Here is a 57671-nt window from a genome sequence, read left to right as displayed (position 1 = left end):
CGGACGGCTGCCACGGCGTACCCGTGCAGTGGCGGACGATCGAGATCTCCGGCGTCGCCGACCCCGCGCTGGGCGATCTCGTGGGCCGCACCGTCCGGGAGGCCGCGCAGCTGCGGGGCGAAGCCCCCTGGGACACCGCCCGGCATCTGCTGCTGACGGACCGGCTCGGTACGACGATCCTCCAGCACGTGGGCCACGAGGCCAACGTCCGCACGATCATGCGGCACCGCACCCACACCGGCGGCTCCGACGGCATCCTCCAGGGCGACAAGCCGCATCCGCGCGCCTACGGCACCTTCCCGCGCTATCTCGGCCACTACGTGCGGGAGTTGGGCGTGCTCTCGCTGGAGGAGTGCGTCGCCCATCTCACCTCCCGGCCCGCGGCCCGGCTGCGACTGCCGGACCGCGGGCTGGTGCGCGAGGGGTACCGGGCCGACCTGGTGCTGTTCGACCCGGAGACGGTGGCGCCCGGCGCGAGCTTCGCCGAGCCCCGCGCGCTTCCCACGGGGATCCCGTACGTCCTGGTCGACGGCCGGTTCGTCATCGAGGACGGGAAGCGCACGGATGTGCTCGCGGGCCGGTCCGTGCGCCGTACGCCGGTGTGAGCGCCCTGCGCCGGCGCGAGCGCCGTTACGGCTTCGGCAGGACGCAGTCGGCCGCGGCGAGGTTCAGCTTGTTGCCCGTGGTGAAGCAGGCCGGTATCTGGTAGGTCTCCTCGGCGTAGTTGATGCCCTGATGGATGGTGACGTTGCCGTTCTCGTCCACCTCGCACGGGTTGTTCACCGTGCAGGTCTCGCCGTCCTCGTTGCCGGTGTTGTTGACGGCGACGACCTTGCCGGTGGAGGTGTCGATCACCGGGGAGCCGGAGGTGCCGCCGATGGTGTTGCAGGCGGAGGTGTAGCGCAGGGAGTCCTTCCAGGTCCAGTCGCCCTCCTTCAGCCGGTACACGAAGCCGTCGACGTTGCAGCTGTAGGTGCGCTTCCAGTAGCCGGAGACGACCTTGATGGCGGTGCCGGCGGTGGGGTGGGTGTCCTGCACGGTCAGCGGGCTGATGCCGTACGCGCTCTTGATCTGCGCGTACGTGGTGGTCAGCCGGTAGATCGTGACGTCCGTGTCCGTCATGGTGGAGTACACGACCTGGTTGGCGCGCAGGGTGGCGACCTTGCTGCCGGAGGAGTTGAGCAGGCCGAAGGTGCGGCTGGAGGACTGGCCGGTGATGACCTGTCCGGGGTCCGGGAAGCCGGTCTCCAGGCAGTGGCCGTTGGTCAGCACCAGCGCCGGGTCGCTGTCGGCCGAGTTGGGGAAGCGGATCACGGAGCCGGAGCAGTTGCTGAGCGCGACGGTACCGGCGAAGTCGACGGTCGCCTTCGGCTTGGCGGCGGTGTGCGGCGCGGCGACCGCCGGGGTCGCGCCCAGCCCGGCGATGGCCAGGGAGGAGAGCGCGGCAAGGAGAGGCTTGTTCATGTGGGGGTCCCCTCTTACGACTTGGGCGACCGGAATGTTCCGGCCGCCCGCTTATTGTCATGCGCATTGTCGGTGCATGCGGGGGGCGGGAACAAGAAGCCGGCTCAGGTCATAGGGGTTTCCCTGTACGGGCGCGAAAGAGCGACCCGTGCTGTCTCAGCGGCCTTTGGGCTTGGTGACGACGGCACCGAACAGCGCGAACGCCTTGACGACGACCCGCGGCGCGCCCGGCCGGGCCGACTTGCGCGCGCCACGCCCGCCGACCGCGCCGAACAGCCCGAAGCCCTTGACCTCGACGTCGATGTCGTCGGGTACGACGATCCCGGTGCCACCCCACACGGCGACGGCCCGGATCACCGTCTCCTGTGCGCAGAACCGGGCCTCGGTCAGATCGAGGCGCCCACCGCCCCACATCGACCAGGCGGTGAACCGCGGCGGCAGGACCCACTCGCCGGACCGCCGGAACCCGCCGAACAGCCCCAGCGCGAAGCGGGACGTGGGCGCCCGGTCCACCACCAGCCGGTCCCTGGGCCCGGGTTCGGGCAGCCCGCGCACGGCGACCGCCAGCTCGCCCCGGGTGCGCGCCCGGTACACCGCGGTGAGCCGGCCGTCCAACTCGCCCAGTTCCAGACGCCCGTCGGCCACCGCCGAGCGCACCCGCTCGGCCGACCGTTCGCGGTCCTCGTCACAGGCCAGCACGTCGTGGTCGGGTGAGACGGCGGGTATCGCCTGCTTCGCCTCGTCGGAAGGTCCGAACTGCTCGGTCATGCGGGCAACCCTCCCATGCGTCACCGCACGGACGGCACGGGCCGACCCGGCGTGTCCGGGCGCCCGACACGCGGCCGACGGACGCCCGAGCGGCACGGAACGGGCCGAGGTCGGCGCGAAGCCGCAGCCCGCCGGTCAGTGACCGTGCCTTCCCGCGCCGTGCCCATGCCGCCAGCCGCCGGGGAACCCGGACGCGGAGGCCGTCGGGCTCGGCGTCGTACCGCCGGAGGCGGGCGGCCCGGACGTCGTGGGGCTCGCGGCGGAGGGCGAGGCGGTCGGGCCGCCGGCCGTCCGCGCCGGGGACGCGTCGGCGGCCGAGGACGCCGGCGGACCGGACGGACCGGTCGAGGGGGACCCGCCGGAGGTCGTCGGGGCGGCCGGGGCAGGGCGGTCCGTGCGGGGGCTCGCCCCGGCGGAGTCGTCGTCGGCGTTGCGTCCGCCGCCGGCCGGCCGGGAGCCGTGCCGTCCGGCGGAGTCCGAGCCGCCCGCCACGGCGGCGATCACCGCGACCGCACCGGCCACCCCCAGCACTCCGGCGACGGCCGCCACGCGCCGGCGGCCGCCCGTGCGCCTCCCGGCACGGCGACGCGCGGCCCGCCCCTCGTCCGCCGGTGCCAGCGCGCCCGCCTCGGACAGCCCTGCCGGCGCGGCCGGTCCGACCGGCGCGGGCGGCTCACCCAGCGGGGGCAGTTCGCGTGTCTCGTCGTAGGCGCTCTGCCAGCCGTGGGCGGCGGCGGGGTCGGTGTAGCCCTCGTACACCGGGGCCGCCGGGGCCTGCGGGAGGTACACGTTCGGCCGAACCGGCGGCGACGGCCGCGCGTGCGGGGCGTGCGGCGGCTCCCCGGGCTCCCCGCCCGGTTCCTGGGCGCCGGGCACCCCTGTCTCGTACTCCCGCTCGGTGGACATGACCGCGGATTCTAGGGACGCAAGTGGCTCTTGAGACAGCTGACGGCGATATCCGGGCAAATCTCGGTGTCTCACGTGTCGGAAAACACGGCCCGGGACCCATGACCGGGTCGTAAGCTCACGAGCATGCAGGTGATCCAGTCGACGAAGCTCGCCAACGTCTGTTACGAGATCCGGGGCCCGGTGCTCGAGGAGGCGATGCGGCTGGAGGCGGCCGGTCACCGCATCCTCAAGCTCAACACCGGCAACCCGGCCGCCTTCGGCTTCGAGTGCCCGCCGGAGATCCTCGAGGACATCCTCCGCAACGTCTCCACCGCCCACGGCTACGGCGACGCCAAGGGCCTGCTGGCCGCCCGCCGCGCGGTCGTCATGCACAACCAGACCCTCGGCATCGAGACGGACGTCGAGCACGTCTTCATCGGCAACGGCGTCTCCGAGCTGATCGTGATGGCGATGCAGGGCCTCCTCGACGACGGCGACGAGGTGCTCGTACCGGCCCCGGACTACCCGCTGTGGACCGCCGCCGTCTCCCTCTCGGGCGGCACGGCCGTGCACTACCGCTGCGATGAGCAGTCCGACTGGATGCCCGACCTCGCGGACGTCGAGCGCAAGGTCACCGACCGCACCAAGGCCCTCGTCATCATCAACCCGAACAACCCCACGGGCGCGGTCTACGACGAGGCGATGCTGAAGGGCCTGACCGACATCGCCCGCCGGCACAACCTGCTGATCTGCTCCGACGAGATCTACGACAAGATCCTCTACGACGGCGCCCGGCACACCCCGACCGCGAAGATCGCCCCGGATCTGCTCACCCTCACCTTCAACGGCATGTCCAAGGCGTACCGGGTGGCCGGGTACCGGGTGGGCTGGATGTCCGTCTCCGGGCCGCGCGCACACGCCGATTCCTACATCGAGGGCCTGACGATCCTGGCGAACATGCGCCTGTGCGCCAACATGCCCGGACAGCACGGTGTGGTCGCCGCACTCAGCGGACGCCAGTCGATCAACGACCTGGTGCTGCCGGGCGGCCGGCTGAAGGAGCAGGTGGACACCGCCTACGAGCTGCTGACGCAGATCCCGGGCGTGAGCTGCGTACGGCCCAGGGGCGCGCTGTATCTCTTCCCGCGCCTCGACCCCCAGGTCTTCAAGATCAGGGACGACCGGCAGATGGTCCTGGACCTGTTGCGCCAGGAGAAGATCATGGTCGTCCAGGGGACGGGCTTCAACTGGCCCGAGCCCGATCACTTCCGGGTGGTGACCCTGCCGAGCGTCGGCGACCTCCGGGACGCGATCACCCGGATCGGGACCTTCCTGGACGGATACAGCCAGCCGTAGTCGACGGACTTCATTCCGTGACCCGACTCAACTTTAGACGAAATCTAAGCTAGGATGGCTTCCTGTCAGAGCACAGGAGGCCATCCCCATGTACGAACCGATCCGCACCAAGTCGGTCCACAGCACGATGGCCGACACCGCCTCCGACGTCCCTCACCGCACGCGCGAGGAGGAGCTGGACATCCAGCTCGCCGCCCATCTCGCCGCACTGCTCGCCGTGACCGACGAACTGCGGGCGTCCACCCCGTCGGCCGAGCTGGACGCGGCGGCGGATCACCTCGCGGCTCAGGTGACCCGGCTGCGGGGAGGTCGTACGCCCCTGCGCGCGGCACCGGCCGCGGCAGGTGACCCCGCCCTCCTGCACCGGCGCGCCCACGCGCTCGCCGGGCGGGCGCTGGTGGTCGCCGCCTCGCGGGCGGACACGGCCGTGGCGATCCTCGCCGCCGAGCGGATGGACGCCCACACGGCCGCGCCGGCCGATCCCCAGCAGCTCAGCGCCGCCCACTGACCCCGCCGGGGGTCCCTCGATCGGCCCCGGTCCGCGTGCACCCGCAGCGACGCGCGGACCGGGAGCCATGGCACTGCGTTGGCTTCGGCCGGGTTCTTGGGGTGCGGTGCGTTTGATCAGTGCCGTGGGGCGGGCCGCCTGTCCACCGTGGCGGCTCGTGTCGATCTGCGGCTGACGGTCCGTCGTGGTTTCTCGCGCAGTTCCCCGCGCCCCTTGGGGAGTTGCGGTGCCCTGCGCTCCTCGGCGAGGAGGCGTTGCAGTGCCGGGGCCGGTATGTCACCCACCGTTCATCGGCCACCACGGGGAATGTTGGGTTCCGGGAGCACGCTCCCCGGCGTGAGACGAATCGCTGGAATCGTCCTCGCCGTACTGCTGATCGGTGGCGTGGTGGCCGCCGTCGTCGCGGGCCGGCACGGGGAGGACAAGGGCACGGCAACGAAGACCGTGCGTGGAGTGATCGGGTCGGAGAAGGCAGACTTCTTCGCCGATCCCGATGTGGTGAAGGCCCTCGCCGCCAAGGGCTACACCGTGAAGGTCGAGTCCTCCGGCTCCTGGGCGATGGACGGACTGGACCTCAAGGGCTACGACTTCGCCTTCCCCGGCAGTCAGGCGCCCGCCGACCAGCTGGCCGCGAAGTACCACGCGCAGGAGCCGCTGCCCCGGCCCTTCTACTCGCCGCTGGTCGTCGTGGCCCACCGCAGCGCGGCCGACGTGCTCGCGGCGAACGGGCTGGCCACGCTCGACGGCAGGAACCGCGGCACGCTGAAGATGGCCGCGTACCTGGACGCCGTCCGGCAGAACCGGACCTGGCAGCAGCTCAAGGGGTCCGCGGCGCACGGGGAGCTGACGGGCACGCTCTACATCACGAGCACCGACCCCGAGACCTCCAACTCCGGTGCCCTGTACCTCGCCGCCGCCTCCTACGTCGCCAACGGCGGCAAGGTGGTCGCGAGCGAGACCGACATCGACCGCACCGCGCCCCTGCTGCACAAACTGGTCAGCGTCCAGGGCGCCCAGCAGTCCAGCAGCGACTCGGTCTTCCGGGACTTCGTCAGCGGTGCCGGAAACCCGCTGGTCCTGATGTACGAGTCGCAGGTCGCCTCGCTGCTCGTCACGCAGCACCATGCGGACGACCTCGTGGTCCTCTACCCCGGCACCACCGTCAACAGCGACCACACCGTCGTACCGCTCGACGCCGACGGACGGGCGCTCGGCGAACTCCTCGGCACCGACCCGACCCTGCGCAGGCTCGCCGTCCGGCACGGGTTCCGGCCGCAGGGCGACGCCGCCGAGTTCGTCTCGGCCACCGCCGGCGAGTCCGACTATCTCAACCAGAATCTCACCGGCGTCCGGCAGGCGCCCGTGCCCACCTCCCAGGTGCTGCACGAGATGACCCGCCGGGCGCGCGGATGACCCGGGGGGGCATGCCACATGACCGACAGGGACAGTGAGTTCAGCCTTTCGCCGCCGGAGCCGGTGGCCGCCGTGCCCCCGGACCGGGCCGGTGGGCTCGTGCCCGTCGAGGACGCGGTGCGCGACGAGATGGCGCGCAAGGCCACCGCCTACGTCGCCTCGCTCGCCTCGCTCGACGCCCGTTCGCCCGAGTTCACGGGCAAGGTCGGCGAGATCGCCGCGCTCGGCGCGGGCGAGCTGCGGACCGCCGCCGCCCAGTCCGACCGGATGCTGGAGCGGACCCTGCGCAGCCTGCCCGACAAGGGCGGGGACGCGACCGCGAAGGTCGCCGGGTCGCTGGTGGAGCTGCGCCGGGTCGTGGAGGACCTGGATCCGCGCGACCTGCCCGGGAGCCGGAGCAGGAAGTTCCTGTCCCGGCTGCCCGGCGGTACCCGGCTGCGCGACCACGTGGCCAAGTTCGCCTCCGCGCAGGGCACGCTGAACCAGATCGTGGGAACCCTGCGCGGCGGCCAGGACGAACTGCGCCGCGACAACGCCGCGTTGCAGACCGAGCGGGTGCGACTGTGGGAGACCATGGGCAAGCTCCAGGAGTACGTCGTCCTCACCGAGGCCCTGGACACCGCCGTCGAGGAGCACGTCAACGGGGTCGGCGACCCCGAGCAGGCCGACACCCTCCGCGCCGACGTGCTCTTCCCCGTCCGGCAGAAGCACCAGGACCTGCTCACCCAGCTCGCCGTGTGCGCACAGGGCTACCTCGCCATGGACGTCGTACGCCGCAACAACAACGAGCTGATCAAGGGGGTCGACCGGGCCGCCACGACCACCGTGTCCGCCCTGCGCATCTCCGTGATCCTGGCCTCCGCGCTGGACAGGCAGAAGAAGGTCGTCGAGCAGGTCGACGCCCTGCGCGGGACGACCGAGGACCTCATCCGGGGCAACGCCGAGATGCTCTCCTCGCAGGGCGAGGACATCCAGCGCATCGCCGCCGACCCGGCCGTCGGCGCCGAGACGCTGCGCGGCGCCTTCCAGCAGATCTACCGCACCCTCGACGCCATCGACAGCTACAAGGTGCAGGCGAGCGAGGTGATGGCCTCGACGGTGGCCTCGCTGGCCGACGAACTGCACAACGCCACCGCCTACTTGGAACGCAGCAGGTCCCAGGGCGCTTTGGAGGGCCCGCTCCCATGAGACGACGACGATCCGCCCTCGCCCTGCTCGCCGTGACGGCCGCCCTGCTGAGCGGCTGCACGTCCGAGGACCACAAGAAGGACGACCCCGCGGCCCCGGAGCCCGGCACCCTGCGCGTGCTCGCCTCCAGCGAACTCAGCGACATGGGCGCCGTCTTCGACCGTGTCCGCAAGGACACCGGCATCACCGTCCGGCCCACCTACATGGGCACCCTGGACGCCGTCGATCTGCTGGCCAAGGGCAAGGCCGACGGGGCGTACGACGCGCTGTGGCTGTCCTCGGACGACTATCTGCGGCTGCGACCCGACGCGGCCAGGAAGGTGGTCTCCGAGACACCGGTGATGTCCAGCCCGGTCGCCATCGGTGTCAAACCGGCCACGGTCAAGTCCCTCGGCTGGAAGCCCGATCAGGTGACCTGGAGCCAGATCGAACAGGCCGTGCAGGACGGCAGGCTGACCTACGGCATGACCGACCCGGCCCGCTCCAACTCCGGCTTCTCCACGCTGATATCGGTGGCCTCGGCCCTCTCCGGCGCCCAGTCCGCGCTCACCGACGCCGATGTCGCCAAGGCCACTCCGCGGCTGAAGGAGTTCTTCAAGGGCCAGAAGCTGACCTCGGGTTCCTCGGGCTGGCTGGCCACCGCCTACCAGCGGCGCGGCACGGTCGACGCCCTGCTCAACTACGAGTCCGTGCTCAAGGGCATCCCGGGCCTCACCGTGTTCCGCCCCGGCGACGGTGTCGTCACCGCCGACTATCCGCTCTCCTCGCTCGCCTCGACGAGCGCGCGCACCCGCGAGGACGTCCGCCGGGTGACCGAGGATCTGCGCACCGACGCCGTGCAGCGGCTCATCACCGACACCACCCACCGCCGCCCGGTCGTCGCCTCGGTGCCGCCCGCGCCCGGCCTCGACACCAGCCGCCGCCGCGAACTGCCCTTCCCGGGCAGCCGCTCGGTCGCCGACGGCCTCCTCCACTCCTACGAGAACGAACTGCGCCGCCCTTCCCGCACGGTGTACGTCCTCGACACCTCCGGCTCGATGGCCGGCGAGCGGCTGAAGGCGCTGAAGAAGGCGCTGACCGACCTCACCGGCGACTTCCGGGAGCGCGAGGAGGTGACCTTGATGCCGTTCGGCTCGAACGTGAAGAGCGTGCGCACCCATGTCGTCGACCCCAAGGACCCGAAGGCCGGCCTGGACGCCATCCGCCGGGACACCGACGCCCTCGGCGCCGACGGCGGCACCGCGATCTACACCTCGCTGGAGAAGGCGTACGACCATCTCGGCGACGGCAAGGACACGTTCACCTCGATCGTGCTGATGACCGACGGCGAGAACACGGCCGGTGTCGACGCCGGTGACTTCGACGGCTTCTACCGCTCCCTCACCGGCACCCGGCGGGACACCCCCGTCTTCCCGATCCTCTTCGGCGACTCCTCCCGCACGGAGCTGCAGCACATCGCCGACCTGACCGGCGGCCGTCTCTTCGACGCCCAGCAGGGCTCACTGGACGGCGCCTTCGAGGAGATCCGTGGCTACCAGTAGGGTCCTCGGCTATCTGGAGTCCCGCAAGAACCTCACCGGCGGCGCACTGGGGGTCGTCGGGCTGGTGCTGACCTTCACCGGGGTCGCGGGACCGTACTGGCCGGTCGTGGTCGTCGGCCTGTACGGCGCGGGCGCGCTGACCGCCCCGCCGGAGCGGCCGGCCCTGCCCGACTTCCCGAGCCCGTCGGCCCAGCTGGACGCCATCCGGGCCGACTTCGCGAAGCTGCGCGGCTATCTCGCGGACGTCGAGCTGCCCGCCACGGCCGGCGACTGGCTCGCCGAACTCACCGAGCTGCTGACCGCGTTGCTGGAGCCGGGCTGGGTCGCCGAGGCCCTCGCCCAGGACCCGGACGGCGTGCACACGGTGTCCCGCGCGGTACGGCAGGACATCCCGGAGGCCGTCGACGCCTATGTGCGCACCCGCTGGTGGACTCGGATGACCGCGGGCGCGGAGTCCCCGGAACGCCATCTGGACCGGCAGCTGGCGCTGCTCCGCGAGGAGGCCGAGCACCTGGTCTCGGGCCTGCGGGACAAGGAGGCGCGGCGACAGGAGTCGCACACCCGGTATCTGGAGGAGCGCAACAACTGAAAAGGGCCGGGGCCCCGCACGCCGTTGTGCGGGGCCCCGTGTGCTGTTCCACGGCCGGCCGGGACGATCGCTGGTCAGGGCACGGCGGCCGGCCGTGGAGTCATGGGCGGGCGGTTCAGCCCAGGCGCTCCACCAGCGCGTGGTACTGGTCCCACAGCTCCTTCGGGGTGTGGTCGCCGAAGGTGTTGAGGTGCTCGGGGACGAGCGCCGCCTCCTCGCGCCAGATCTCCTTGTCGACGGAGAGCAGGAAGTCCAGGTCGGACTCGGCCAGCTCCAGGCCTGCCGTGTCGAGCGCGCCCTTGGCCGGCAGCACGCCGATCGGGGTCTCGACGCCCTCGGCCTTGCCGTCCAGGCGCTCCACGATCCACTTCAGGACACGGGAGTTCTCGCCGAAGCCCGGCCAGACGAACTTGCCTTCGTCGTTCTTGCGGAACCAGTTGACGTAGTAGATCTTCGGCAGCTTGGCCTGGTCCTTGTCCTTGGCCACGTCGATCCAGTGGGCCATGTAGTCGCCCATGTTGTAGCCGCAGAACGGCAGCATCGCGAACGGGTCGCGGCGCAGCTCGCCGACCTTGCCCTCGGCGGCGGCGGTCTTCTCGGAGGCCACGTTGGCGCCGAGGAAGACGCCGTGGTTCCAGTCGAGGGACTCCGTCACCAGCGGGACCGCGGTGGCGCGGCGGCCGCCGAAGAGGATCGCCGAGATCGGCACGCCCTTCGGGTCCTCCCACTCCGGCGCGATGATCGGGCACTGCGCGGCGGGGACGGTGAAGCGGGCGTTGGGGTGGGCGGCCGGCGTCTCGGAGGCGGGCGTCCAGGCGTTGCCCTTCCAGTCGGTCAGACGGTCGGGCAGCTCCTCGGTCATGCCCTCCCACCACACGTCGCCGTCGTCGGTGAGCGCGACGTTGGTGAAGACGGCGTTGCCCCACAGGGTCTTCATCGCGTTGGCGTTGGTGTGCTCGCCGGTGCCGGGCGCGACACCGAAGAAGCCGGCCTCGGGGTTGATCGCGTACAGGCGACCGTCCGCGCCGAAGCGCATCCAGGCGATGTCGTCGCCGATGGTCTCCACGGTCCAGCCGGAGATCGTGGGCTCCAGCATGGCGAGGTTGGTCTTGCCGCAGGCGCTCGGGAAGGCGGCGGCCACGTACTTGGACTCGCCCTGCGGCGGGGTGAGCTTGAGGATCAGCATGTGCTCGGCCAGCCAGCCCTCGTCACGCGCCATGACGGAGGCGATACGCAGCGCGTAGCACTTCTTGCCGAGCAGGGCGTTGCCGCCGTAGCCGGAGCCGTAGGACCAGATCTCGCGCGACTCGGGGAAGTGCGAGATGTACTTGGTGGAGTTGCACGGCCACGGAACGTCGTCCTGGCCCGGCTCCAGCGGGGCGCCCAGCGTGTGGACGGCCTTCACGAAGCGGCCGTCCTCGCCGAGCTCTTCGAGCACGGCGCTGCCCATGCGCGTCATCGTGCGCATGGAGACGGCGACATAGGCGGAGTCGGTGATCTCCACACCCAGTGCGGACAGCGGGGAGCCCAGCGGGCCCATGCAGAACGGGACGACGTACATGGTGCGGCCCCGCATCGAGCCCCGGAACAGGCCCTTCTCGCCGCTGAAGATCTCCCGCATCTCGGCGGGGGCCTTCCAGTGGTTGGTCGGGCCCGCGTCCTCCTCCTTCTCGGAGCAGATGAAGGTCCGGTCCTCGACGCGCGCGACATCGGTCGGGTCGGAGGCGGCGTAGTAGGAGTTGGGGCGCTTGATCGGGTCGAGCTTCTTGAAAGTGCCCTTGGCCACCAGTTCTTCGGCGAGCCGCTCGTACTCGGCCTCGGAGCCGTCGCACCAGACCACGCTGTCCGGCTGGGTCAGTTCGGCGATCTCGTCGACCCACGAGATCAGTTCCTGGTGGTTGGTGGGGGCGGGAGCCGCGATGTCGCGCGCCACGATTGCTCCTAAGTGAGGGATTTTTGCCCTTGTGAGGGATCTTTCCTTGGGGCCCCGTGGGGGCTGCGACCCGGATGCTTCGTAGTCGTTCGACTGTTGGCGCTCATCCGGTGCCGACCGCACTCATTTGATCATCCGTCGCGAGTGCGCATATGTCCAGGGGGAGTCACAGGTGAGCGGCGTGAGGAAGGCCACGGTTTTCGCATCGCCCCTGCGTATCTCCGTGTTCCTTTACATGCACGTGGAGTTCGCCTGAAGGACTTTTTGAACACGGCAGCCACGCCGCCCGTGAGAGGATGGCCACTCCGCGACCCTCCATGGGCGAGACTGATCCGTAACTTACGGTTCCGTAGGTACGATGCGGCCCATGACTGCGTCCGCCCCCGACGCGCCCACGGACCCGCCGGCCGCCGGCCGCGGTCCCACCGCGCTCTCCTTGCCGCATCCGGTCAAGCCCAGACTCCGCGGCTGGCTGCATCTCGGCATGTTCCCGGCCGTACTCATCGCGGGGCTCGTGCTCACCGCCCTCGCCGACTCCACCAGAGGCCGCGTCGCCTGCGGGATCTACGTCCTGACGGCCTGCCTGCTCTTCGGCGTCAGCGCGCTGTACCACCGGGGCAACTGGAGCCCCCGGATGGACGGCGTCCTGCGCCGCCTGGATCACGCCAACATCTTCCTGATCATCGCCGGCACCTACACACCGCTCACCATGCTGCTCCTGCCCGACGCGAAGGGGCAGTGGCTACTGTGGGGCATCTGGGCCGCCGCCGCGGCCGGCATCGTCTTCCGCGTCTTCTGGGTCGGCGCCCCACGCTGGCTCTACACGCCCTGCTACATAGCGATGGGCTGGGCGGCCGTCTTCTTCCTGCCCGACTTCCTGCGCACCGGCGGCATCGCGGTCCTGGTCCTGGTGATCGTCGGCGGCCTGCTCTACAGCGCCGGCGGCGTGATCTACGGCATCAAGCGCCCGAACCCGTCACCGCGCTGGTTCGGCTTCCACGAGGTCTTCCACTCCTTCACGCTCGCCGCGTTCATCGTCCACTACGTCGGCATCTCGCTGGTGGCCTACCAGCACGCGTAGCCCTCCCCCTCCCGCTTCCGGCCACGGCTCACCAGCCGTGGCCGTTTTCTTTTGCCTGACATCAGCTATCTCTTGACAGGCACATCATTTTGAAAGCTACTCTCATTTCATGGCTACTGTCATCAACGCTGCCGGCACCCGGCACGACCCCCGCCGCTGGTGGGCCCTCGGGGCCCTGGTCGCGAGCATGCTGGTGCTCGCCTTCGACACGACGATCCTCAACGTGGCCCTGCCGACCATGGCCGCTCAGCTCGGCGCCACCACCGGGCAGCAGCAGTGGATGGCGGACTCCTACATCGTGGTCTTCGCCGCGCTGATGCTCCCGGCGGGCCTGCTCGGCGACCGGTTCGGCCGCCGCCGGATGCTCATCACCGGACTCGCCCTCTTCCTGGGCGGCTCACTCCTGGGCTCGCTGGCGGGCGACGTGAACGCCGTCATCGCCGCCCGTGCCGCCATGGGCATAGGCGCCGCGCTGATCATGCCGCTGTCCCTGTCCGTGCTGCCCGCGCTGTTCGGCCCGGACGAGCGCGGCAAGGCCGTCGGCATGATCACCGCCGCCTCGGCGCTCGGCATGCCGCTCGGCCCCCTGGTCGGCGGCTTTCTGCTGAACCACTTCTGGTGGGGCTCGGTCTTCCTGATCAACATCCCGATGGCCGCCATCGGCATCGCCGCCTGTGTCCTCCTGCTGCCGGAGACCCGGGACCCGGCCACCCCGAAGGTCGACATCGTCTCCACCGTGCTCACCGCGGCCGGTCTGGGCGCGCTCATCTACGCGATCATCGAGGCCCCGGACCGAGGCTGGGGCGACGGCCGGGAACTGGCGATGTTCGCGGCGTCCGCCGTCCTGCTCGGCTCCCTGGTGCTGCGCGAACGCCGGATGCCCCGCCCCATGCTGGACATGGGCCTGCTCACCCAGCGCGGCTTCCTGCTCAACACCGTCGCCGCGACCCTGGTGATGTTCGTGCTGTCGGGCCTGATGTTCGCCGTGCCGACCTATCTGCAGGCGGTCCTCGGCCACGACGCCTTCGGCACCGGGCTGCGCCTGCTGCCCATGATGGCCGGACTGATGATCGCCGCGAAGGGCACCCAGCCGCTCGTCGCCCGCTTCGGGGCCCGCACGGTGGTCGGCACGGGTCTGGTCGTACTGGCCTTCGCCGCCCTGCTCGGCAGCCGTACGACCGTGCACGACGGCTACGGGTTCACCGCCCTGTGGCTGTCGATCACCGGCCTGGGCTTCGGCTTCGCGATGGTCCCGGCCATGGCCGGGGCACTCGGCGCGCTGCCCGCCGACCGGGCCGGCAGCGGCTCCGGGCTGCTCAGCACCGTCCGCCAGGTCGGCGGCGCGATCGGCATCGCCCTGCTCGGCAGCCTGCTCGCGAGCGCCTTCCGGGACCGGCTGGACGTGGCCGGGCTGCCCGGACCGGTGGCACACACCGCCAAGGAGTCCGTGGTCGCCGCGCATGTGGTGGCCGCACACACCGGATCGGCCCATCTGGCGGCCTCCGCGAACACCGCGTATGTGCATGGCATGACCCTGGTGCTGATCGTCTGCGGCATCGCCTCCCTCGTGGCCGCCCTCCTCGCCGCGCTGCTGCTGCCCAGCACCCCGGCCGTGCTGCCGACCGCGCAGGAGGAGACCCCGGCCATGGTCACCGCCGCCGCCGATGGCGGACAATGACCGGCATGACGGCCGCAAGCTCCCCCCTCCCGCCCGCCGACCGCCCGCAGCTGGGACTGCGCGAGCGCAAGAAGATCAAGACCAGGGAGGCGATCCGCACGGCGACGTACGCGCTGGTCGAGGAACAGGGTTACGACGCCACGACGATCGACCAGATCGCCGAGCGCGCCGAGGTGTCGCCGTCGACCGTCTTCCGGTACTTCCCGACCAAGGAGGACATCGTCCTCACGGACGAGTACGACCCGCTCCTCCTCGAGGAGGTCAGGGCGCGTCCCGCCGACGAACCCTGGGCGCAGACCATTCGGTACGTCGTGCACCGGGCCGTCCGGCTCGGCACGCCCGAGGACGAGAAGGTCAGCCGGCTGCGGACCCGGCTGACCGTCGAGGTCCCGGCGGTGCGCTCACGGATGATGGAGACCATGTCGACCACCGGTCGCATGCTCTGCCAGGCCATCGGCGAGCGCACCGGCCGCGACCCGGACGGCCTGGAGGTCCGGGTCTACGCCATGTCCCTGATCGGCGCCTTGATGGAGACGTCCATGTACTGGGCCGAACACGGGCACCGGGACGACCTCGACACGCTGATCGACCGCACCCTGGACGTCCTGGAGCACGGCTTCCCCCGCGAAATCCGCTGAGGCCGACGCCGCCACCCGTGCGATGCTGACGGAGTGAACCGAGCCGAGATCCACGTCGAAGTCGCCCCCGCGCTCCACCTGTTCGTGCCGGCCGCCCGGCGGGCCGGCGCCACCCCGCTCGGTACGGACGGTGTCTCGACGCTCGGCCATGTCGTCGAGTCCCTCGGCGTCCCGCTGACCGAGGTCGGCGCACTGGTCGTGGACGGCCGCGAGGTGCCGGTCTCGCACATCCCGAAGGCGGGCGAGACGGTGCGGGTGCGGCCCGTCGAGCGCCCCCAGCAGGTCCCCGGCGCCCCGCTCCGCTTCCTCCTCGACGTCCATCTCGGCACCCTGGCCCGTCGGCTGCGACTGCTCGGCGTGGACGCGGCCTACGAGTCGACGGACATCGGCGACCCCGCGCTGGCCACGCGCTCGGCCGCCGAGAAGCGGGTGATGCTCAGCCGTGACCGGGGCCTGCTGCGCCGCCGCGAGCTGTGGGCGGGCGCGTTCGTCTACAGCACCCGGCCCGACGACCAGGTGCACGACGTCCTCGACCGCTTCGCCCCCGATCTGGCCCCCTGGACCCGCTGCACCGCCTGCAACGGCCTGCTGGAGGAAGCCACCAAGGACCAGGTCGCCGACCAGCTCAAGGACGGCACCCAGCGGTCGTACGACGTCTTCGCCCGGTGCACGCAGTGCGGCCGGGCGTACTGGAAGGGCGCGCACCACGACCAGCTGGAAGCCATCGTGGAACGCGCCCTCGCCGACCGGAGCTAGACCCAGTGCGGCACTAGGACCTGCGGGTGTCCCCCTTCTCGCAGGCCGTTCCGTCCCGGTCGGGGTCCAGCCCCAGGGGATCGTCGCCGCCGTTGACCTTCAGCCGGCCGTAGTGGTTCTGCCGCAGCCAGTCGCAGCGGGCCGCGGTCGTCTTCTTCACCTGCGGCGGGAACACCGTCGGCACACACACGTTGACCGAGCCGTAGTGCCGGTCGCAGCCGGAGATGGTGGGGCTGACCTGCTGCGCGGCCCTCTTCCTGGCGGGACCCGACACCTTGCCGGTGAGGCCGTCGGCGAAGGAGTGGACGTGCGGGGACGCGGCGGTCAGGGCCGCCGGGCCCGTCAGATGCACCCACCGGGCCACCGACGGAACTCCGTCCGCGTCGACCGCGAAGAGCATGTACCAGCCGGGCGGGGCAATGTTCGGGTTGTTCGTGACGTTCAGGTCGACGTTGTCGCCGTCGACCGAGAGCGGCAGGTCGACGAAGCGCTGGTTGGGGTCGGAGGAGTGGGTGACCGCGGCCGGTCGGATCAACTCCGCCTTGGCGACGGGGCGGTCGACGGTGATCCGCTGGGTGTCGCCGTACTTCCACTCCTGGTTGATCACCGAGGTGATCGTCGGACGTGTGCCCCGGTAGAGGTAGGGCGGGGTGTAGATGGACACGTTGTGGTTCCAGGAGCCGTCGCCCGGGTTGTCGCCGGTGGCCATCACCCGGCCGTCGGGCAGCAGGAACGCCGAGGAGTGGTAGCCGCGGGGCTCGGGGTCGGCGGCCACCGGGTCGAAGGTGCCGGTGCCGGGGTCGTAGATCGAGGACTCGTGGACCGGGTTGGCGCGGTTGTGCAGGGCGCCGCCGGTCTCCAGCACCTTGCCGTCGGGCAGCAGGACGGCGGAGACGTACATCTTGCCCTGGCCGCCGGTCTCCGGCTGGGGGCCGTTGCCCAGGTCCACCGTGCCCTGCGGGATCGGCGGCCCGGCGACGTACGACGGGTCGGCCTGCTTGAGGTCGATCAGGTCGGTCAGGCGGTTCGCGTCCGGGTTGGAGTCGATGTTGCCGCCGGCGATGGTGAGGACCTTCTGGTCCTGGGCCGGAGGCAGCAGCACGGACGCCGACTGGTCGCGCTCGTCCTTGTTCTGCAGCCCCGGGATCTGCGTGATGGTGTTGGCGTCGTAGTCGTAGATCGCCGAGCCCGTGCCGGGGATGTTGTTGCCGAAGACATGGCTGCCCGTGTAGAAGAGCCGGCCGTCCTGCATCAGGATCATCGCAGGGTACAGGCCCCAGTACGACCAGGTCTGGTTGACCTGCGACAGCGGCAGCCACTGGTTCTGCGCGGCCGAGAACCGCTCCGTGGTCACCGATCCGGTGGAGTCCTCGCGCAGTCCGCCGAAGGTGATGACGTCACCGTTGCCCAGCTCGGTCGCCGAGGGGTACCAGTGGCCGTCGTTGAGGTCGTTGGTCCTGCTGTAGGTCTCGGTCTGCGGGTCGAAGACGTACGAGTCCTTGAACCCCTCGTAGCCGTGCCCGCCCGGGACCGGGTACGCCTTGTTGCCGCTCAGCACGAGCACCCGGCCGTCCTGGAGCTGGACGTGCCCGGCGCAGAACATGTCCTTCGGTGTCGGAACGACCTTGTAGGTGCCGTTCGCCGGGTCGTACACGGCCGAGGTGAACGTGCCCGCGTCGAAGGCCTCCTCGCTGTTGCCGGAACCGGCGATCAGCAGGACCTTGCCGTTCCTGAGGACGACGGAGTGCATGGAGCGCACCGGGTTCTGCGTCGGCAGCACCGACCAACTGCCGTTGGCGCACTGGTCGTCGGTGCCGGTGCACCCGGCCGGCGGCACCACGTCCGGGACCTGGTCCATGGTGTAGTCGTCGGTGGTCGCCGAGCCGCTGCCGTAGACGGAGACACCCCAGGTGATGCGGTCGGTGCCGGCCGGGACCTCGGGGGTGCGGACGGTGGCCCGGGTCCAGGCCGAGGCCATGTCCAGGGTCTTGAGGTCGGTCCAGTACTGCCAGCCGGCGTTCGTGTCGTGCCGGAAGAGGGTGATGTTGGCGTCCGGGGTCGTGGTCTTGTACCAGAGCCCGAGGTCGTACTGCCTGCCCGCGGACACCGCCGGCGCGCAGTCGGCGGACTCCGTGATCAGCGCCTTGCGGTCGCCCTCGGTACGCCGGGTCAGTGTGACCTTCATGGCCTTCGCCCCGGAGTGCGCGTCCGAGGTCGTCTCGAAGGCGAAGTCGTTGTCGCCCCAGCCGGACTTCTCCCAGCAGTAGGGCATGTCGTCCGTCCCGGCGGTCTCGAAGCCGGGGTTCTTGATCAGGTTGGCGGCCTCGGCGGGCTGGGGCACGGCCAGGAGCAGACCGGCGGTCAGGGTGCCCACCCCGGCCAGCGCGATCCGTCTGCGGTGTCTGTTCACGCGGCTCTCTTCCGGTCGGTGCGGCGCGGGAGATAGACCAGCGCTTCGGTGCCGACGAAGCGCAGGACGAACGTCATGACCAGCGCCAGCGCGGTGGCGGACAGGGCTCCCATGCCGAACCGGCCGACCAGCAGCGCGATCAGCGGGATACGGAGAACCAGGTCGGCGTTGGCCAGCAGCGCGAACCGGCCGAGCCGGTCCCACCAGCGGCGGTGCGCACGCCGGTCGCGAAACAGCAGTTGCTCGATGAGGAGGAAGTTCCAGACGACACCCAGTTGGTTGGCGAGGATCTCGGCCGGTACGTAGTGCATGCCGAGGGCGGTGAGCGCCCACAGCCCGACGAGGTTCGGTACGAACCCGCTCGCGCCGATCAGCCCGAAGCCCACCATGCGCGCGGCGGGCGAGGCGGTGCGCAGCCCGGCCAGATGGCGCAGGAAGCGCAGGCCCTCCTGCGCGGTCGACTTGGACTCCCCCGCGAACCGGTCCTGGAAGACGAACGGCACCTCGGCGACCCGGCGCGGGCGGCTGCGGACGGCCAGCTCCAGCAGGATCTTGTAGCCGAGGGGCTTCAGCACGTCGGCGGTGACGGCGCTGCGCCGGATGGCGAAGAAGCCGCTCATCGGGTCGCTGATGCCGTGCAGCCTGCGTGGGAAGAGGGCCTTGGCGAGCCAGGTCGCGCCGCGCGAGACGGCCACCCGGTAGCCACCGGCGAGCCCGGCCCGGCTGCCGCCCTCGATGTAGCGGGAGGCGACGACGAGCGCGGCGTTCGTCCTCTCGCCGGTGGCCACCAACTCCGGTACCAGGGACGGCGGATGCTGGCAGTCGCCGTCCATGACGACGATCCAGTCCGAGGTCGCCGCCTTCAGCCCCTCGACGACCGCCCCGCCGAGGCCGCCGACGGGTTCCTCGCGGTGCAGCACGGCCACCGGGAACGGGCAGTCCTGGGCGGCCGCGCGGATCACCTCGGGGGTGTCGTCGGTGGAGTCGTCCACGAAGAGCACCTCGCAGGGCAGCCGCGCGGGCACCGACTCGGTGATCCGGTGCAGCAGCTGCCGGATGTTCGCGGACTCGTTGAAGGTCGGCACGACGAGGGTGACGGCGCCGGGCTCCGGGACCTCCACCGCGCCCCGGCCCAGGGCCGGGGCCGTGTACTCGCTCATCGGGCGCCTCCCGTGGCCGGCTGGATCCGCCGGATCTCGATGCGGTCCGGACCGCTGCCGAAGGTGGCGACCGGCGCGGAGTGCTGGATCGCCGCCTTCACGTTGGGCAGGTCCTTGGCGTCGCGGCGGACCGTCGGCGAGGCGACGACGTAGTCGATGTCGCGCCAGCCGTGCGGCATGGTCCTGGTGACGGCCGGGTCGAGGTCGGCCTTGTAGAACCAGATGGCGCCGAGCCCTGGCCGGTATCCGGCGTGCACGAGGTCCAGCCAGAGGGCGTCGTCGACGAGGACGCGGGTGTCCTTCGGGTCCGTCACCTCGGTGCCGAGCCAGTGGGACGCCTGCCGGTAGGGCTTGTTGGCGTCGGCGGTGACGGCGGTGCGGTCGCCGTCGTACCAGTGCGGTACGACGTAGGCGCCGGCGGCGAGGGCGAGGACGCCCGCGAGCACATACCGGCCGCCGGTGACGTACCGCTTCTCGTTCTCGGTGCGCCGCCTGCGGATGACGGCGTGCGCGGCGGACGCGGCGCCGCCGGCCAGCACCAGGGCGAGGAAGGGCAGCGCGCCGATGATGTACATGGCGGGCAGATAGCCGCTCGGACGCAGGGCGACGGCGGCCAGGATCGCCACGGTCAGGGAGGGTCCGGCCAGGGCGCGTGCGGTGACCGACCAGCGCCGGGTGAGCAGCAGGAGCAGGGCCGCGGCGAGGCCGCCGAGGGGCAGGACCCGGTCGTAGTACAGCCAGGAGTGCAGGACGCCGTACGAGCCGGAACCCGGATCGAGGATGAATCCCGAACCGGGCCTGGACATCTGGTACTTGATGCCGTCCCACAGGGACACATGCCCGGTGCCCGGGAACAGCTCGCCCTTGAGCAGGGCGAACAGCGGGTAGGAGAAGCCGATCAGGGCGCAGGCGGTGACGGCTCCGGTGAGGGCGAACTTGCGGGTGTCGCGATGGCTGTGCCGCCACATGGTGACGAGGAGGGCGGGCAGGACGACGAGCATCGTCTCCTTGGTGAGCACGCCCGCGGCGGCGGCGAGCCCGGCGCCGAAGTGGTGCCAGAGGTGCCGGCTGGGCGAGGCGGCGAGGCAGAACGCCAGCAGCAGCCACAGCACCGCGATGTTGTCGAGGAAGATCTCGCGGCTGAGCACGACCGCGAGCGGGGAGAGTCCGAACAGGGCCATGCCGAGTCCGGCGGCCCAGCGGGGCAGCGAGAGCCGGCGGCCGAGGACATAGACGAGGACCGCGCTGACGCCGCCGACCAGCAGCATGGTGATGCGCATGGTGCCGACGGTCATCGAGCCGGGGCTGACGGCCGAGGGGATCCAGCTGAGCAGGGCGATCTGGATCCAGCCGAGCGGCGGGTGGTCGTACCAGTAGGTGTAGTGGGCCAGGCCCCGGCCCTGCTGGACGGCCCAGGCCTGGGCGAGATAGGTGCCCTCGTCGTCGCTGAGGGTCGGGTAGTCGGCGATGTTCCAGCCCTGGACGACGACGATCGCGGTGAGCAGGGCACCGCAGAGCAGCAGGTCGGGGCGGGAGGAGCGGAGTCGCAGCGGCGGCCGTGCGCCGTCGGTCGCGGGCGTTTCGGGCGCAGCCCGGTGCGGCGCGGGGACCTTCGCTGCGGTCACCGCGGGAAGTGTGGAGGTCACGCGGGGACGTCCTCTCGGAGGGGCTCGGCCGCGGTGAGGTGCGCGCCGACGTGCGTGGTCAACTCCCAGTCGTTGCGGCCGCGTTGCTCGCGCCACACGGCGCGGATCGCGGCGCCGGCGAGGAGGACCTGGTAGAAGGGACCGCCGACGATCAGCTTCACGTAGTGGACCATGCGGACCTTCAGGCCGTACTGCTTGCCGAAGTCGTACAGGCCGACCACCTCGAAGACGAAGGTGACGGCGGCGGTGACCAGCGGCAGGAAGGTGAGGAAGGCGACGCCCACGGGGACGTCGAGGAAGAGCGCGACGGCCGCGTTGAGCGGGATGATCACGCCGGAGAAGGCCTGGAGGAACGGCGTCATCAGCGTGTACCGGGCGAGCAGCCGCTGCCCGAATCCCGGGAGCCGGCACCAGTCCTTCTTCCGGTACACCTGGAGGAAGCCCTGGTTCCAGCGGGTGCGCTGTTTGAGCAGCGACATCAGCGAGCCCGGGGTCTCCTCGCGGGTCACCATGTCGGAGTCGTAGGCGACGACGACCTTCTTGCCGACGGACGACAGCCGGACGCCGAGGTCGCAGTCCTCGGCGAGGCAGTTGGGGTCCCAGCCGTCCGCGTCCCTGAGGACGTCGGTGCGTACGAAGACGGTGTTGCCGCCGAGCGGGATGAACCCCTTCTGCGCGTGCAGATGGAGCCGGGAGCGGAACCAGAAGAAGTACTCCAGGCAGTTGCGCAGGCTGTACCAGCTGGAGTGGAAGTTGATGAGCTGCACGCCGCCCTGGACCACGTCCGCGTGTGTCGTGCGGAAGGCGTGGTCGACGTGGGCGAGCAGCTCCGGGTGGACCTGGTCCTCGGCGTCGAAGACCCCGACGACGTCGCCGCGGCAGTGCGGCAGCGCCGTGTTCATGGCCTTCGGCTTGTTCTTCTTCTCATGGGTGTCGACGACGACCCGGACCCGCTGGTCCCGGGCGGCGGCCCGCTCGGCCACCGCCGTGGTCTCGGGGTCGTCGTGCCCGACGATCACGATGATCTCGAAGTCGGTGTGTGTGGACTCCAGCAGCCGCTGGATGGTGTGGTCGAGGACGGCCTGCTCGTGCCGGGCCGGCAGGAGCAGCGAGAAGGACAGGTGCTCGCCCCCGTCCGGTCTGCCGAACCGGGTGGAGGCGAGCACCTCGGGCGTGCGCCACGCGTGCATCTGCCACCACAGGGTGAAGGCCGCCATCCAGAAAAGGGCAAGCGAGACGGCAGCGATGAAGACAGACGTCAGCAAAAAGATCCCCCCAGATCCGCTGAAACCCCCTGTGCGCACAACGGTCGGTCATCAACAAGTCACCCGTCGTGTCGCTGTGGAGAGCGTAGGGGGGATCTGTGAAGCGTGGGAGCTCTTCCGATAAATAGCTTGTTTCGGAACGGTGTTACGGGAAGCGGTACCTATCCGAACACACGCTCACTTTCGGACAGTTCACCCTTTCCTGTTGCCTCGCGTCGACGCAGCTCAGTGGCTGTTGAGCACGTCCCGCAGCCGTTCCGGATCGGTGGTCGGCGCGTCACAGGTGAAGTGACGGCAGACGTATGCCGCCGGGGCTCCGTCCATCAGCGGCCGGTCGACGAGAAGCGGAAACTCGTCGCTCTGCGCCGCGCCCATGGCCACGACGGCACCGGGGGCGGTACCCAGAAGCGCCGTACGGTGCAGGGCGGCCGTCCTCTCGTCCGCGGCGTCGGGTCCGACGACGGCGACCTCCTTCGGCCCGTCGAGGAGGGCCTCGGCGACGGCGAGTCCCCAGCCGATGAACCGGGGCACGCGCGGCCCGAGCGTCGTCACCACCCCCAACGCCCGCTCGGCGGCGCTGCGGTGGGGTGCGGACCCGGTGTGCGCGGCATAGCTGAGCAGGGCTCCGGCCGCGGCGGTCCAGCCGGAGGGGGTGGCGTTGTCGGTGGGGTCCTGCGGCCGGCGGATGAGCTGTTCGGCGTCGGCGGCGGTGTCGTAGAGGGTGCCGTCGTCGGGGTCGGTGAAGCGGGCGAGCACATGGTCGACGAGCAGTCCGGCGAAGTCCAGCCAGACGCCCTCCCCCGTCACGGACGCGAGGGCGAGGAAGCCCTCGGCGACGTCGGCGTAGTCCTCGAGGACACCGGCGTTGGGGCCGACGCGGCCGTCCTTGCTGGTGCGGGCGAGCCGCCCGTGCTCGTCGAGGTGCACACGGACGAGGAGGTCGGCGGCGCCGACGGCGGCCTCGATCAGGTCGGGCCGGTCGAAATAGGCGCCGGTCTCGGCGAGCGCCGCCACGGCGAGGCCGTTCCAGGCGGCGACGACCTTGTCGTCCCGGCCCGGCGCGGGGCGCTCCTGGCGCTTGCGGAGCAGCCTCTCCTTGACGGAGGCGGCCTTGTGGGCGTCGAAAAGGGCATCCTGCTGGGGCAGTTGGAGCACGGACCGGCCGTGCTCGAAGGTGCCCTCGTCGGTCACGCCGTAGTACCGGGCGGCGAGTTCGCCGTCCGTGTCGCCGAGGGTGGCGCGCAGCTGCTCGGGGGTCCACACGTAGTACGCGCCCTCGACGTGCCGCCCGCTCGCGTCGTCGCTGTCCGCGTCGAGCGCCGAGGCGAACCCACCCTCGTCCGTGCGCAGTTCGCGCACCAGGAAGTCGGCGGTCTCCAGGGCGACACGCCGGGCCAGGTCGCTGTGCCCGTCGGCGGCTCCGGCGCCGGCGGTGGCCCGCCACAGATGCGCGTACACCCGGCAGAGCAGGGCGTTGTCGTACAGCATCTTCTCGAAGTGGGGCACGACCCAGTCACGGTCGACGGAGTACCGGGCGAAGCCGCCGCCCAGCTGGTCGTAGATCCCGCCGCGGGCCATGCGCTCGCAGGTGTCCCGGGCCATCTGCAGCGCGCCCTCGGCGCCGGTGCGCGCGTGATGGCGCAGCAGGAACTCCAGCGCCATGGACGGCGGGAACTTCGGCGCCCCGCCGAATCCGCCGCGCTGCGGGTCGTACTCGCGGGTCAGCCCGAGCAGCGCCTGCGCGAGTTCCTGCTCGCCGGGCGCCCGGTCGCCCTGCTGGCTGATCTCCCGCCCGCCGAGGTCGCGCACGATCTTCCCGGCGATCTCGCTCACCTCGTCGCGCCGGGTGTCCCAGGCCTGCCGCACCCCCTCCAGCACCTGCCGGAAGGAGGGCATGCCATGGCGGGGCGCGGGCGGGAAGTAGGTCCCGAAGTAGAAGGGTTCGGCGTCCGGGGTCAAGAAGACGGTCATCGGCCACCCGCCCTGCCCGGTGGCGGCCTGGACGGCCTCCATGTAGACGGCGTCGACGTCGGGGCGTTCCTCGCGGTCGACCTTGACGCTGACGAAGTGTTCGTTGAGGTAGTCGGCGGTGGCCGGGTCCTCGAAGGATTCGTGGGCCATGACGTGGCACCAGTGGCAGCTGCTGTAACCGACACTCAGCAGCAGGGGTTTGCCGGTCCTGCGGGCCTCGTCGAAGGCCTCGGTCGACCAGGGCCACCAGTCGACGGGGTTGTCGGCGTGCTGGAGCAGATACGGGGACGTCTCATGGGCCAGTCGGTTCACCGTTCCACTCTCCCACGGGCTCGGGGACGGCGTAGAAACGCATCAGCATCGGGCGCGCCCCGTCCGGGGCCTCCTCGCGCGGGTGGCCGTAGCGGTCGAGAAGCGCGTGGTACTCACGCACGAAGTCGAGGAGTTCCTCCCTGGTGAGCCAGGTGCCGTGGCGCTGCACCTGGGACCAGCCCTCGGGGCCGCGGTAGTCCTGGTGGGCGCGGCGGTACAGGGCGGTGTCGAACTCGATCTTCAGATGGGCGAGGCGGGCCGCGGCCTCGTACTCCTGCGGGGCCATGGTGGCCGGGTCGGGCGTGGTGTGCCGGAACGGCAGCGACCGCCACCAGCGCTCCCGGCCGCCGGACTTCTCGGGGATCTCCTCGATGAGCCGCTGCTCGGCGAGTTTGCGCAGGTGGTAGCTGGTGGTGCCGGAGCTTTCGCCGAGTTCGCGGGCGAGGACGGTGGAGTTCGCCTCGCCGTGCCGGCCGAGGTATTCGAGGATCCGGCGGCGCAGCGGGTTGCCGAGGGACTTGTAGAGAGCGGTGCGCTCAAGGCTGGTCATCTCGGGCATGCCGTCGGTCATGCCGCCACGGTAACCCCGGGAACCCTGAGAAGACCCTGACAATTGCCGAATTTTCTTTGCAGAGAATTCTCTGCGTTCTACGATGGTGGCAGTCGAAGGGATCGTGAGAGGGGACGGCGTGGGCGTGACCGTGCGGAAGAAGTGGCCCCTGGTCCTGCTGGGAGCGACGGCCGTGCTGCTGGTGCCGTGGATGGTGCTGCTGGCCCTGACCCTGCCGGGCAGCGCGCGGGTGGACAACTGGCCGCTGGCCTGGATCGGCCTCGACGTCCTCATGGCGGCGGGCTGTGCCACCACGGCCCTCCTGGGCCTGCGCGGCGACCCCCGCGCCCGCCTCACCGCCTCCGCGACGGCCGCGACCGCCGCGCTGGACGCCTGGTTCGACATAACGACGGCCGGCACCGGCGCCCCGCTGGCCGAGGCACTGCTGTGCGCGGCGGCGGAGGCGGTGCTGGCCGCGGCCTGTGTCCGTCTCGCCCTGGGCAAGGTCCACGGCCGGGGGCGGACTCCGTGACCTCCGCGACTCGACGGCGGGGCGGCCCGGCGGCCGGTAGAGAAGGTCGACACGAAACCCTCACCGCACCCGCTGATCGTCAGCCCCTCGCCATCCCGTCTCCCCCGAAGGACACTCATAGGCAAGGAAGTTGCGGCCGGAGGGGGACGGAACATGCGGGACGGCCATCGGGCGGAGGCCGAGCGGCTGCTGGTGCGCGCCGTGGAGGAGGAGGTCCGGCGCCTGGGCGGACGGATCGACGGACAGGTGCTGCTGTCGCGGGCGCGCGGCGCGCTGGAGGCGATGGCGGGCACGGCCGGCGAGGAGTACGACGCGTACACCCGGGCACTGGACGAGGCCGAGGCCGGCCGCCTGACCTTCGGGCAGCGGTACGCCCGCGCGGGCGCCGGAACCGCCCTGCTGGTGGCGGTCGTCGCCGCGGTGGCGGCCGCCGTGGCCGACCTGTCCCTCGGCACGGGTACGGGTACGGCCGTCGGCGCGGGCGTCGCCGCGGGCGTGGCCGGTGCCGCCGCCTCCGTGGTGAAGGTGGCCGGTGCCCATCTGCCCGCCGCGCACCACCGCGCGGGCACGGTCGGCCAGCCCGGCGGGCCCGAGCAGCTGCGGCTGCAGTGGCTGACCGCGCTGGAGGTGCGGGGCATCCGTCCCTTCCTCGACCAGCAGCGGGTGCTCAGCGCCTCCACGGGCGCGAAGCGGAGGACGGAATCGGACGCCGCGCCGCGTCGCGGCGCGGACAAGAGCGCGGCGGCCCGCAGGCGCACGGTGCTGGAGCAGTCGTACGGGAAACTCCCGGACAGCGACGGCTTGTTCGCGGGGCGCCGGGCGGAGCTGGCGCGGATCCGGCAGTGGGCGCAGGCGGCCCGGGCGGCCACGGAGACCCGGCCGACGGTGGTCGTGCTGCACGGCGCACCCGGCTCCGGCCGGACCACGCTCGCGGTGCGCGCGGCGCACGATCTGCGCGACCACTTCCGCGGCGCGGTGGTGGTGGATCTGCGCGGCGGCAGGCGGGAGGAGGCGCCGCTGCCGACGCGGGACGCCCTGCTGCATCTGCTCAACCGGCTCGGCGCGCCCCGAGAGCAGTTGCTGTTCCGGGAGCGCTCCTCCCCCGACCAGCAGGTCAAGCGGCTCGGCGAGCTGTACCACCGGCATCTGGCGGGTCTGCCGGTGACGATCGTGCTGGACGACGCCTCGGACCCGGAGCAGGTGCGGGCGCTGCTGCCCGAGCGCTCCGACAGCCTGGTCCTGGTCACCGCCCGTACGGCCCTCGACCTGCCCGCGGACCTGCCGGCCTGGGTGCACCACCTGCCGGTCGAGGCGCTGGACGCGGCCGGCGCCGAGGAACTGCTCGGCACGGCCGCCGAGGACACCTCGGGCCCGTACGACGCCGAGTCCGCCGAGCGGATCCACGCGCTGTGCGAGGGACTGCCCCTGGCACTGAGGGTCGCCGGCTCCGCGCTCGGCCCGCGCTCACCCCGGCAACTGGCGATGGACCTCGGGGCGTACGGCCCGGTGGAACCGGTGGAGCGCGCCCTGTGGCTGCGCTACACCGATCAGCCGGAGCCGTCGCGCCGGCTGCTGCGCAGGCTCGCGCTCGCGGGCCGCGCCTCACTGGGCGCCGCGGCGGCGGCCTCCCTCCTCGCGACGGACGAGGGCGAGGCCACCCGCCATCTGGCCGCCCTCGCCCGGGCCGGCCTCATCGATCATGTGCGCGGCAGCCGCTACCGGCTGCACGACCTGGTGCGCGACTTCGCCCAGGCCCGGCTGCTGGACGAGGAGGACCCGGCCGAGCGCACCGCGGCGCAGGAACGGCTGATCGTGAACTACGCGGAGCTGGCCGACTCGGTGCTGCGCCTGGTGGACGGCAACATGTCGACGCGCTCGCACCAGTTCGACCCGCACGGCTTCACCTCGCTGGACGAGGCGCTGAGCTGGCTGGACGACGAGTCCAGTTTCATCACCGCGGCGCTGCGGCACGCCGAGGGCGTGGACCAGTCGGCGGTGCAGAACCTGCTCGGCGCGCTGTGCGACTACTGCCTGTTGCGCGGCGACCTCTACCGCCTCGGTGAGATCAGCGAGTTGGCGCAGGCCGTGGACCAGGGGCTGCTGGTGCGCTCGGTGCAGTGGCGCACCGGTATCGCGGCCCGGCAGCTGGGCGAGCTGGACAAGGCGCGCACCACGCTGGCCTCGGTGGTGGACCTGTACCGGGAGGCGCACCACGACGCGGGCGCGGCCCGCGCCCTGTGCTCGCTCGGGATCACTCTGCACCACCAGGGCAACCTCACCGAGGCGTCCGCCAAGCTGCAGGAGGCGCTGGATCTGCAGGCCGCACCGGAGCTGGCGACGGACCGGGCGTGGACGATGCACGCCCTGGCCGCCGTCCAGCGCGACCGGGCCCGCCTCGCGGAGGCGCTGGAACTGCTCACCCGTTCCCTGGTCCTGCATCGCGAGGGCGGCTCGCTGCACGGCGAGGCGTGGGCGCACTTCCAGCTCGGCCAGCTGGCGCTGCGGATGGGGGACGTACCGCACGCGGAGACGGAGCTGCGGGCGGCCCTGGAGCGGTACGGCCGCACGCAGGACGCGCGCGGCGAGGCCTGGGCGCTGACCCAGCTGGCCCGGGCCCGTCTGGTGGCCGGTGACGCCTCACCGGCCGTCGAGGCCCTCGGGCAGGCCGCGGCCCGGCATCGGGAGAACGAGGACGCGCGCGGCGAGGCGTGGACGCTGTACTACCTGGGCCAGGCGTTGGAGGAGGCCGGCGAGCTGGACCGGGCGGTGCGCGACCTGGAGCGGTCCCGCACGATGTTCTCCCGGATGCGCGACGTCTACGGCCTGGCCTGCGCCCGGCACCACTCGGCGCGGGTCACCCGCGACCAGCGGGCCGCGCAGACCGGCTCGCTGCGCAACTCCGGCTTCGCCCGGCAGCTCCTCGTGGACGCCCGCTCCGACTTCCAGCGCATCGGCGTCGCCCACGGCGAGGCGTGGACCTGTCTGGAGCTGGCGGTGGTCGACGCGGGCAACGCCCGCACGCAAGCGGCGCTCGCCCTGTCCGACGAGGCGCTGGACCTGTTCGCCTCCTACGGCGACCGGCGCGGCGAGGACTGGGCCCGCTTCCTGCGCTGCACCCTGCTGCCGTACGCGGCGCCGGGCGGGGTGGAGGTGGGCACGGCGGTCGCCCAGGAGGAGCTGGCCCAGCTGGCCCGCGCCGGCCACCCCCTGCGGGACGAGAAGCTGGCGGACTACGTCTCGGCGTACGCCCTGCTGCTGGAACGCGGCGTCACCCTGGAGGACGGCTGGCAGGCCTGGCGGCTGCGCATGACTCCGGACCGCCACGCCCGGGAGGTGATGGGGGTGGCGGTACCGGCGGGGCGCTGACGCCCGGGTCAGCCCCGCTGGGCCGCGGAGTCGGCCTTCTGCCCGGCCTCCGCGTCCGGGGCCTCCTTGAAGTCGACCTTGTTCATGTGCTTGCTCATCGACTTCATCAGGCCCCAGACCGCCAGGGCCATCACCGCGAAGACGATGAAGCCGAGGACACCGGGGGTGACCTTGTTCTCGTCCACCTCCTTGGCGAGGGGGACGAGATGCGTCACTGCCAGGCTCACGCTTGCGCTCATGCTAGGCATTGTCGCGGATGCCCGCGAAGAGGTCGTCCTCGGGGAGGGAGGTATCGACGAGCGACTTCGCCAGCTCGTACTCCTCGGTGGGCCAGACCTCCTTCTGCAGCTCCATCGGCACCTTGAACCAGCCGCCGTCGGGGTCGATCTGCGTGGCGTGCGCGATCAGCGCCTTGTCGCGGATCTCGAAGAAGTCCGCGCACGGAACGTGCGTGGTCAGCGTGCGCTCGGCGCGCTCGATCTCGCTCCAGCGCTTGAGCCACTCGCCGTAGGGCGACTCCAGGCCGTGGTCGAGCATCGCCTGGTGCAGGGCCTCGGTGCGGGGCCGGTTGAAGCCCTGGTTGTAGTAGAGCTTCAGCGGCTGGTAGGCCGCGCCGTACTCGCTCTCCGGGTACTTCTCGGTGTCCGCCGCGCCCTCGAACGCCACCATGGAGATCTTGTGGGTCATGATGTGGTCGGGGTGCGGGTAGCCGCCGTTCTCGTCGTAGGTGGTGATCACCTGCGGGCGGAAGGCGCGGACCTTGCGCACCAGCTCGCCGGCCGCCTTGTCGACGTCCTCGAGGGCGAAGCAGCCGTCGGGCAGCGGCGGCAGCGGGTCGCCCTCGGGCAGGCCGGAGTCGACGAAGCCGAGCCACTCCTGCTTGACGCCGAGGATCTCCCGGGCCTCGTCCATCTCCTTCTTGCGGACCTCGTGGATGTGCTCCTCGACGTACTTGTCGCCCTGGAGCTTCGGATTGAGGATGGACCCACGCTCTCCGCCGGTGCAGGTCACCACCAGCACGTCCACCCCCTCGGACACGTACTTCGCCATGGTGGCGGCGCCCTTGCTCGACTCGTCGTCGGGGTGCGCGTGTACGGCCATCAGTCGCAGCTGGTCAGTCAAGACTCAATCCTCGGTAACTCGGCGCCCCGTGTCTTCGGCGCGAACGGCGGCTTCTATAGTGACGGAATCGGGGGACGAATAATTCCGCGGAGAGGACGATCATGAGTACGGCGAGCACGCGGCTGCCCGAGGGCCGCTACGGCCGCTCCTCGGACGAGCGCGCCGACCGCAAGCTCAAGATCGCCGGTGCCGTGCTCGGCGCTGCCCTGCTCATCCTGGTCGGGTACTTCGCCTACCACTATGTCGTCGAGACCAAGATCAGCGCCCAGGTGATCACCTTCGAGGCCACGGACAACGCGGTGAAGGTGCATCTGGAGGTCCACAAGGATTCCGGCACCGACGGCTACTGCACCCTGCGCTCCCAGGCGGCGGACGGCTCCGAGGTGGGCCGGGCCGACTTCCGCTTCACCGCGTCGGACACACGCGTCGACCAGGTCGTCACGCTCCGTACGACGGCGAAGGGCACCACGGCCGAGCTGCTCGGCTGTCACACTGGCTGACGACGGCGGACGACGGACACTCCCCGGCCGTCACCCGGAATACACACATGCTGACCTGCATTGATGTGATTCTGATGGCTTATGTCCTCCCCCTTACGGCCTTGAATTGTTAGGCTCGTGGTTTCGCCCATCCAAGAGGGAACATTCTTCTGGGTAGGGCGATGCTTTGTATTCCCAGTACCGACGAGGAGCACCCTGTGACCCAGACCAGCGAGAACGTCACCTGGCTGACCCAGGAGGCGTACAACAAGCTCAAGACCGAGCTTGAGTACCTTACTGGTCCTGCGCGCACGGAGATCGCCGCCAAGATCGCGGCCGCGCGCGAGGAGGGCGACCTGCGCGAGAACGGTGGGTACCACGCGGCCAAGGAGGAGCAGGGCAAGCAGGAGCTGCGCGTGCGGCAGCTGACCCAGCTTCTCGAGAACGCCAAGGTGGGCGAGACCCCGGCCTCCACCGACGGTGCCGTCGCGCCCGGCATGGTCGTCACGATCGCCTTCGACGGTGACGAGGACGACACGATGACGTTCCTGCTCGCCTCCCGCGAGTACGCGAGCGCCGACATCGAGACGTACTCGCCGCAGTCCCCGCTCGGCACCGGTGTCCTCGGCCACAAGGTGGGCGAGGACGCGGAGTACGAGCTGCCGAACGGCAAGACGGCCTCGGTGAAGATCCTGAAGGCCGAGCCGTACTCGGGCTGACCGAGCCCCTGCGACTCCCAAGCCCCCGGTGCCCGCCGATCCGGCCGGACACCGGGGGCTTTTGCGTACCCCCGGACCGCCGGGAGGGTCAGCCGGCCGCCCGGCGGTACTTGCGGACCGCGAGCGTGCGGAAGACCAGGATGATCACGACCGACCAGATCAGCGAGGCCCACACGGGGTGCTGCATGGGCCAGGCGTCGGGCGTCTCGAAGCCCGGGGGGAGGTTCCCGAACAGCTCGCGGGAGGCCTGCACCGTGGCGCTGAACGGGTTCCACTCCGCTATGTGCCGCAGGAAGGCCGGCATCTGGTTCGCGTCCACGAACGCGTTCGAGATGAACGTCAGCGGAAACAGCCAGATCAGACCGCCCGAGGTGGCCGCTTCAGGGGTGCGCACGGACAGGCCGATGAGCGCGCCGATCCACGAGAACGCGTACCCGAGCAGCAGGAGCACACCGAATCCGGCGAGCACCTTGCCGAGGTTCTCGTGCGTGCGCCAGCCGACGACCAGGGCGACGACCGCCAGGACGACCAGGGTGAGCGCCGTCTGCACCAGGTCGGCGAGGGTGCGCCCGGTCAGGACCGCGCCGCGCGCCATGGGCAGGGAGCGGAAACGGTCGATGAGGCCCTTGTGCATGTCGTCGGCGATGCCCGCGCCGGCGCCCGCCGTGGCGAACGTGACGGTCTGGGCGAAGATGCCGGCCATCAGGAACTCGCGGTAGGCCTGCGTGGAGTTGGACGCGCCGACCTGGATCGAGCCGCCGAACACATAGGTGAACAGCACCACGAACATGATGGGCTGGATCAGCCCGAACACCAGCATTTCGGGAATCCGGCCCATGCGGATCAGATTCCGGCGGGCGATGACCAGGGAATCACTCGTGGCGCTCACTTCACGGCCTCCTTGCCGGCGTCGGCGGGGCTCTCGTCCTGCTCGTCCTGCTCGTCCGGCTCGTCCTGCTCGTCCCGGGCGGCGGTCTCGGCCACGTGTCCCGTCAGCGACAGGAAGACGTCGTCGAGGGTCGGGCGGCGCAGCCCGACGTCGTCCATCTCGATCCCGCGGATGTCCAGCTCGCGGATGACCTCGGCGAGCAGCCTGGCACCCCCGGCGACGGGGACCGTGAGCCTACGGGTGTGCTCCTCGACCGTGACCTCGCCCTTGCCGAAGCCGCGCAGCACCTCGACCGCGGTCGCGATGTGTTCGCGCTCGTGCACCACGACCTCGACGCGCTCGCCGCCGGTGCGGGCCTTGAGCTGGTCGGAGGTGCCCTTGGCGATGACCCGGCCGTGGTCGACCACCGCGATGTCATGGGCGAGGTGGTCGGCCTCCTCCAGATACTGGGTGGTGAGCAGCAGGGTCGTACCGCCGAGTACGAGCTGCCTGATGACCTCCCACAGCTGCTGGCGGTTGCGCGGGTCGAGGCCGGTCGTCGGCTCGTCCATGAACATCACCGGCGGCGAGACCACGAGGGCCGCGGCGAGGTCGAGCCGGCGGCGCATGCCTCCGGAGTAGGTCTTGGCGGGGCGGTCGGCGGCGTCCGCGAGATTGAACTGCTCCAGCAGCTCCGTCGCGCGCACCTTGGCCGCCTTGCTCCTCATCTGGTAGAGCTGCCCGACCATCTGCAGGTTCTCCCGGCCGGTCAGATACTCGTCGACCGCCGCGAACTGGCCGGACAGACCGATCGAGCGGCGCACGGCGTCGGGATGCTTCAGTACGTCCACACCCGCCACGAGCGCCTTGCCGCTGTCGGGGCGCAGCAGGGTCGTCAGGCAGCGGACGGCCGTCGTCTTACCGGCGCCGTTCGGCCCGAGCAGGCCGAGGACCGTGCCCTCGGGCACGTCCAGATCTACGCCGTCGAGAGCCCTTACGTCGCCGAAGGTCTTCACCAGGCCTTCGGCATGGATGGCGCCTGGCATGTCTGTCTCCACGTCATCGGATACGCCTGCGGTTCTTCCACATGCGTGCAGTGAGCCCACGGCCACTGCGACACACCATAACGCGATGTATCGCGTTGCTCAATGCACTTCACCTGAACGGATGGCGAAGAGGCCGCGGCCTCAGGCGATGACGACGTACCCCGCGTCGCGCAGGGCCTGGTCGACCTCGGCGCAGTGCGCCGGACCCTTCGTCTCCAGGTGCAGCTCGACCTCCGCCTCCGTGAGGCCGAGCCGGGGATCGGTTCGGACATGGCTCACGTCGAGGACGTTGGCGTCGACCACCGACAACACCCCGAGAAGCGTGGCGAGGGCGCCGGGGCGGTCCGTGAGGCGCAGCCGTACGGCCAGGTAGCGGCCCTGCGCGGCCATCCCGTGCCGCAGCACGCGCTCCATCAGCACCGGGTCCACGTTCCCGCCCGAGAGCACCGCGACGACCGGGCCCTCGAAGGCGTCCGGCGCGGCCAGCAGCGCCGCGACCGGGCTCGCCCCGGCCGGCTCCACGACCAGCTTGGCCCGCTCCAGGCACAGCAGCAGCGCGGCCGACAGGTGGTCCTCACCGACGGTGCGCACCTCGTCGACCAGATCGCGGATGATCCCGAACGGCACCACGCCCGGCCGCCCCACCTTGATGCCGTCGGCCATCGTCGCCGGGTGCTCCACCGACACCGGATACCCGGCGGCCAGCGAGGGCGGGTAGGCCGCCGCGCCCTCCGCCTGCACGCCGACGATCCTGACGTCCGGCCGTATCGCCTTCACCGCCACCGCGATCCCGGCCGCGAGCCCGCCGCCGCCGATCCCGACGACGATGGTGCGCACCTCCGGGCACTGTTCGAGGATCTCCAGGCCCACCGTGCCCTGACCGGCGATGACGTCCGGGTGGTCGAAGGGGTGGATGAACACCGCGCCCGTCTCGGCCGCGTACTCCTCGGCGGCGGCCAGCGTCTCGTCGACCACCTGACCGTGCAGCCGCACCTCGGCGCCGTAGTCGCGGGTCGCACTGATCTTCGGCAGCGGGGCGCCCTTCGGCATGAACACCGTGGAGTGGACACCGAGCAGCGAGGAGGCCAGCGCCACGCCCTGCGCGTGGTTCCCGGCGCTCGCGGCCACCACTCCGGCGGAACGTTCCTCCGGAAGCAGACCGGCGATCCGGACATAGGCGCCGCGCAGCTTGAACGAGCCGGTCCGCTGGAGGTTCTCGCACTTCAGCTGCACCGGCGCGCCGACCAGCCGGGACAGGTACCGGCTCCCCTCCATCGCGGTCACCCGCGCCACGCCCGAGAGCATCTTCCGGGCTCCGCGCACGTCGTCGAGGGTGACGCAACGCAAGGAGCCGACCGTGCCGTAGCTCATGACTCCAGCATCGCAGTTCACGCTCGTGCACGACTGGTGTGACCAAGCTCCGAGACCGGTTCGTGCAGCGCCGGTACGTGGCGCCCCCGGGCCGCGTACCCTGTCCCCCAACCCAGCAGCCCTTCATGAAGCGAGCCTCCGGCCATGCCCACAACACCCGAAATGTCGATGGACATGACGACCGTCGGTGACACCGGTCTTCTCGACACCCTCCAGCACGAGGTGGCGGTGTTCGCCCGCCGTGCCGAACAGACGCGGCTCGGGGGTGTGGGGCAGGTGCGCAACTCCATGGACCGGGCGGCCTACCTGCTGCTCAACCGCCTCGACAAGGAAGGCCCCATGGGCGTCAAGGCGCTCGCCGCGAGCATGGGCATCGACTCCTCCACGGTGACGCGCCAGGTGGCTCCGCTGGTCGACTCCGGGCTCGTCAAGCGCACCTCGCACCCCGAGGACGGACGCGCGGTGGTCCTGCAGCTGTCCCCGCGCGGGTGCACCCGGCTCGAAGAGGTGCGCTCCTCCCGGCGTCAGCTGATGGCCGAGCTGACACAGGACTGGGCACCGGAGGAACGCGAGGACTTCTGCACTCTCCTGACCCGCTTCAACCACGCCCTGTCCGCCCGGATGACGGTGCCGGGACCGGGGCCGGCGGAACAGCCGCCGACGTCCTGAGGCGCGGACGCCCCGCCTCCGGCCCCCGCGGACGGCGCGCTCGCGGATACCGGTCGGTTCCGGAGTCTTGACCCCGGGCCCGCCGCTGGCCTCATATGAGACCGGGTCCTGTGTGTCGTACGGGGTTCACCTGTCCGTACCGGGCAGGGCTCCTCCAGGGGGAGGCGCGGTGCGTGATCGGCAGGTGTCCCGAGGTGCCCGCCGGGCCAGGGAGTTCGCGGCGTTCGTCGCGGGCGCGGCGGGACGTCTGCAGCATGCCGCCACGCTGCTCACGGCGGAGGCGCCGGACGCCAACCCGCGCGCGCGGCGGCTGCTGACACTCGCGCTCGCCCACACCTATGCGCACTGGGACCGGCTGCACGGCGAGGATCCGTACGACTGCGCCCGCCAGTACCTCGCCACCCGATTCGCCCGTGCGACCTGGCACCGCTACGGCGCCTTCGGGCGCGCCCGCCCCGATCCACGCAGCCCGCTCGCCGCGCTCACCCCGCAGGAACGGCTGATCCTGGTGCTGCGCCTGTACGAAGGCGTCGCCGAGGAGCAGGCGGCGGCCCTCCTGGGCCTGCCGACGGACCGCATCCACACCATCTGCGACCGCGCGACGGCGACCTTGCTCCACCCGGCCCGCCCGACCGCCCCACGGACCGCGGGCAGGAAGGTGGCGCCGTCGTGAGCGGGAGGCACGAGGAGAGCGTCGGCAGCGTCCGGAGCCTCGGGAACGCCGTACGAGCGGACGGTGCCCGGCGGGGCACCCGCACTCATGGCCGCACGGTCGCGCCGGGCCCCCGGTGCACGAGGAGGGCGGGGTGAACCGGGCCGAGCGGGAAAGCGCCGCGCGACAGCTCATGGAGCAGGCACCGGCGCCGGTGCCGCCGGACCTGTGCGCCGAGGCCGTGCGCCGAGGCGAGCGCCTGCTGCGGCGCAGGGTGCTCGTCCGCCGGGTGCTGTGGCTGCTGGCCTGCGCCGCGGCCGTCGCGTTCGGCGTGTGGGCGGCCCGGGTGCACCCGTGGACGCAGCCGCCCTCCCAGACGACACCACCGATCACCGGCTGGTGAGCCGAGCCGGACGGCCGACGGCACGACGTGCCGTCGGCCGGTGCGTCCACGGGACACCGGCTTCTCGGAAACCGCAGGAAACCGCCGGGAACCGCCGACTAGCCCAAGGCCTGCTGCAGGTCCGCGAGCAGGTCGTCGACGTTCTCGATGCCCACCGACAGGCGGACCAGGTCGGCGGGGACCTCGAGGGCGGAGCCCGCCGCGGAGGCGTGCGTCATACGGCCGGGGTGCTCGATCAGGGACTCGACGCCGCCGAGCGACTCGCCGAGGGTGAACACCTTGGCCCGGTTGCACACCTCGACCGCGGCCTCCTCGCCGCCCTCGACGCGGAAGGAGACCATGCCGCCGAACGCCTTCATCTGCTTCGAGGCGACCTCGTGACCGGGGTGCTCGGGCAGGCCCGGGTACAGCACCTGCGTCACGCGCGCGTGCCGGGTCAGCATGTCGACGACCCGGGTGGCGTTCTCGCTGTGCCGGTCCATGCGCACGGCGAGGGTCTTGGTGCCGCGCAGCACGAGCCAGGAGTCGAAGGGGCCGGCGACGGCGCCCATCGCGTTCTGGTGGTAGGCCAGTTCCTCGCCGAGGCCCTGGTCGGCGACGATCAGCGCACCGCCGACCACGTCCGAGTGGCCGCCCATGTACTTGGTCAGGGAGTGGACGACGACGTCCGCGCCGAGCGAGAGCGGCTGCTGGAGGTAGGGCGTCGCGAAGGTGTTGTCGACGACGAGCTTCGCGCCCGCGCTGTGCGCGACCTGGGCGACGGCGGCGATGTCGGTGATGCCGAGCAGCGGGTTGGAGGGGGTCTCCACCCAGACGACCTTGGTCTTCGGGGTGATCGCGGCGCGCACGGCGGCCGGGTCGCTGGTGTCGGCGACGGACCACTCCACGCCCCAGCGGGTGACGACCTTGGCGAAGAGGCGGAAGGTTCCTCCGTAGGCGTCGTTCGGGATCACCACGTGGTCGCCGGGGCTGAGCAGCGTGCGCAGCAGGGTGTCCTCGGCCGCCAGGCCGGACGCGAAGGCGAGACCGCGGCGGCCGCCCTCCAGCGCGGCGAGGTTCTCCTCGAGGGCGGTGCGGGTGGGGTTGGCGCTGCGGCTGTACTCGTATCCGCCGCGCAGCCCGCCGACGCCGTCCTGCTTGTAGGTCGAGACCTGGTAGATCGGCGGGACGACCGCGCCGGTGAGGGGATCCGCGGTGTTGCCCGCGTGGATCGCGAGGGTCTCGAAGTGCTGACTGATGTGCCTGTCGCTCATGTGCACCGAGCGTAGTGCGCTCGGCAGGATGTTGACGCCCGGACGGCGAGGGGCCGCACCGGACAGAGGGATTTCCCTGTGCGGGCCGCGCTCGGGACCGCCCGCCCCGGCACGGGGACACCGTCTCGGGCCGGCCGGAAGTCGCTCTGCTGTCATGACCCGGCCCAGAGTTTTCCACAGCCGGGCGGTGGGGTTGGCCAATCGTCGGCGACGTCTGGTTCGCTTGAGGCATGGCGATTCTCTGGCTGCTCATGGCACTGCTCATGCTGAGCTTCGTGCTGCTCCCGCTCATGCGGCGCAGGCGCGGGGTGATCGAGCAGGTTCCTCCGGGACACCCGGACGCCGCCGACCCGGCGGCCTACGGCTTCGTGCGCCAGGAAGAGCTGGACGTGCGCATGCCCGGCCCCGACCAGGACCTTCTGGACGTCCTGGAGCTGGTGCAGCGCACACAGGACTACCGCGCGGCCTCCCAGTTGCTGGCCGGCACCGAGACCGAGGGAGAGCGGCGCTGGCAGCGGGTGCAGGCCTTCGCGGGCGCCGCCGCGCTGGAGCTGCAGCAGCGGCCGGGCGGGGTGCACGAGACGCCGGGCGGCCAGTGGCTGCGGGTGTGGCGGGCCGAGCAGCCCAAGGACGCGGGCGCCGCCGCTGTCTACGCGGAGTTCCTGGTGCAGCAGGCCTGGCGGACGTCGACGCCGGGCACGGACGACTTCCGGATCATCATGGAGGAGGCCCGGGACGCGTGCGGGCAGGCGGCCCTGCTGGCCCCCGGCGACCCGGTGCCGTACATCATCGAGCTGTCCATCGCCCGCGGACTCGCCTACTCCCAGGCCGAGTTCGACCAGCTGTGGCTGAAGATCCTCGACCGCGCCCCGCACCACATGGGCGCGCATCTGGCCGCGCTGCACCACTGGTGCGAGAAGTGGCACGGCTCGCGCGAGCAGGCGTACTCCTTCGCCGAGGCCGCCGCGGCCCGCGCCCCGGAGGGTTCGCTGCTCGCGGCGCTGCCGCTGTTCGCGGTCTTCGAGCACCTCCCCGAGGTGAACCTGGTGGCGAGCTTCTACCAGAGCGAGGTCGTCACCAAGGCGATGCACGGCGCCCTGCACGCCGCGCACGCGGCCCGCCCCGACGACCCGATGCTCGCGCACGTCCGCCATCTGCTGCTCTTCTTCCTGGTCCGCGCCGAGCGCTGGCAGGAGGCCATGCACCAGCTGATGCACGTCGACGGGCACATCGGCGCACTGCCCTGGACGCTGTCCGCCGACCCGGCCGCCGAGTTCGCCGTCTACCGCGCCCTGGCGGTGGCCGGTTACGAGGCCAACGGCGGCAGCCCGGCCACCCTGCCCGGCTGAGCCGCCCACGGCGTCTCGGCACCCCCGGGCAGCGGCCCGGCGCCATATCCGCATTGCCCTTCTGACCTGCGGTAGGGCATACTCCGGCATCCCCCCACACCGCACCGCACGCCCCGGCCGCCGTCGTCTCGGCACCGTGCCGAGTGGTGCCCGCCGCACCATGTCCTGTCTTTTCTGATCTTTTCTGAGGTCCTGTGGGGGGATCCGCCCGATGGGCGCAACTCTGCGCGCACTGCGCGCTCTCGTTCTGCTGCTCGGTTTCTATCTGCTGAGCCTCGTGCTCCTCGCGACACTGGTCGCTCTCGACATCACCGTGTTCACCTGGGGACACGGCCTGGTCACCGTGAAGATCGCCATCGTGTCGGTGCTGCTCGGCGTCCCCGTCGTACGCGGCATGCTCATGCTGCGCACACCCAGGGGTGAGGACGAGCCCGGCATCCCGGTCACCGAGGCCGCGGAACCCCGGCTGTGGGCGCTGGTCCGGGACGTCGCGACCGCGGCCGGCACCCGCGTCCCCGACCGCGTCCTGCTCACCGGCGACGTCAACGCGTCGGTGAGCGAGGAGCCGCGGCTGCTCGGTCTGCTCCCCGGACGGCGCCGCCTGCACCTGGGCGTTCCGCTGCTGATCGGCCTGACCGAGGCGCAGCTGCGGGCCGTACTCGCCCATGAGTACGGCCACTTCACCGGCGGCGACACCCGGCTGTCCGCGCTGGTCGTGCGCGGCCGGGTACAACTGGCCCGGGTCATCGGGCAGTTCCACGCCAGGGCCGACGGCAAGGTGGCCGCCGAGCGGGCCCGGCAGGAGCAGGCCGCGGCCCGGCGGATCGCCAGGGGCAAGAAGGCCAAGAAGGTCGACACCGGCGGCTCCGGGGCGATGTACCGGATGATGGCGACGATCTACACCGCGTACGCCAAGCTCTACATGCGTGCCTCCCTGTCCACGGCGCGCAATCAGGAGTTCGCCGCCGACCTGTCCGCCGCGCGGGTCGCCGGACGCGACGCGACGGCGTCGGCGCTGCGCGAGATCCCGGTCCTGTCCACCTCCCACGGCTTCTACCTCGACTCCTACGCCACCCTGGGTCTGCAGGCCGAACTGCTGCCGCCGCGCGGCGAGTTCTTCGGCGGCTTCGGGAAGCTGCTGACGGCCCGTGAGCCGGAGCTGGTGCGGCTCCGCTCGAAGCTGCCCGAGGAACCGGCGTCGCCGTACGACTCCCACCCGCCGATCGCCGAGCGCGTGCGCCGGATCGAGGCGCTGCCCGCCGACGGACGCACCGAGGAGGCCAAGGGCGCGGCCCTCGCCCTGCTCACCGACCCGGAGCGGACCCTGGCCGCGCTGGAGGACGCCGTCCTGGTCGACGAAGTGCTCGCCTTCCGGCGCGCCGCGGGCTGGGAGGAGCTGCTGGACTCCTCGATGGCGGCGGGCCTGTCCACGGCGCAGACCCCGCTGCACCGGGCGCTGGCCGCCTACACCGGACAGCCCCCGACGCCGGCCGCGCTGCTGAAGGTCATCGACGAGGGCGGGCTGTGGGCACTGGCCGAACGGCTGCCGCTGTCGCAGGAGGCGGCCGCCGCGAAGGGGCGGGCGTTCCGCGAGTTCGCGCGGTCCGTGCTGCGGGGCTCGGTGCGGACGATGGTGCTGGCCGAGTTCAGCGCGCGTTCGCTGCTGCACTGGGAGTTCTCCTGGTCCCGCCCGGCCACCGTACGACTGCCGGGCCGGAGCCCACGGGCCGCGCAGGCCGAGGCGCCCGAAGCGGCGCTGGACGAGGCGGTGGACGCGGCGCTCGCCGACCACCCCGACACCGCACCCCTGCGGGCCCTGCTGCACCCGGCGACGCGGTGACAGCACACGACAACCGCACAACGACAACCGACGAACGACAGCGCTCGAGCGATGCCCGACAGCCGACGAGCGATGCCCGACGTACGACGAACGGATCGAACCACCGATGACCGTCCTCCTGTGGATCCTGGGGATCCTGGCCCTCCCCGTCGTGATCGCCGCCGTGTGGTTCACCGGCGCGTTCGTGAAGGAGCTCTTCTCCCCGAGCCCTCCCGCCCCCGACAAGGCGGCACAGGCAGCTGAACGGCTCGGCCTGCTGCCCGCCGAGCGGCAGGACACCGAGCACTCCGCGCCGCTGCCGGACGACTGGTCGGCCGCTCTCACCGCGGTGCGCGACGGCGACTGGCGGCCCGCGGCCGAACTGCTGCGGGTCGTCGGCCGGGACTGGGAGCGCCGTTCGACGGTCACCGGTCTGCTGGGCACGGCCGCGGCCGAGGAGGACGGCTGGCTCCTGGGCTGGGAGGCGGCCCGCCCCGAGGACCCGGACGCGGCGGTGGTCAGGGCGCAGAGCACGGTGTACCTGGCCTGGGAACTGCGGGGTGCGCTGCGGGCCGAGAGCACGACGCGTGAGCAGTTCGACGGCTTCCACCGCACGCTGGCCGCCGCGCGGGAGGACATCGCGCGGGCAGCCGCGCTGAACCCCGACGACCCGACGCCGTACATCACGGAGATCTGGGTGGCGCTCGGACTCGGCTACCCGCACGCGGAGATGGACAAGCTGTGGGCGGAGATCGCCTCTCGTGCCCCGCACCACTACGGCGCCCACTACGCGGCCCTGCAGTACTGGTGCGCCAAGTGGCGGGGATCGTCGGAGCTGGCGCTCGACTTCGCCGAGCGGGCGGCGGCCGAAGCGCCGGTGGGCAGTCTGCTGACGGCGCTGCCGCTCGTCGCGCACTTCGAGCACGACAGGTCGACCGATGTCGCGGCCGACGGCACGCCCGAGATGGTGGCGAGGGTCGACGCCGGCCTCGCGGACGCGGCTACCGCGGCGGCCGCCGATCCCGGCCGCCCGGGCCTCGCCCAGCTGCGCCACCTGCTGGCGTTCTATCTGCATCTGCAGGACCGGCACGAGGCCGCGCTGGAGCAGTTCAAGCTGGTCGACGGGTATGTGGACGCGCTGCCGTGGAGCTATCGGGGCGACGGGGCGGCGGCGTACTACTGCCGGGTGCGCGACGAGACGGCGCAGGCGGTGGCGACCGCCGCGTCCTGACACTCCCGACCCCATGTCCGGCCGGAATTCGACGGTCTGGCCATCCGTTGTGGAGGTACCGGTGCCGGTGCCGGTGCAGCCGCCCGGTGGCCGGCCCCCACCTCCGTACGGACAGGGAGACCCCATGCTCTTCGGCCGCACCCCGCAGTTGCCCACGCCCGAGCAGGCACTCATGGGCCGCCCCTCACCCGCCTACGAGGTCCCCGCCCGCCACACCGTCCTCGGCACGCCGCTGCTCGGTCCCTACCCCGAGGGTCTGGAGGTCGCCGACTTCGGCCTGGGCTGCTTCTGGGGCGCAGAGCGTGCGTTCTGGCAGCTCCCGGCAGGTGTGTACACGACCCTGGTCGGCTACCAGGGCGGGTACACGGAGCACCCCACGTACGAAGAGGTCTGCTCGGGCCTGACCGGCCACACGGAGGCGGTCCGAGTGGTCCACGACCCGAAGGTGATCTCCTACGACCGCCTGCTGAAGACCTTCTGGGAATCCCACAACCCGACCCAGGGCTTCCGCCAGGGCAACGACGTCGGTACGCAGTACCGCTCGGCGATCTACACCCACACCCCGGAGCAGGCCGCCGCCGCCGAGGCCTCCCGCGCCGCGTACCAGAAGGTCCTGACCTCCTCCGGCTACGGCACCGTCACCACAGAGATCCTCCCCTCCGCCCCCCGCCCCTTCTACCCGGCGGAGGCCTACCACCAGCAGTACCTTTCGGACACCAAGAACCCGGGCGGGTACTGCGGGCTCGGTGGGACGGGTGTGTCCTGCCCGATCGGCGTCGCAACGTTCCCCGGGGAGTAGACACAGACCGGGCACGCGACCTCTCCGTCACCGGATGCAGGGCCTTCCCGAGCCCGCGGCGCGGCAGGCACGGAGCCACGCCCCGCCCCCCGCCGGCGCTCCGCCCGCCGGGACGGGGGAGTCGCGGAGGCAGGGCACGGGGAGGAACATCGAAGTCATGGAGGCAAGGTGGTGGCTATGGGGACGCCGTCGATGCATTTCAGCGAGAGCCCTGAGGATCCCTTCGCCCTCAGTCGTGGCGCCTCGGCTGTGATCGACGATCAAGGCACCGTCGTCGGCTGGAGCACACGTGCACGGGAGTTGCTCGGATACCCGGCCGAGGAAGTGATCGGACGGGCCTGGCAGGACCTCCTGGTCGACGCCCGTGACCTGCCCGTCGTGCGGTCCGTCGTCGTGGACGCCGTGAAGGCGGGGGGATGGTTCGGTGTCCTGCCCGTCCGGCACCGTGACGGAAGCCGTGTGGAGATGGGTTTCCGGACCCGTGCGGTCACCCGGGAGGGGGGCGGTCGGGAGTGGTTCCTGGTCGGTGCTCCTGCCACGGAGGTGATCGCCTGGCAGCGGGACCGTGCGCTGCTGGACGGCTTGTACCACCGGTCCCCCATCGGTCTGGTCGTCCACGGTCTGGACAGGAGGGTGATCCGGGTCAACCGTGCGGTCGAGAAGGCGAGCGGTGTCCCGGCCGAGGCACCGGTGGGCCGTCGCCCCCGCGAATTCATGGTCGACGAGGACGCGGGTCCGGCAGAGGAACGGGTGCGGCACGTCCTGGAGACCGGCGAGCCGTTGATCTTCACGGAGCAGTCCGCGCGGGCACGCCACGATCCCGGCCGGGAACGGATCGTGTCCGTCTCGGCGTTCCGGATGGAGGACCCCTCGGGCCGGGTGCTCGGTGTGGCCGAGACGATCGAGGACGTGACCGACCGCCACCGGGCCCAACGCAGGCTCGCGCTGCTGAACGAGGCGAGCGCCCGGATCGGGACCTCCCTGGACGTGACGCAGACCGCCCGGGAACTGGCCGACGTGGCCGCCGACGGCCTGGCCGACTACTGCTCGGTGGACCTCCTCAAGCCCGTGACACTGGGTGACGAACCCCTTGCCGGTACGGCGGGCCCGCTGCTCCGGATCGCCTTCTCGCCACCGGAACACCGGGTCCCGTTCCGGCAGGGCGATACGGTCCCGGTGCTTCCGGAATCTCCGCAGGCGCAGTGCCTGGCCGAGCGTCGTCCGATCCTCGAAGGGCGGCTGTCCCTCCGCCCCGAGTGGTACGCCCTGGACCGGCGGCGGATCGAGATCGCCCTGGGTCTCGGCGTTCATTCGCTGATCGCGCTGCCCCTGCTGGCGCGCGGTCTGGTCCTGGGCGTGGTGAGCCTGTGGCGGTCGCGCAATTCGGAGCCTTTCGAGGACGAGGATGTCGCGGTGGCCCAGGAGTTCTCCTCGCGTGCGGCCGTCTGCATCGACAACGCGCGCCGCTTCACCCAGCAGCAGAGCGCCGCTCTGACTCTTCAGCGCAGTCTGCTGCCGAGCGTGGCGTCCGACCTGCCGGCTGTGGAAGTGGCCTGCCGATACCTCCCGGCCAGCGGTGAACCGGGCATCGGCGGTGACTGGTTCGACGTGATCCCGTTGTCAGGGGCCCGGGTCGCCCTTGTCGTGGGCGACGTGGTCGGCCACGGGATCCACGCCGCGGCCTCGATGGGCCGTCTGCGCGCCGCCGCGCGCACCCTGGCCAGCCTCGACCTGGAGCCGGACGAGGTGGTGGCGCGGCTGGACGATCTGGTCAGTCTGCTGGCCGCCGAGCTGGAGTCGAACACCGACGGCAACCGCTCGGCGATCGAGCAGGTGCTCGGCGCCACCTGCCTCTACGCGGTCTACGATCCGGTCTCCCGGCACTGCTCCCTGGCCCGCGCCGGCCACCCGGCGCCGGTGGTGTCCACCCCGGGCGGCGAGGTGACCGTGCTCGATCTGCCCGCGGGTCCACCGCTGGGCCTGGGCGGGCTGCCGTTCGAGACGTACGATCTGGACCTCCCCGAGGGCAGCCTGCTCGCGCTCTACACCAACGGCCTGCTGGAAGCACGCGACGGCGACGTGGACGCGGCGCTGGAGAGCCTGCGCGCCTGTCTCACCCACACCACGGAACCTCTGGACCACACCTGCCACACCGTGTTCGAGGCGCTGCTGCCCAAGGACCAGCTCCCCATCGACGACATCGCGCTGCTCGTCGCCCGTACCCGGGTGCTGCGGCCGCAGGATGTCGCCTCGTGGCAGCTGCCCCTGGAAGCGACGGCCGCCGCCCGTGCCAGGGAGCTGATCACGGCGAAACTGACCGAATGGGGGCTGAGTGAACTGGCCTTCACCATCGAACTGGTCGCCAGCGAACTCGTCACCAACGCCTACCGTTACGCGGCCGGCCCCATCACCCTGCGCCTCATCCGCACGCACTGCCTGATCTGCGAGGTGTCCGACACCAGCCACACGTCCCCCCACCTGCGGCGGGCCCTCAGCACGGACGAGGGCGGACGCGGACTCTTCCTGGTCGCGCAGCTCACCGAGCGGTGGGGCACCCGCTACACCCACGACGGCAAGACTGTCTGGACGGAGCAGGCCCTGCCGCACCCGTGAACCGCGACCGCCTTCGCGCAGCGCGACGACGTCAGCTGGGTGGCTCTCGGTGCCGCCGACTCCGAGATCACCTGCGCGGTGCGGTCGCGGACCCGGGAGCAGCGCGAGGACCTGCTCGGTCGGCGGCTTCCGCGGACGGCGGCCGTCATCGACATCAACGCGTCCGCGATACTCCGTCAGTTCATCGGAGGCCGCGGCCACTACTGGGCCGCTCTACGCGGCACGCTGACCCCGGAGCAGAAATCGGCGCTCGGCGACGCCGGCGGCCCTTTCACGGAAGCCCCGGTCGTCACGCGCGACGCGGTGCAGCTCACCCCCGAGGACGAGAAGATGCTCGACGTTCTCGCCGCGGACGGCCGCGCCGGCCTCGTCGCCCTCGGTGCGGCGGCGGATCTCACCCCCGGGCGCGCCTCGCGCCGCCTTCAGGCCCTGCTCCGGCGCCGCGTCGTCCACGTGGACGTCGAGATCGCCGCAGCGGCACTGGGCTTCCACGCGCGGGCGCACCTGTGGCTCCGCGTGCATCCGTCGGCGGTCAAGAGCGTGGGGCGCGCACTCGCGCAGGAACCCGGAATCGCCTTCGCCGCGGCTGTCTCCGGGCCCTACAACATCCACGCGGTGGCGCACTGCAGAGATCTCGACGAGCTGTTCGAATACACGTCGGACCGCATCGGGTCGCTGCCCGGGGTCCAGAGCATGGAGATCTCTCCCCTGCTTCAGCAGATCAAACAGGCCGGCACCCTCATGTCCGGCGACCGTCTCAGCGCCACACCCTCACATAGTCGGCGTTGAAGGCGATCGGGGTGTTGTCGCTGGGGCCGGGGTGGTAAGTGCCGTCGGAGACGGAGAAGTTGAGGATGATGTTGGGGGACCAGGTGGTACCGACGCCGGTGCGGTCGGAGTAGATCAGTCTGCCGTTGACGTACCAGTCGTCGTTCGTGGCGCCGAAGCGGACGCCCACGGTGATCCACGCACCCGGATAGACGGTCGCGGCGTTGGTGTAGTAAATGGCGGCCGGGTGGACGTGGTTGGCGATCTCCAGCAGGTTCGGGTTGTCGGGGTGGTACTCGAAACCGTCCACCTCGCTGTCCCCGTTGAGCCAGGTCCACACCGCGGGCCAGGACCCGTCGGCAGCGGGCAGTTGGACACGCGCCTCGGCGTAGTCGCCGGTACGGGTCCGGAAGTTCTGTGTGGTGCCTTCGGTGGTCAGCAGCCCGGTGTCCCACGAGCGCAGGCCGTTCTCCAGGATGTGGCTGCCCGGGGTGGCCGTGAAGGTGCTCAGACCGCCGGACACGGTGATCGCGGAGGGGTTCAGCCAGTCGAGTTTCTTGTCGCCGGGGTTGTGGTTGCCGTACTGGTAGGCGCTGGTGGTGGAGCCGTTCCAGCGGCTGCCGAAGGCGATGGGACCGTCGAACTCCTCGTCGAAGGCGAGGGACTTGCCCGCGGCAGGCGAGGGCGGCCCGGGGCGGGTGATGACGAGGGTGCGGGAGGGCAGGCTGTGATAGCCGGTGGAGGTCAGGTAGTAGCCGAACTCGGTGTAGGTGCCCGGAGCGAAGGTGCGCGGCGCGGTGGTCATGGTCAGGCCGTTGCCGCAGATCGTGGTGGTGCCGCGCGAGCCGGGGAAGTCGAGGTTGTGTCCGGCCGAGTCGCGTACGGCGACTCCCAGCTGCTGCACCGTCAGACACCCTCCGACGGTGTGCACCCGCAGCCTCGCGCTCACCGGTGTGGTCGTCGAGGCGCTCGTGGGGGTCAGGCTGTCCTGGACGACGGTGGGCGCGGCCCAGGCGGGGCCGGCGGGGAGCAGGGCCAGCACCATCGCCACCACGACGAGGACGGCACGACGGCGGATCGAGAGGGTGAGGGGCGGGGTTGCGGGGCGGATCACCGTCATCCCACCCGAAGGGCGTAGGCCGCCGTGTTGTTGCCGGAGTTCGTGTCGTCGGGGCTGGTCACGGTCACCGTGCCGCCGGACAGGACCGAGCCGTGCGCGATGCCGGTCCGGACGCGGACGGGGATCTGCACGGTGGCGGTCTTCAGCAGGCGAAGCCCCGGGGCGAAGGTGCACACGACCCTGCTTCCGTTCGCGTCGGGTGTGCAGGACGAGGGGAAGAACGGTCCGACGGCCGAGGCGCCGTCGGGCACGGTGACGGTGACGGTGGCGGCGGACGCCGTCTCGTCCGGCCCGAAGTTGGCGATGAGGGCGCGCAGCCTGGTGGTGCCGCCGGGCTGTGCGCCGCCGACGCTGAGGGCGACGACGTCCAGATCCGAGCGGGAGGGGGCGACCTCACGCTCGGAGCCGGGCCGCACGGTCGTGCCGCGGGGCGGGGGTCGTAGCTGGTCGGCGGCGGCCGGCGCCGCGCCGGCCGCGGACATCGCGACGACCAGAGCGACTCGGGACACGATCGAGGCACGGATCCGAGGCACCTTCGCTCTCCTCCTGAAGGGGGTGGACGCCCTGAAGGGGTTCACCGGGTTGGGCGGGGCCGAATGTCACGGACTGTGACTTTGCCTGGCGACACTGCCCGCCCCCGCCGCCCCGCACCTGCCGCCGCCCTCAGGACCACTCCAACAGCCGACGCAAGTAAGGCCAGGCTCACCTTATTTATTGATCGGAGTGCGGCCGGTCTGATGACGGCGTTGGTGGGGGTGCCGGTGCTGGTGGTGCTGGTGCGACGGAAGGGGGCCGTGTCGTGAGAGATGCGCGTGGCCGGTGCACTGAGCAGGCACCACAGACCCGCGGACGACAGGCGCCCGTGCGGCCCCACCCCCGGATCTCGCTCCTCCTGCACCGCCGATCCGCGCTCGTAGCCCTCGCCCTGTTCCTCCTCCTCGCCGGGATCATGTCGGCGTCCGCCTGTGGTCGGGCAGACCCTCGTACCGCCGGACGGCCTCTGGCGTGCCTGCCCGCACCTGCCGCTGCTGTGCTCGGCACTGACCGGTGCGGTGGTGCTGGTGGCCGCCGACCTCGCGGCGCGCACGCTGCCGCCACCGCTGGAGATCCCGGTCGGCGCGCTCACCACGCTGGTCGGCGGACCGTATCTGCTCCGGCTGCTGGGCCGCGGACAGGCCCTAGGAGGGCCTCAGATCGTCGCCGTGTCGATCACGAAGCGGTAGCGGACGTCGCTGTTCACGACCCGCTCGTACGCCTCGTTGACCTGGTCGGCGCGGATCAGTTCGATCTCGGCGCCCAGGTTGTGCTCGGCGCAGAAGTCGAGCATCTCCTGGGTCTCCGGGATGCCGCCGATGCCGGAACTGCTCAGGCTGCGGCGGTGGCCGAACACCGAGGAGAGCAGGATACGGACCGGCTCCTCGGGGATGCCGACGTTGACCATCGCGCCGTCCGTGCGCAGCAGGGACAGATAGGCGTCGAAGTCGAGCGGCGCGGAGACCGTGTTGAGGATGATGTCGAAGGTGCCCTTGAGGTTCTCGAAGGTCTTCGGGTCGCTGGTCGCGTAGTAGTGGGTGGCGCCCAGCCTCAGCCCGTCGTCCTTCTTGCGCAGGGACTGGGACAGCACGGTGACCTCGGCGCCGAGCGCCGCCGCGATCTTCACGCCCATGTGGCCCAGACCGCCGAGGCCGATGACCGCGACCCTCTTGCCGGGACCGGCGTTCCAGTGCTTGAGCGGGGAGTACGTGGTGATGCCGGCGCACAGCAGCGGGGCCGCCACGTCCAGGGGGAGGCCGTCGGGGATGCGGAGGACGTAGTTCTCGTCGACGACGATCTTCTGCGAGTAGCCGCCGTAGGTGGGCTGCCCGTCCTTGCCGACGGAGTTGTACGTCCAGTTCGGGCCGCCGCCGGTGCAGTACTGCTGCAGTCCGGCCGTGCAGTTGTCGCACGCGCGGCAGGAGTCGACCATGCAGCCGACGCCCACCCGGTCACCGACGGAGTACTTGGTGACACCCGGGCCGACCTCCGAGACGACGCCCGCGATCTCGTGACCGGGCACCATCGGGAAGATCGCCGTACCCCAGCCCTCCCGGGCCTGGTGGATGTCGGAGTGGCAGATACCGGCGAACTCGATGTCGATGAGGACGTCGAACTCGCCGACCGCGCGCCGCTCGATCGTGGTCCGCTCCAGCGGAGCCTTCGCGGCAGGCGCGGCGTAAGCAGCAACAGTGGTGGTCATGCCGGGTTCTCCTAGCGATGTCAGCGCGCCCGGCTGGCTTCTCACCGGGCACGCACTCACCCTCTCCCACGCTACGACGGCCACCCAGACCACGCTTCTGCGTACGTCCGCCGTGCCTACTACCGGCGGGGTCAGGCTCCTGTACGTAGGTCCGTGAATACTGGGTGTATGGAGAACCAGCCCCTGCCCTCGTCCCCGCCCCTGGACCGGCGGGCCGAACTGAGCGAGTTCCTGCGCAGCCGGCGGGCCCGGCTGAAGCCGGAGGACGTGGGCCTGCCCGACTTCGGCCGGCACCGGCGGGTGCCGGGGCTGCGCCGGGAGGAGCTGGCGCAGCTGGCCGGGGTGTCGGTGGCGTACTACACCCGGCTGGAACAGGGCAACGGACGCAATGTCTCGGCGGAGGTGCTGGACTCGATCGCCCGGGCGCTTCGGCTGTCGGACGCCGAGCATGCGCATCTGACGCATCTGGCCAAGCCCAAGGCGCACAAGAAGAAGCCGGCCGCGCGGCAGCAGCAGGTCCGTGTCGCGCTGCGGCAGCTGCTGGACACGATGGACGGCGTACCGGCGTACGTCTCGGGGCGCCGCTCGGAGATCCTGGCCTGGAACCGGATGGCGGCGGCGGTCTTCGGCGACTGGGCGGAGCTGCCGGCGGGAGAGCGCAACTGGGCGCGGCTGGTGTTCCTGCGGCCGGACTACCGCGAACTGTTCATCGACTGGGAGCAGAAGGCGATCGACATCGTCTGCGCCCTGCGCATGGACGCGGGCTGCTATCCGGACGACCCTCGGCTGTCGGCGCTGGTCGGCGAACTGTCGGTGAAGAGCGAGGAGTTCCGCCGGCTGTGGGCGACGCACGACGTCAAGGAGAAGAACCACGGCGTCAAGCGGCTGCACCACCCCCTGGTGGGCGACCTCTGCCTGAACTACGAGTCGTTCCGCCTGACGGACGGCTCGGACCAGTCCCTGATCACCTACCACGCCGAACCGGGCACCCCGTCCGCCGACTCCCTGCGCCTGCTCTCCAACTGGAGCACAGACACACCCCACACCACCGGCGTGGCCTCGTCCTAGCTGGTCCCGGACGGTGAGGGGCACCCGGAGATGTGGTCCGGGGGCCCCTCGTGTCGTCAGTGGGTGGTGTGGATCACTTGCCGAAGTAGGCGTCGTAGATCGTGATCTGCGACGTGTCGCCCTGCTTGTCGGTGATCTCGGAGCGCAGGGAGACGGACTTGCCCTTCGCCGGGTTCTTCACCGTGATCCTGCCGTCGCGGACGTCGGCCTTCGTGAAGGTCTTGCCGTCGTAGGAGACGTACACGGCCAGCGACTTCAGGTTGCCGCCCGCCGCCGCGCCCTCGACGGTGACCGGGAAGGTGACCGTGCGGCCGGCCGGGACCTTGCTGTCCAGGCCGGTCGTGATGCCGTAGTGCAGCACCGAGGCGGGCAGTTGGACGGGGGCGCCGGACACCTTCTTGGAGCGGAAGGTCCAGGCCGCGTCGATCCGGGAGGAGGCCCGGGACACCGTCGCCGAGCGTGTGACCGAGGTGGTCAGCCGGTACGCGGCGGCACCGGCCGGGACCTTGAAGGTCTCGTCGCCGAACAGCGGGTCGGTGTTGGAGCCGACCTTGACGCCGTCGCGGTACAGGGTCGTGTTCACCGAGCTGAACTGCGAGGACCCGGCGTGCTTGCCGGAATCGGCGAACAGCGGCAGCGAACCGTAGATCTCGTTGCCGTTGCGGAAGAGACCGAAGTCCTTGGCTACGTGCGGGCCGAAGACCGCGGTGTTGACCGTCCTGGCGTAGCCGTGGCCGGCCCTGAAGGAGGACTCGCCGAGCGAGTACCCCACGTCGAGAACCGGGAAGCCGTCCTGGTCAACCCCGCCGTACTGGGAGAAGTCCAGGCCCCACAGCGCTCCGCCGCCCGCGGACAGGTGCAGGGTACGGGTGCCGGGCAGCTTCTGCGGGATGTCGATCGAAGTGGCGCCCGAGGCGCCGGGCAGCCAGCCGGTGGCGCTGAGCGAGCCGGTCTTGCCGTCGGCCGCGGCACCGAGGCGGGCCTTGACCGTGGCCAGCTCACTGGCCCTGTAGTGCCGGGTGTAGCCGGTGGCGAGCTGCCTGACCGGGGCACCGGCAGTGACGTCGTACTGCTCGCTCGTGCCCTTGGTCCAGTGGCCGTCCCACTGCTGGAACAGCTGGCCCGCGGGCACCTGCGGCCCCAGATGGGCGGTGCGGAAGTTCCTGTACGAGTCCAGGAACCAGGTGTAGCCGTACTGGTTGTCGCCGAGCGTGAGGGTGAACCCGGGCGCGGCGAACCGGGACTTCACACCCGGGGCCGGGACGGTGACGTCCACCGGCCTGGCCTTGCGCGCGTCGATCGTGATCGTCTGCTTCTTGGCGACGGTCAGCTTCGGCTGGGCGATCCAGTCGAGGCCCTTGCCACTGTCGTTCGGGTCCACGAGGACAGAGGAGTTGAGGAGGTACGTGCCCTTGGGGGCGCGCACCTTCACCGTGCCGGACGGGTCGTACGGAGTCATCTCCGTGCCGCTCGCCAACCCGGACACACCGGTGAGGTCGGTGGTGTAGGACTTGGCCGGCTTGCCGTCACGGCCGATGAACTTCAGCGTGACGTCGTAGGACTCCACCTCGCGCTGCACCGCGGCGGCCGTGCGGACGTTCTGGCCGGCGCCGGTCGCGGTCACGTACGCGGAGTAGGCGCCGTCCAGGGTGCCGCCCAGCTCGGTGTTCGCGGTGAGGTCGACGGAGGCCTTGCCGTGCGCCGGGACCGTCAGCTTCGTCGCGCCGAGCCGGAAGAAGCCCGCCGGGGCGGCGTGGCCCTTGGGGTCGAGGGCGGTGCTGCTCAGGGTGAGCGTGACGTCCTTGTCGCCGAGGTTGCGGTACGTCACCTTCTTGGTGACCGGCTTGTCGTCGGTGTGCGGCCAGGCCTGCGTCCCGAAGTTCACCGACACCGGGTCGGCGACCACGGACTGCCCGATGGCCTTGTCCACCGCGATACGGCCCGAACCCTGCTGGTACGGCGTGTAGTTGCCACCCTTGGCGGAGCCGGTCAGCGCGCCCTTCAGCTCGGCGTAGCCCCAGCCCGGGTGCTCCTGCTTGAGGATCGCTGCGGCGCCCGCGACGTGCGGGGTGGCCATCGACGTGCCGGAGATGGTCAGGTAGCCCTCGGGCTTCTCGCCGACCTCCTGGTCGATGACGCTGCCCTTGGCCGCGGCGGCCGTGATGTCCACGCCGGGGGCGGTGACGTCGGGCTTGATGGCGCCGTCGCCGACGCGCGGGCCGGTGGAGGAGAAATCGGCGAGCTTGTCCTTCTTGTCGACGGCGCCGACGGTGAGCGCGGCGTCCGCACTGCCCGGCGAACCGATCGACTGGGGGCCGTCGTTGCCCGCGGCGATCGCGAACAGGATGCCCTTGGTGACGGACAGCTTGTTGACCTCGGCCTCCAGGGGGTCGATGCCGGGGCTGTCGTAGCCCCCGAGGCTGAGGTTGACGACGCTCGCACCCTGGGCGGCCGCCCACTCCATGCCGGCGAGGATGCCGGAGTCGTCACCGGAGCCGGTGTCGTCCAGGACCTTGCCGTTGAGGATCTTGGCGTCCGGGGCGACTCCCTTGTACCTGCCGCCCGACTTGGCGCCGGTGCCCGCCACGATGGAGGCGACGTGGGTGCCGTGCCCGTAGTGGTCGGTGGCGTCGGCGGCGCCGGTGAAGTTCTTGGACGCGACCACCTGGTCCTTCAGGTCCGGGTGGCGGGTGTCCACGCCGGTGTCCAGGACGGCGACCTTCACGCCCTTGCCGGTGTAGCCGGCCTTCCACGCGACCGGCGCGCCGATCTGCGGCACGGACGTGTCGAGGGAGGCCTTGCGGACGCCGTCGAGCCAGATGTGCGCGATGCCGGAGGCGGCCTCGCCGCCGTCGGTGACGGCGTGCCACAGCGCGGCGGTGTTCTCGGCCGGGGTCTGCACGGCGTCGGCGTCGAGGGCGGTCAGGCTGTGGCGCAGCCGGCCCGCGCCCCGCACCTCGGCCCTGGCGGCCGCCGCGGAGCCGGTGTAGCCGACGATGACCCGCAGACCGTCCTTCTGCGCCCTGCGGGTGGCGGCCTTGTTCAGCTCGGTGACGTCGAACAGGCGCTGGTCCAGCTTGCCGGAGGCGACCAGGTGGGCCGCGTCGACCGGGACGACCAGCGTGTGGCCCGCGGTCCTGCGGACCTGGAAGGGTATGTGCTCACGGCCCTTGGCCCGCTCCAGGCCGACGATGCGGCCCTTGGCGTCCAGGGCGACCCGGTCACCGGTGATCAGAGTGACATGGGTCTTCGCGGTGAGCGCGGAGGCGGCGGTCGGGACGCGCTCCGCGGGCTTCGCCGACGCCGGGCTGGTCATACCCGCTGCGAGGGCGACGGCTGCGGCCGCGGCCACGCAGGCCGCAGCAGCACTCTTCACTTGTCTGCGCAAGTTCTCCCCCTGGAGATGGAGTACCGGGCGAATTCCCCGTTCGTCCGGCCAGGGACGGTCTCGTACGCGCGTACGTCGACCCCCCGGGATCACGCAGTATGCCGGGGGGTCGTCTGACGGCTCAATAGACGAAAGGACGGTAAGAAAGAGAGAAGGAAAACTGTTACGCCGCGTCCCGGACACCGTTACAGAACCGCGAAGTACCGGGTGAACGGCCGGTGTCACGGGCCGTCAGGCGCCGGCGTTCTCCTTTACCGTGATCTTGCCTTTGCGGATGGTGGCCAGCCGTGGGGCCTTCTTCGCGATCGAGGAGTCGTGGGTGACCATGATGAAGGTCAACCCGTGCTCCTTCCACAGGCGCTCCAGTACGTCCATGATCTCGTCGCGCATGCCCTCGTCGAGGTTGCCGGTCGGTTCGTCGGCGAGCAGCACCTTGGGCTTCTTCACCAGGGCTCGGGCGATGGCGACGCGCTGCTGCTGCCCGCCGGACATCTCGCCGGGGAGATGGGCGAGGCGTTCGCCGAGGCCGACGGAGTGCAGGGCCTCGGCGGCGAGTTCGCGGCGCTCCTTGGTCTTGATGCCGAGGGGGACGAGAGCCGTCTCGACGTTCTCCTGGGCGGTGAGGGTGGGGATGAGGTTGAAGGACTGGAAGACGAAGCCGATGTTCTCGCTGCGGACCCGGGTCAGCCGGGCCTCGTTGAGCTTGGCCAAGTCGATGCCGTCCAGGACGACTTCGCCCGAGGTGGGGCGGTCCAGTGCGCCGAGCATCTGCAGGAGGGTGGACTTCCCGCCGCCGGTGGGACCCTGGATGACGAGGCGGTCGCCGTCGCCGATGGTGAGGTCGACTCCGTCCAGGGCGTGGACGGTGTCCTTGCCTCGGGCGTAGCGCTTGGTCACGTTTCTGAGTTCGTACATGGTGGCTCCGGGGGAGGTTCGGGGTGGTTGCGCGATGTCAGGAAGCGGCCGTCATTCCACCCGCCTCAGCGCGTCCGCCGGACGGAGCCGGCTCGCCCGCCAGCCGCCGAAGGCACCGGCGATGAGCCCGCCCGCCACCGCCAGGCACACGGCCAGGGCGATCGTCGTGACGCTGACCGGCGCCGTCAGGGCGACCTCCAGGGTCTTCGCCGCCCGGCGGCCGGGGCCGCCGAAGCCACCGCCGCCGCCCGCGCCGCCGCCGAAGCCGCCACCGCCGGTGCCGCCGCCCAGCTGGGCCTGCAAGGTCGGGCTGACGGCCGTGACGGCGTACGCGCCCGCGAGACCGAGGGCGATGCCGAGGACGCCGCCGACCATGCCGTTGACGACGGCCTCGCCGACCACCTGCCGGGTCACCCGGCCCGACTTCCAGCCCAGCGCCTTGAGCGTGCCGAACTCGCGGACGCGGCGGGAGACCGCCGAGGAGGTCAGCAGTCCGGCCACCAGGAACGCGGCCACCAGGACGGCGATCGACAGCCACCTGCCGACCTTGGTGGCGAGGGAGGACGCGGTGGACAGCGAGCCCGAGACCGTCTTGGCGAGGTCGGAGGAGGTGGTGACCGTCGTACCGGAGACGTTCTTCTGGATGGCGCTCTTGACGGAGTCGATCTTCTGGGAGTCGGTCGCCTTGACGTAGACCGTGGTGACCTTGTCCTTCTCGTCGGCGAGGGTCTGCGCCCGCTTCAGCGGGATGTACAGGTTGGCGGCCGAGTCACCGCTGTCGGCGGTGGCGATGCCGATCACCGTGAACTTGGTGCCCTTGACCGTGACGGTCGAACCGACCTTGTACTTCTTCTCCTTGGCGTACGCCGAGTCGGCCACCGCCACCTCGGCGTTCGTCTCGGTGGCCTTGAAGGCGCGGCCGCTGGTGATCTTCGAGGAGGTCAGCGGGCCGATCGTGGTGTGGGTGACGTCGGTGCCGTAGACCGTGTAGTTGTTGATGCCGAAGTCGGCGCCGCCGCCCTTGACCTCACCCTGCGGCCGGCTTTCGCCGCGCTGGAATCCCCCGCCCCCGCTCTGCTGGAACTGACCGCGGGTGAACTGGCCGTCGACCCGGAAGACGTTGAGGCTGAGCCCGCCGACGGCCTGCGACACGCCCGTCTGCCCGGCGACCTTGTCGACCGTCGAGGAGGCGAGCGTGGTGAAGCCCTGCACCATGACCCGGTCGCTGCTCTGGGTCGACGCGTCGCCGTCGCCCCGCGCGTCGAACTGGAAGCGCGGCCGCTGCGAGCTGCTGCCGGTCGGTGTCTGCGCCTTGGTGACGGTCATGTCCGTCCCCAGGCCGTACAGCGACTGCAGGACCTTGTCCTGGGCCTTCCCCATGCCGTTGGACACGGAGTTGACCACGATGACCAGCGCGATGCCCAGCGCGAGTCCGGAGGCGACGACGAGGGCCGCCTTTCTGCGGCGGCGCAGTTCGCGCCTCAGGTAGGTGAAGAACATGGCCGCAAGCTAGGGACGGACCGTGACGGCACCCTAAGGCCCGCATAAAAGGAGCATGAGAAGCCGTGGCCGCACACACCGATGCCGCCCCGAAGGGCGGCACCGGAACGCTGCGAGGAAGCCGTCAGACGGCCGAACCGGCCTTCCACTGGGCCCAGTTCATGTTCCAGCCGTTGAGGCCGTTGTCCGGCGCGACGGTCTTGTCGCCGGTGTTCTGGACGACCACCACGTCACCGATCAGGGAGTGGCCGTAGAACCAGGCGGCCGGGGTGCTCGCGTCGCCCGCGCCCTTGGCGTCCTGCAGACCGACACAGCCGTGGCTGGTGTTGACGTTGCCGAACACGGACGGCGCGCCCCAGTAATTGCCGTGGATGAAGGTGCCGGAGCTGGTCAGACGCATGGCGTGCGGCACGTCCTTGATGTCGTACTCGCCCTTGCCGTCGGAGTCCTTGAAGCCGACCGTCGCGCCGTTCATCCGGGTCTGGGTGAACTTCTCGGAGATCACCATCTGCCCCTCGTACGTGGTGTGCTCGGGGGAGCCCGCGGAGATCGGAATGGTCTTGACGACCTTGCCGTCCTGCGTGACCTTCATCTGCTTGGTCTTCGCGTCGACGTACGAGACCTGGTTGCGGCCGATGTGGAAGGTGACCGTCTTCTGCTGGACACCGTGGATGCCGGGCGCGCCCTCGACGCCGTCGAGCGCCAGCTTCAGCGTGACGGTGGAGCCCGCCTTCCAGTACTGCTCCGGGCGGCAGTCCATGCGGTTGGCGTCGAACCAGTGGCAGGCGACCTCCTGGCCGCTGCTGGTGCTGACCGTGATGCCCTTCTGCACGGCCGCCTTGTTGGTGATCGCCTTGTCGAAGTTGATCGAGACCGGCATGCCGACACCGACCGTCGAGCCGTCGTCGGGGGTGTAGGTGCCGATGAAGCTGTTGGCCGGGGAGACCGTGGTGAAGGAGGCGTTCTCATGGGCTATGCGGCCCTGGGAGTCCTTGGCCTCGGCGGCGACCTTGTAGGTGGTGGAGCGGTCCAGCTGGGCACTGGGCTTCCAGCTGGTCTTGTCGGCGGAGAGCTGACCGGCGACGGCCGTGCCGCTCTCGGTGGTCATCGTGACACCGGTGAGGGTGCCCTTGCTGACCGTGACGGCGGCGGAGTTGTTGATCGAGGCGTTGTCGGAGCCGTCCTTGGGCGTGATCGTGATCTGCGCCTCGGAGGACTTCTTCGCCGCGGCCGCGTCGGCCTGGGCCTGCGAGGAGTCGCCCTTGTCGCC

The 57671-nt window shown here is 71.1% G+C and carries 49 protein-coding genes (2 of these 49 cut by a window edge); 26 read left to right on the top strand and 23 right to left on the bottom strand.

Annotation, left to right across the window (positions count from 1 at the left end; all coding sequences use genetic code 11):
- Positions 1 to 605, top strand: the end of a protein-coding gene (locus AQI95_RS09070; protein ID WP_067120085.1) for an N-acyl-D-amino-acid deacylase family protein. Its footprint begins 1006 nt before the window's first position; only the last 605 of its 1611 coding nucleotides appear in the window; its start codon lies beyond the left edge, outside the window; it ends in the stop codon at positions 603 to 605.
- A gap of 25 nt (positions 606 to 630) precedes the next feature.
- On the opposite strand, the gene AQI95_RS09065 is transcribed toward AQI95_RS09070, so the two are convergent.
- The 3 genes from AQI95_RS09065 to AQI95_RS09055 all read right to left on the bottom strand — a co-directional run bounded on the left by AQI95_RS09065 (position 631) and on the right by AQI95_RS09055 (position 3138).
- Positions 631 to 1464 carry a trypsin-like serine peptidase gene (locus tag AQI95_RS09065; RefSeq protein WP_067120083.1) on the bottom strand — a complete coding sequence of 278 codons (834 nt, stop codon included), beginning with the start codon at positions 1462 to 1464 and terminating at the stop codon, positions 631 to 633.
- Between the two features lie 156 nt (positions 1465 to 1620).
- Positions 1621 to 2232 (bottom strand): DUF1707 SHOCT-like domain-containing protein, encoded by a 612-nt coding sequence (locus tag AQI95_RS09060; protein WP_079071143.1) that lies wholly within the window; start codon positions 2230 to 2232, stop codon positions 1621 to 1623.
- A gap of 135 nt (positions 2233 to 2367) precedes the next feature.
- Positions 2368 to 3138 (bottom strand): RodZ family helix-turn-helix domain-containing protein, encoded by a 771-nt coding sequence (locus tag AQI95_RS09055; protein ID WP_067120081.1) that lies wholly within the window; start codon positions 3136 to 3138, stop codon positions 2368 to 2370.
- A gap of 126 nt (positions 3139 to 3264) precedes the next feature.
- Between AQI95_RS09055 and AQI95_RS09050 the strand changes: the two genes are divergently transcribed.
- From AQI95_RS09050 to AQI95_RS09025, 6 genes are all read left to right on the top strand, one after another.
- Positions 3265 to 4476, top strand: coding sequence for a pyridoxal phosphate-dependent aminotransferase (locus AQI95_RS09050; protein WP_067120079.1), 1212 nt, complete (start codon positions 3265 to 3267; stop codon positions 4474 to 4476).
- Positions 4477 to 4564: 88 nt separating this feature from the next.
- Positions 4565 to 4984 (top strand): SCO4983 family protein, encoded by a 420-nt coding sequence (locus tag AQI95_RS09045; protein ID WP_067120077.1) that lies wholly within the window; start codon positions 4565 to 4567, stop codon positions 4982 to 4984.
- 336 nt (positions 4985 to 5320) lie between these two features.
- Entirely contained in the window at positions 5321 to 6397 is a 1077-nt protein-coding gene (locus tag AQI95_RS09040; RefSeq protein WP_067120075.1) for a substrate-binding domain-containing protein, read from the top strand.
- An 18-nt stretch (positions 6398 to 6415) separates the two neighbouring features.
- Positions 6416 to 7585, top strand: a complete 1170-nt coding sequence (locus AQI95_RS09035) for a toxic anion resistance protein (RefSeq protein WP_067120073.1) — start codon at positions 6416 to 6418, stop codon at positions 7583 to 7585.
- Complete coding sequence (locus AQI95_RS09030) at positions 7582 to 9126, top strand: vWA domain-containing protein (protein ID WP_067120071.1); 1545 nt, start codon at positions 7582 to 7584, stop codon at positions 9124 to 9126. The genes AQI95_RS09035 and AQI95_RS09030 overlap by 4 nt, the downstream gene beginning before the upstream one ends.
- Positions 9113 to 9715 (top strand): hypothetical protein, encoded by a 603-nt coding sequence (locus tag AQI95_RS09025; RefSeq protein ID WP_067120070.1) that lies wholly within the window; start codon positions 9113 to 9115, stop codon positions 9713 to 9715. Before AQI95_RS09030 ends, AQI95_RS09025 begins: the two co-directional genes overlap by 14 nt.
- Positions 9716 to 9830: 115 nt before the next feature.
- Here the strand turns inward: AQI95_RS09025 and AQI95_RS09020 are convergent, their stop codons facing one another.
- Complete coding sequence (locus AQI95_RS09020; protein ID WP_067120068.1) at positions 9831 to 11648, bottom strand: phosphoenolpyruvate carboxykinase (GTP); 1818 nt, start codon at positions 11646 to 11648, stop codon at positions 9831 to 9833.
- A gap of 367 nt (positions 11649 to 12015) precedes the next feature.
- Between AQI95_RS09020 and trhA the strand changes: the two genes are divergently transcribed.
- From trhA to AQI95_RS09000, 4 genes are all read left to right on the top strand, one after another.
- Entirely contained in the window at positions 12016 to 12729 is a 714-nt protein-coding gene (trhA, locus tag AQI95_RS09015; RefSeq protein WP_067120066.1) for a PAQR family membrane homeostasis protein TrhA, read from the top strand.
- Positions 12730 to 12838: 109 nt separating this feature from the next.
- Entirely contained in the window at positions 12839 to 14407 is a 1569-nt protein-coding gene (locus AQI95_RS09010; protein ID WP_067120064.1) for an MFS transporter, read from the top strand.
- 5 nt (positions 14408 to 14412) lie between these two features.
- Positions 14413 to 15045: a TetR/AcrR family transcriptional regulator gene (locus AQI95_RS09005; RefSeq protein WP_482255580.1), complete on the top strand. Its 633-nt coding sequence runs from the start codon at positions 14413 to 14415 to the stop codon at positions 15043 to 15045.
- Positions 15046 to 15078: 33 nt separating this feature from the next.
- On the top strand, positions 15079 to 15801 hold the full coding sequence (locus AQI95_RS09000; protein ID WP_067120060.1) for a Mut7-C RNAse domain-containing protein: 723 nt from the start codon (positions 15079 to 15081) through the stop codon (positions 15799 to 15801).
- 13 nt (positions 15802 to 15814) lie between these two features.
- On the opposite strand, the gene AQI95_RS08995 is transcribed toward AQI95_RS09000, so the two are convergent.
- The 6 genes from AQI95_RS08995 to AQI95_RS08970 all read right to left on the bottom strand — a co-directional run bounded on the left by AQI95_RS08995 (position 15815) and on the right by AQI95_RS08970 (position 25136).
- Positions 15815 to 18211: a galactose oxidase family protein gene (locus AQI95_RS08995; RefSeq protein ID WP_067120059.1), complete on the bottom strand. Its 2397-nt coding sequence runs from the start codon at positions 18209 to 18211 to the stop codon at positions 15815 to 15817.
- A complete protein-coding gene (locus tag AQI95_RS08990; RefSeq protein ID WP_067120057.1) occupies positions 18208 to 19371 on the bottom strand; it encodes a glycosyltransferase in 1164 nt (387 codons plus the stop codon). Before AQI95_RS08990 ends, AQI95_RS08995 begins: the two co-directional genes overlap by 4 nt.
- Positions 19368 to 21017 (bottom strand): ArnT family glycosyltransferase, encoded by a 1650-nt coding sequence (locus AQI95_RS08985; RefSeq protein WP_067120055.1) that lies wholly within the window; start codon positions 21015 to 21017, stop codon positions 19368 to 19370. Before AQI95_RS08985 ends, AQI95_RS08990 begins: the two co-directional genes overlap by 4 nt.
- Entirely contained in the window at positions 21014 to 22282 is a 1269-nt protein-coding gene (locus AQI95_RS08980) for a glycosyltransferase (protein ID WP_067120053.1), read from the bottom strand. Before AQI95_RS08980 ends, AQI95_RS08985 begins: the two co-directional genes overlap by 4 nt.
- A gap of 225 nt (positions 22283 to 22507) precedes the next feature.
- Positions 22508 to 24565, bottom strand: a complete 2058-nt coding sequence (locus AQI95_RS08975; RefSeq protein WP_067120051.1) for a thioredoxin domain-containing protein — start codon at positions 24563 to 24565, stop codon at positions 22508 to 22510.
- Complete coding sequence (locus tag AQI95_RS08970; protein WP_067120049.1) at positions 24546 to 25136, bottom strand: ArsR/SmtB family transcription factor; 591 nt, start codon at positions 25134 to 25136, stop codon at positions 24546 to 24548. The genes AQI95_RS08975 and AQI95_RS08970 overlap by 20 nt, the downstream gene beginning before the upstream one ends.
- 124 nt (positions 25137 to 25260) lie before the next feature.
- On the opposite strand from AQI95_RS08970, the gene AQI95_RS08965 reads away from it, so the two are divergent.
- Positions 25261 to 25647: a hypothetical protein gene (locus tag AQI95_RS08965; protein ID WP_159056489.1), complete on the top strand. Its 387-nt coding sequence runs from the start codon at positions 25261 to 25263 to the stop codon at positions 25645 to 25647.
- Positions 25648 to 25800: 153 nt separating this feature from the next.
- The gene (locus AQI95_RS08960) at positions 25801 to 29013 is read left to right on the top strand and encodes a tetratricopeptide repeat protein (protein WP_067120048.1); all 3213 of its coding nucleotides are present in this window, start codon (positions 25801 to 25803) and stop codon (positions 29011 to 29013) included.
- Positions 29014 to 29021: 8 nt separating this feature from the next.
- Here AQI95_RS08960 and AQI95_RS08955 read toward each other — a convergent pair whose 3' ends face one another.
- Positions 29022 to 29261, bottom strand: a complete 240-nt coding sequence (locus AQI95_RS08955) for a hypothetical protein (protein ID WP_079071141.1) — start codon at positions 29259 to 29261, stop codon at positions 29022 to 29024.
- Positions 29254 to 30135, bottom strand: coding sequence for a mycothiol conjugate amidase Mca (mca, locus tag AQI95_RS08950; protein WP_079071140.1), 882 nt, complete (start codon positions 30133 to 30135; stop codon positions 29254 to 29256). The genes AQI95_RS08955 and mca overlap by 8 nt, the downstream gene beginning before the upstream one ends.
- Before the next feature lie 101 nt (positions 30136 to 30236).
- Here mca and AQI95_RS08945 point away from each other — a divergent pair, with 101 nt between their 5' ends.
- Together AQI95_RS08945 and greA are read left to right on the top strand one after the other, a co-directional pair.
- Positions 30237 to 30635 carry a DUF4307 domain-containing protein gene (locus AQI95_RS08945; protein WP_067120042.1) on the top strand — a complete coding sequence of 133 codons (399 nt, stop codon included), beginning with the start codon at positions 30237 to 30239 and terminating at the stop codon, positions 30633 to 30635.
- Positions 30636 to 30832: 197 nt separating this feature from the next.
- Positions 30833 to 31333 (top strand): transcription elongation factor GreA, encoded by a 501-nt coding sequence (gene greA / locus AQI95_RS08940; protein ID WP_067120040.1) that lies wholly within the window; start codon positions 30833 to 30835, stop codon positions 31331 to 31333.
- Between the two features lie 88 nt (positions 31334 to 31421).
- Here the strand turns inward: greA and AQI95_RS08935 are convergent, their stop codons facing one another.
- From AQI95_RS08935 to ilvA, 3 genes are all read right to left on the bottom strand, one after another.
- Positions 31422 to 32171 carry an ABC transporter permease gene (locus AQI95_RS08935; RefSeq protein WP_244188690.1) on the bottom strand — a complete coding sequence of 250 codons (750 nt, stop codon included), beginning with the start codon at positions 32169 to 32171 and terminating at the stop codon, positions 31422 to 31424.
- Positions 32172 to 32218: 47 nt separating this feature from the next.
- Positions 32219 to 33247 carry an ATP-binding cassette domain-containing protein gene (locus AQI95_RS08930; RefSeq protein ID WP_067120036.1) on the bottom strand — a complete coding sequence of 343 codons (1029 nt, stop codon included), beginning with the start codon at positions 33245 to 33247 and terminating at the stop codon, positions 32219 to 32221.
- Positions 33248 to 33388: 141 nt separating this feature from the next.
- Entirely contained in the window at positions 33389 to 34618 is a 1230-nt protein-coding gene (gene ilvA, locus AQI95_RS08925; RefSeq protein WP_067120034.1) for a threonine ammonia-lyase, read from the bottom strand.
- Positions 34619 to 34780: 162 nt separating this feature from the next.
- On the opposite strand from ilvA, the gene AQI95_RS08920 reads away from it, so the two are divergent.
- The 3 genes from AQI95_RS08920 (at position 34781) to AQI95_RS08910 (ending at position 36342) form a co-directional block, all read left to right on the top strand.
- A complete protein-coding gene (locus tag AQI95_RS08920; RefSeq protein ID WP_482255581.1) occupies positions 34781 to 35287 on the top strand; it encodes a MarR family winged helix-turn-helix transcriptional regulator in 507 nt (168 codons plus the stop codon).
- A gap of 169 nt (positions 35288 to 35456) precedes the next feature.
- Positions 35457 to 35960: a sigma factor-like helix-turn-helix DNA-binding protein gene (locus AQI95_RS08915; RefSeq protein ID WP_067120032.1), complete on the top strand. Its 504-nt coding sequence runs from the start codon at positions 35457 to 35459 to the stop codon at positions 35958 to 35960.
- A 133-nt stretch (positions 35961 to 36093) separates the two neighbouring features.
- Positions 36094 to 36342: a hypothetical protein gene (locus AQI95_RS08910; RefSeq protein WP_067120030.1), complete on the top strand. Its 249-nt coding sequence runs from the start codon at positions 36094 to 36096 to the stop codon at positions 36340 to 36342.
- 98 nt (positions 36343 to 36440) lie between these two features.
- On the opposite strand, the gene AQI95_RS08905 is transcribed toward AQI95_RS08910, so the two are convergent.
- Positions 36441 to 37595 (bottom strand): cystathionine gamma-synthase, encoded by a 1155-nt coding sequence (locus AQI95_RS08905; RefSeq protein WP_067120028.1) that lies wholly within the window; start codon positions 37593 to 37595, stop codon positions 36441 to 36443.
- Positions 37596 to 37825: 230 nt separating this feature from the next.
- On the opposite strand from AQI95_RS08905, the gene AQI95_RS08900 reads away from it, so the two are divergent.
- From AQI95_RS08900 to AQI95_RS08875, 6 genes are all read left to right on the top strand, one after another.
- The gene (locus AQI95_RS08900; RefSeq protein WP_067120026.1) at positions 37826 to 38944 is read left to right on the top strand and encodes a hypothetical protein; all 1119 of its coding nucleotides are present in this window, start codon (positions 37826 to 37828) and stop codon (positions 38942 to 38944) included.
- A gap of 211 nt (positions 38945 to 39155) precedes the next feature.
- A complete protein-coding gene (locus AQI95_RS08895; RefSeq protein ID WP_067120024.1) occupies positions 39156 to 40784 on the top strand; it encodes a M48 family metalloprotease in 1629 nt (542 codons plus the stop codon).
- A 106-nt stretch (positions 40785 to 40890) separates the two neighbouring features.
- Positions 40891 to 41994 carry a hypothetical protein gene (locus tag AQI95_RS08890; protein WP_067120022.1) on the top strand — a complete coding sequence of 368 codons (1104 nt, stop codon included), beginning with the start codon at positions 40891 to 40893 and terminating at the stop codon, positions 41992 to 41994.
- Between the two features lie 124 nt (positions 41995 to 42118).
- Positions 42119 to 42793 carry a peptide-methionine (S)-S-oxide reductase MsrA gene (msrA, locus tag AQI95_RS08885; RefSeq protein ID WP_067120020.1) on the top strand — a complete coding sequence of 225 codons (675 nt, stop codon included), beginning with the start codon at positions 42119 to 42121 and terminating at the stop codon, positions 42791 to 42793.
- 177 nt (positions 42794 to 42970) lie between these two features.
- A complete protein-coding gene (locus tag AQI95_RS08880) occupies positions 42971 to 45406 on the top strand; it encodes a SpoIIE family protein phosphatase (RefSeq protein WP_067120018.1) in 2436 nt (811 codons plus the stop codon).
- A 39-nt stretch (positions 45407 to 45445) separates the two neighbouring features.
- Entirely contained in the window at positions 45446 to 46195 is a 750-nt protein-coding gene (locus tag AQI95_RS08875; RefSeq protein WP_244188674.1) for an Lrp/AsnC family transcriptional regulator, read from the top strand.
- Here AQI95_RS08875 and AQI95_RS48855 read toward each other — a convergent pair.
- A complete protein-coding gene (locus AQI95_RS48855; protein WP_425264867.1) occupies positions 46164 to 47294 on the bottom strand; it encodes a glycoside hydrolase family 16 protein in 1131 nt (376 codons plus the stop codon). The genes AQI95_RS08875 and AQI95_RS48855 overlap by 32 nt on opposite strands.
- Complete coding sequence (locus AQI95_RS08865) at positions 47291 to 47827, bottom strand: DUF11 domain-containing protein (RefSeq protein ID WP_067120016.1); 537 nt, start codon at positions 47825 to 47827, stop codon at positions 47291 to 47293. Before AQI95_RS08865 ends, AQI95_RS48855 begins: the two co-directional genes overlap by 4 nt.
- A 432-nt stretch (positions 47828 to 48259) precedes the next feature.
- Here AQI95_RS08865 and AQI95_RS08860 point away from each other — a divergent pair, with 432 nt between their 5' ends.
- Positions 48260 to 48517 (top strand): iron chelate uptake ABC transporter family permease subunit, encoded by a 258-nt coding sequence (locus AQI95_RS08860; RefSeq protein ID WP_067120014.1) that lies wholly within the window; start codon positions 48260 to 48262, stop codon positions 48515 to 48517.
- Here the strand turns inward: AQI95_RS08860 and AQI95_RS08855 are convergent.
- Positions 48484 to 49530, bottom strand: coding sequence for an NAD(P)-dependent alcohol dehydrogenase (locus tag AQI95_RS08855; protein ID WP_067120012.1), 1047 nt, complete (start codon positions 49528 to 49530; stop codon positions 48484 to 48486). The two genes, AQI95_RS08860 and AQI95_RS08855, sit on opposite strands and share 34 nt — an antisense overlap.
- Before the next feature lie 168 nt (positions 49531 to 49698).
- Between AQI95_RS08855 and AQI95_RS08850 the strand changes: the two genes are divergently transcribed.
- Positions 49699 to 50598: a helix-turn-helix domain-containing protein gene (locus AQI95_RS08850; protein WP_067120009.1), complete on the top strand. Its 900-nt coding sequence runs from the start codon at positions 49699 to 49701 to the stop codon at positions 50596 to 50598.
- A 73-nt stretch (positions 50599 to 50671) separates the two neighbouring features.
- Here the strand turns inward: AQI95_RS08850 and AQI95_RS08845 are convergent, their stop codons facing one another.
- From AQI95_RS08845 to AQI95_RS08830, 4 genes are all read right to left on the bottom strand, one after another.
- Entirely contained in the window at positions 50672 to 53914 is a 3243-nt protein-coding gene (locus AQI95_RS08845) for a S8 family peptidase (RefSeq protein ID WP_067120445.1), read from the bottom strand.
- A gap of 303 nt (positions 53915 to 54217) precedes the next feature.
- The gene (locus tag AQI95_RS08840; protein WP_067120007.1) at positions 54218 to 54901 is read right to left on the bottom strand and encodes an ABC transporter ATP-binding protein; all 684 of its coding nucleotides are present in this window, start codon (positions 54899 to 54901) and stop codon (positions 54218 to 54220) included.
- 51 nt (positions 54902 to 54952) lie between these two features.
- Positions 54953 to 56401, bottom strand: coding sequence for an ABC transporter permease (locus tag AQI95_RS08835; protein WP_067120005.1), 1449 nt, complete (start codon positions 56399 to 56401; stop codon positions 54953 to 54955).
- Positions 56402 to 56525: 124 nt separating this feature from the next.
- Positions 56526 to 57671: the 3' portion of a L,D-transpeptidase gene (locus AQI95_RS08830; RefSeq protein ID WP_067120003.1), read on the bottom strand. Its footprint extends 105 nt past the window's final position; 1146 of the gene's 1251 nt are visible here — the last part of the coding sequence; its start codon lies beyond the right edge, outside the window; it ends in the stop codon at positions 56526 to 56528.

This window comes from Streptomyces yokosukanensis (genome assembly GCF_001514035.1).
Classification (GTDB): domain Bacteria; phylum Actinomycetota; class Actinomycetes; order Streptomycetales; family Streptomycetaceae; genus Streptomyces; species Streptomyces yokosukanensis.
The sequence above is the reverse complement of the archived record's forward strand: the minus strand, read 5'-3'. Positions and strand labels throughout refer to the sequence as shown.

Coding starts and splice junctions, on each gene's coding strand:
- trhA (WP_067120066.1), top strand. CDS start 12,016: ATGACTGCGTCCGCCCCCGACGCGCCCACGGACCCGCCGGCCGCCGGC.
- AQI95_RS09010 (WP_067120064.1), top strand. CDS start 12,839: ATGGCTACTGTCATCAACGCTGCCGGCACCCGGCACGACCCCCGCCGC.
- AQI95_RS08990 (WP_067120057.1), bottom strand. CDS start 19,371: ATGAGCGAGTACACGGCCCCGGCCCTGGGCCGGGGCGCGGTGGAGGTC.
- AQI95_RS08835 (WP_067120005.1), bottom strand. CDS start 56,401: ATGTTCTTCACCTACCTGAGGCGCGAACTGCGCCGCCGCAGAAAGGCG.
- AQI95_RS08920 (WP_482255581.1), top strand. CDS start 34,781: ATGTCGATGGACATGACGACCGTCGGTGACACCGGTCTTCTCGACACC.
- AQI95_RS08855 (WP_067120012.1), bottom strand. CDS start 49,530: ATGACCACCACTGTTGCTGCTTACGCCGCGCCTGCCGCGAAGGCTCCG.
- AQI95_RS08960 (WP_067120048.1), top strand. CDS start 25,801: ATGCGGGACGGCCATCGGGCGGAGGCCGAGCGGCTGCTGGTGCGCGCC.
- AQI95_RS09055 (WP_067120081.1), bottom strand. CDS start 3,138: ATGTCCACCGAGCGGGAGTACGAGACAGGGGTGCCCGGCGCCCAGGAA.
- AQI95_RS08905 (WP_067120028.1), bottom strand. CDS start 37,595: ATGAGCGACAGGCACATCAGTCAGCACTTCGAGACCCTCGCGATCCAC.
- AQI95_RS08945 (WP_067120042.1), top strand. CDS start 30,237: ATGAGTACGGCGAGCACGCGGCTGCCCGAGGGCCGCTACGGCCGCTCC.
- AQI95_RS08845 (WP_067120445.1), bottom strand. CDS start 53,914: ATGACCAGCCCGGCGTCGGCGAAGCCCGCGGAGCGCGTCCCGACCGCC.
- AQI95_RS09045 (WP_067120077.1), top strand. CDS start 4,565: ATGTACGAACCGATCCGCACCAAGTCGGTCCACAGCACGATGGCCGAC.
- AQI95_RS08935 (WP_244188690.1), bottom strand. CDS start 32,171: ATGGGCCGGATTCCCGAAATGCTGGTGTTCGGGCTGATCCAGCCCATC.
- AQI95_RS08890 (WP_067120022.1), top strand. CDS start 40,891: ATGACCGTCCTCCTGTGGATCCTGGGGATCCTGGCCCTCCCCGTCGTG.
- AQI95_RS09065 (WP_067120083.1), bottom strand. CDS start 1,464: ATGAACAAGCCTCTCCTTGCCGCGCTCTCCTCCCTGGCCATCGCCGGG.
- AQI95_RS08850 (WP_067120009.1), top strand. CDS start 49,699: ATGGAGAACCAGCCCCTGCCCTCGTCCCCGCCCCTGGACCGGCGGGCC.
- AQI95_RS08930 (WP_067120036.1), bottom strand. CDS start 33,247: ATGCCAGGCGCCATCCATGCCGAAGGCCTGGTGAAGACCTTCGGCGAC.
- AQI95_RS08955 (WP_079071141.1), bottom strand. CDS start 29,261: ATGCCTAGCATGAGCGCAAGCGTGAGCCTGGCAGTGACGCATCTCGTC.
- AQI95_RS08970 (WP_067120049.1), bottom strand. CDS start 25,136: ATGACCGACGGCATGCCCGAGATGACCAGCCTTGAGCGCACCGCTCTC.
- AQI95_RS09060 (WP_079071143.1), bottom strand. CDS start 2,232: ATGACCGAGCAGTTCGGACCTTCCGACGAGGCGAAGCAGGCGATACCC.
- AQI95_RS09005 (WP_482255580.1), top strand. CDS start 14,413: ATGACGGCCGCAAGCTCCCCCCTCCCGCCCGCCGACCGCCCGCAGCTG.
- AQI95_RS48855 (WP_425264867.1), bottom strand. CDS start 47,294: ATGACGGTGATCCGCCCCGCAACCCCGCCCCTCACCCTCTCGATCCGC.
- AQI95_RS08840 (WP_067120007.1), bottom strand. CDS start 54,901: ATGTACGAACTCAGAAACGTGACCAAGCGCTACGCCCGAGGCAAGGAC.
- AQI95_RS09050 (WP_067120079.1), top strand. CDS start 3,265: ATGCAGGTGATCCAGTCGACGAAGCTCGCCAACGTCTGTTACGAGATC.
- AQI95_RS09030 (WP_067120071.1), top strand. CDS start 7,582: ATGAGACGACGACGATCCGCCCTCGCCCTGCTCGCCGTGACGGCCGCC.
- AQI95_RS08895 (WP_067120024.1), top strand. CDS start 39,156: ATGGGCGCAACTCTGCGCGCACTGCGCGCTCTCGTTCTGCTGCTCGGT.
- AQI95_RS08900 (WP_067120026.1), top strand. CDS start 37,826: ATGGCGATTCTCTGGCTGCTCATGGCACTGCTCATGCTGAGCTTCGTG.
- msrA (WP_067120020.1), top strand. CDS start 42,119: ATGCTCTTCGGCCGCACCCCGCAGTTGCCCACGCCCGAGCAGGCACTC.
- ilvA (WP_067120034.1), bottom strand. CDS start 34,618: ATGAGCTACGGCACGGTCGGCTCCTTGCGTTGCGTCACCCTCGACGAC.
- AQI95_RS08880 (WP_067120018.1), top strand. CDS start 42,971: ATGGGGACGCCGTCGATGCATTTCAGCGAGAGCCCTGAGGATCCCTTC.
- AQI95_RS09035 (WP_067120073.1), top strand. CDS start 6,416: ATGACCGACAGGGACAGTGAGTTCAGCCTTTCGCCGCCGGAGCCGGTG.